This is a genomic window from Agromyces sp. NPDC060279, from assembly GCF_042726785.1.
Classification (GTDB): Bacteria; Actinomycetota; Actinomycetes; order Actinomycetales; family Microbacteriaceae; genus Agromyces.
The window spans coordinates 23,632-79,057 of the sequence record NZ_JBHXBK010000002.1; the positions used below are offsets into that span (position 1 = coordinate 23,632).

General features: G+C 73.0%; 51 protein-coding genes, 2 tRNA genes and 1 pseudogene (1 of these 54 cut by a window edge). 35 read left to right on the forward strand and 19 right to left on the reverse strand.

Annotated features, from left to right (window positions below):
- Window positions 1–243 precede the first annotated feature (243 nt).
- On the reverse strand, window positions 244–942 hold the full coding sequence (locus ACFWE1_RS08830; protein ID WP_376933113.1) for a helix-turn-helix transcriptional regulator: 699 nt from the start codon (window positions 940–942) through the stop codon (window positions 244–246).
- A 90-nt stretch (window positions 943–1,032) separates the two neighbouring features.
- Here ACFWE1_RS08830 and ACFWE1_RS08835 point away from each other — a divergent pair, with 90 nt between their 5' ends.
- Complete coding sequence (locus ACFWE1_RS08835; RefSeq protein WP_376933114.1) at window positions 1,033–1,773, forward strand: alpha/beta fold hydrolase; 741 nt, start codon at window positions 1,033–1,035, stop codon at window positions 1,771–1,773.
- On the opposite strand, the gene ACFWE1_RS08840 is transcribed toward ACFWE1_RS08835, so the two are convergent.
- A complete protein-coding gene (locus ACFWE1_RS08840) occupies window positions 1,770–2,270 on the reverse strand; it encodes a MarR family winged helix-turn-helix transcriptional regulator (RefSeq protein ID WP_189086583.1) in 501 nt (166 codons plus the stop codon). The genes ACFWE1_RS08835 and ACFWE1_RS08840 overlap by 4 nt on opposite strands.
- Before the next feature lie 137 nt (window positions 2,271–2,407).
- Between ACFWE1_RS08840 and ACFWE1_RS08845 the strand changes: the two genes are divergently transcribed.
- The 5 genes from ACFWE1_RS08845 to ACFWE1_RS08865 all read left to right on the forward strand — a co-directional run bounded on the left by ACFWE1_RS08845 (window position 2,408) and on the right by ACFWE1_RS08865 (window position 7,193).
- A tRNA-Gln gene (locus ACFWE1_RS08845) sits at window positions 2,408–2,479 on the forward strand.
- Between the two features lies 1 nt (window position 2,480).
- Entirely contained in the window at window positions 2,481–3,926 is a 1,446-nt protein-coding gene (gene glmU / locus ACFWE1_RS08850; RefSeq protein ID WP_376933115.1) for a bifunctional UDP-N-acetylglucosamine diphosphorylase/glucosamine-1-phosphate N-acetyltransferase GlmU, read from the forward strand.
- A 32-nt stretch (window positions 3,927–3,958) separates the two neighbouring features.
- A complete protein-coding gene (locus tag ACFWE1_RS08855; protein ID WP_376933116.1) occupies window positions 3,959–4,936 on the forward strand; it encodes a ribose-phosphate diphosphokinase in 978 nt (325 codons plus the stop codon).
- The gene (locus ACFWE1_RS08860) at window positions 4,936–6,684 is read left to right on the forward strand and encodes a long-chain-fatty-acid--CoA ligase (protein ID WP_376933117.1); all 1,749 of its coding nucleotides are present in this window, start codon (window positions 4,936–4,938) and stop codon (window positions 6,682–6,684) included. The genes ACFWE1_RS08855 and ACFWE1_RS08860 overlap by 1 nt, the downstream gene beginning before the upstream one ends.
- A gap of 14 nt (window positions 6,685–6,698) precedes the next feature.
- Entirely contained in the window at window positions 6,699–7,193 is a 495-nt protein-coding gene (locus tag ACFWE1_RS08865; RefSeq protein WP_376933118.1) for a hypothetical protein, read from the forward strand.
- Between the two features lie 56 nt (window positions 7,194–7,249).
- Here ACFWE1_RS08865 and ACFWE1_RS08870 read toward each other — a convergent pair whose 3' ends face one another.
- The 4 genes from ACFWE1_RS08870 to gndA all read right to left on the reverse strand — a co-directional run bounded on the left by ACFWE1_RS08870 (window position 7,250) and on the right by gndA (window position 9,943).
- Window positions 7,250–7,693, reverse strand: a complete 444-nt coding sequence (locus ACFWE1_RS08870) for a hypothetical protein (RefSeq protein WP_376933119.1) — start codon at window positions 7,691–7,693, stop codon at window positions 7,250–7,252.
- 61 nt (window positions 7,694–7,754) lie between these two features.
- Complete coding sequence (locus tag ACFWE1_RS08875; protein ID WP_376933120.1) at window positions 7,755–8,069, reverse strand: DUF202 domain-containing protein; 315 nt, start codon at window positions 8,067–8,069, stop codon at window positions 7,755–7,757.
- Window positions 8,066–8,419: a YidH family protein gene (locus tag ACFWE1_RS08880; protein WP_376933121.1), complete on the reverse strand. Its 354-nt coding sequence runs from the start codon at window positions 8,417–8,419 to the stop codon at window positions 8,066–8,068. The genes ACFWE1_RS08875 and ACFWE1_RS08880 overlap by 4 nt, the downstream gene beginning before the upstream one ends.
- Before the next feature lie 111 nt (window positions 8,420–8,530).
- Window positions 8,531–9,943, reverse strand: a complete 1,413-nt coding sequence (gene gndA, locus ACFWE1_RS08885) for an NADP-dependent phosphogluconate dehydrogenase (RefSeq protein ID WP_376933494.1) — start codon at window positions 9,941–9,943, stop codon at window positions 8,531–8,533.
- Window positions 9,944–10,320: 377 nt separating this feature from the next.
- Here gndA and ACFWE1_RS08890 point away from each other — a divergent pair, with 377 nt between their 5' ends.
- Together ACFWE1_RS08890 and pth are read left to right on the forward strand one after the other, a co-directional pair.
- Window positions 10,321–10,935, forward strand: coding sequence for a 50S ribosomal protein L25/general stress protein Ctc (locus ACFWE1_RS08890; RefSeq protein ID WP_376933122.1), 615 nt, complete (start codon window positions 10,321–10,323; stop codon window positions 10,933–10,935).
- Window positions 10,936–11,068: 133 nt separating this feature from the next.
- On the forward strand, window positions 11,069–11,689 hold the full coding sequence (pth, locus tag ACFWE1_RS08895) for an aminoacyl-tRNA hydrolase (protein ID WP_376933123.1): 621 nt from the start codon (window positions 11,069–11,071) through the stop codon (window positions 11,687–11,689).
- Window positions 11,690–11,717: 28 nt separating this feature from the next.
- Here the strand turns inward: pth and ACFWE1_RS08900 are convergent, their stop codons facing one another.
- Window positions 11,718–12,467, reverse strand: coding sequence for a ribonuclease H (locus ACFWE1_RS08900; protein ID WP_376933124.1), 750 nt, complete (start codon window positions 12,465–12,467; stop codon window positions 11,718–11,720).
- 112 nt (window positions 12,468–12,579) lie between these two features.
- On the opposite strand from ACFWE1_RS08900, the gene mfd reads away from it, so the two are divergent.
- Entirely contained in the window at window positions 12,580–16,248 is a 3,669-nt protein-coding gene (gene mfd / locus ACFWE1_RS08905; protein ID WP_376933125.1) for a transcription-repair coupling factor, read from the forward strand.
- Between the two features lie 158 nt (window positions 16,249–16,406).
- On the opposite strand, the gene ACFWE1_RS08910 is transcribed toward mfd, so the two are convergent.
- Entirely contained in the window at window positions 16,407–16,736 is a 330-nt protein-coding gene (locus ACFWE1_RS08910) for a hypothetical protein (protein WP_376933126.1), read from the reverse strand.
- Window positions 16,733–17,932, reverse strand: a complete 1,200-nt coding sequence (gene nhaA / locus ACFWE1_RS08915) for a Na+/H+ antiporter NhaA (RefSeq protein ID WP_376933127.1) — start codon at window positions 17,930–17,932, stop codon at window positions 16,733–16,735. The genes ACFWE1_RS08910 and nhaA overlap by 4 nt, the downstream gene beginning before the upstream one ends.
- Before the next feature lie 104 nt (window positions 17,933–18,036).
- On the opposite strand from nhaA, the gene ACFWE1_RS08920 reads away from it, so the two are divergent.
- The 9 genes from ACFWE1_RS08920 (at window position 18,037) to ACFWE1_RS08960 (ending at window position 26,617) form a co-directional block, all read left to right on the forward strand.
- The gene (locus tag ACFWE1_RS08920; RefSeq protein ID WP_376933128.1) at window positions 18,037–18,744 is read left to right on the forward strand and encodes a LysE family transporter; all 708 of its coding nucleotides are present in this window, start codon (window positions 18,037–18,039) and stop codon (window positions 18,742–18,744) included.
- Window positions 18,745–18,778: 34 nt separating this feature from the next.
- The gene (locus ACFWE1_RS08925) at window positions 18,779–19,504 is read left to right on the forward strand and encodes a MazG family protein (protein WP_376933129.1); all 726 of its coding nucleotides are present in this window, start codon (window positions 18,779–18,781) and stop codon (window positions 19,502–19,504) included.
- A 47-nt stretch (window positions 19,505–19,551) separates the two neighbouring features.
- Entirely contained in the window at window positions 19,552–20,820 is a 1,269-nt protein-coding gene (gene hisS / locus ACFWE1_RS08930) for a histidine--tRNA ligase (protein WP_376933130.1), read from the forward strand.
- 130 nt (window positions 20,821–20,950) lie between these two features.
- A complete protein-coding gene (eno, locus tag ACFWE1_RS08935; protein WP_189086566.1) occupies window positions 20,951–22,231 on the forward strand; it encodes a phosphopyruvate hydratase in 1,281 nt (426 codons plus the stop codon).
- A 91-nt stretch (window positions 22,232–22,322) separates the two neighbouring features.
- Complete coding sequence (locus tag ACFWE1_RS08940; RefSeq protein WP_376933131.1) at window positions 22,323–22,991, forward strand: septum formation initiator family protein; 669 nt, start codon at window positions 22,323–22,325, stop codon at window positions 22,989–22,991.
- Window positions 22,988–23,542, forward strand: a complete 555-nt coding sequence (locus ACFWE1_RS08945; RefSeq protein ID WP_376933132.1) for a DUF501 domain-containing protein — start codon at window positions 22,988–22,990, stop codon at window positions 23,540–23,542. The genes ACFWE1_RS08940 and ACFWE1_RS08945 overlap by 4 nt, the downstream gene beginning before the upstream one ends.
- On the forward strand, window positions 23,539–24,822 hold the full coding sequence (locus ACFWE1_RS08950; protein ID WP_376933133.1) for a S8 family serine peptidase: 1,284 nt from the start codon (window positions 23,539–23,541) through the stop codon (window positions 24,820–24,822). The genes ACFWE1_RS08945 and ACFWE1_RS08950 overlap by 4 nt, the downstream gene beginning before the upstream one ends.
- Before the next feature lie 35 nt (window positions 24,823–24,857).
- Window positions 24,858–26,453: an NAD(P)/FAD-dependent oxidoreductase gene (locus tag ACFWE1_RS08955; protein WP_376933134.1), complete on the forward strand. Its 1,596-nt coding sequence runs from the start codon at window positions 24,858–24,860 to the stop codon at window positions 26,451–26,453.
- Between the two features lie 90 nt (window positions 26,454–26,543).
- A tRNA-Leu gene (locus ACFWE1_RS08960) sits at window positions 26,544–26,617 on the forward strand.
- A gap of 121 nt (window positions 26,618–26,738) precedes the next feature.
- Here the strand turns inward: ACFWE1_RS08960 and ACFWE1_RS08965 are convergent.
- A complete protein-coding gene (locus ACFWE1_RS08965; RefSeq protein ID WP_376933135.1) occupies window positions 26,739–27,665 on the reverse strand; it encodes a Ppx/GppA phosphatase family protein in 927 nt (308 codons plus the stop codon).
- Between the two features lie 112 nt (window positions 27,666–27,777).
- Here ACFWE1_RS08965 and ACFWE1_RS08970 point away from each other — a divergent pair, with 112 nt between their 5' ends.
- From ACFWE1_RS08970 to ACFWE1_RS08985, 4 genes are all read left to right on the forward strand, one after another.
- Window positions 27,778–28,389 (forward strand): TetR/AcrR family transcriptional regulator, encoded by a 612-nt coding sequence (locus tag ACFWE1_RS08970; protein ID WP_376933136.1) that lies wholly within the window; start codon window positions 27,778–27,780, stop codon window positions 28,387–28,389.
- Window positions 28,386–29,735, forward strand: a complete 1,350-nt coding sequence (locus ACFWE1_RS08975) for an MFS transporter (RefSeq protein WP_376933137.1) — start codon at window positions 28,386–28,388, stop codon at window positions 29,733–29,735. Before ACFWE1_RS08970 ends, ACFWE1_RS08975 begins: the two co-directional genes overlap by 4 nt.
- Window positions 29,732–31,060 carry an alanine racemase gene (locus tag ACFWE1_RS08980; RefSeq protein WP_376933138.1) on the forward strand — a complete coding sequence of 443 codons (1,329 nt, stop codon included), beginning with the start codon at window positions 29,732–29,734 and terminating at the stop codon, window positions 31,058–31,060. The genes ACFWE1_RS08975 and ACFWE1_RS08980 overlap by 4 nt, the downstream gene beginning before the upstream one ends.
- Window positions 31,061–31,136: 76 nt before the next feature.
- Window positions 31,137–32,486: a D-arabinono-1,4-lactone oxidase gene (locus ACFWE1_RS08985; RefSeq protein WP_376933495.1), complete on the forward strand. Its 1,350-nt coding sequence runs from the start codon at window positions 31,137–31,139 to the stop codon at window positions 32,484–32,486.
- Here the strand turns inward: ACFWE1_RS08985 and ACFWE1_RS08990 are convergent.
- The 3 genes and pseudogenes from ACFWE1_RS08990 to ACFWE1_RS09000 all read right to left on the reverse strand — a co-directional run bounded on the left by ACFWE1_RS08990 (window position 32,483) and on the right by ACFWE1_RS09000 (window position 34,729).
- Entirely contained in the window at window positions 32,483–33,217 is a 735-nt protein-coding gene (locus ACFWE1_RS08990; protein WP_376933139.1) for an ABC transporter permease, read from the reverse strand. The two genes, ACFWE1_RS08985 and ACFWE1_RS08990, sit on opposite strands and share 4 nt — an antisense overlap.
- Before the next feature lie 335 nt (window positions 33,218–33,552).
- A pseudogene (locus ACFWE1_RS08995) lies at window positions 33,553–34,059 on the reverse strand (ABC transporter ATP-binding protein); the annotation flags it as partial.
- The gene (locus ACFWE1_RS09000; RefSeq protein WP_376933140.1) at window positions 34,049–34,729 is read right to left on the reverse strand and encodes a TetR family transcriptional regulator; all 681 of its coding nucleotides are present in this window, start codon (window positions 34,727–34,729) and stop codon (window positions 34,049–34,051) included. The gene ACFWE1_RS09000 and the pseudogene ACFWE1_RS08995, both read right to left, overlap by 11 nt.
- A gap of 157 nt (window positions 34,730–34,886) precedes the next feature.
- Here ACFWE1_RS09000 and ACFWE1_RS09005 point away from each other — a divergent pair, with 157 nt between their 5' ends.
- Window positions 34,887–35,453 carry a LemA family protein gene (locus ACFWE1_RS09005; protein WP_189086555.1) on the forward strand — a complete coding sequence of 189 codons (567 nt, stop codon included), beginning with the start codon at window positions 34,887–34,889 and terminating at the stop codon, window positions 35,451–35,453.
- Between the two features lie 26 nt (window positions 35,454–35,479).
- Window positions 35,480–36,358 (forward strand): M48 family metalloprotease, encoded by an 879-nt coding sequence (locus ACFWE1_RS09010; RefSeq protein ID WP_376933141.1) that lies wholly within the window; start codon window positions 35,480–35,482, stop codon window positions 36,356–36,358.
- A gap of 62 nt (window positions 36,359–36,420) precedes the next feature.
- Here ACFWE1_RS09010 and ACFWE1_RS09015 read toward each other — a convergent pair whose 3' ends face one another.
- Window positions 36,421–37,863 (reverse strand): helix-turn-helix domain-containing protein, encoded by a 1,443-nt coding sequence (locus ACFWE1_RS09015; RefSeq protein WP_376933142.1) that lies wholly within the window; start codon window positions 37,861–37,863, stop codon window positions 36,421–36,423.
- Between the two features lie 145 nt (window positions 37,864–38,008).
- On the opposite strand from ACFWE1_RS09015, the gene ACFWE1_RS09020 reads away from it, so the two are divergent.
- The gene (locus tag ACFWE1_RS09020) at window positions 38,009–39,880 is read left to right on the forward strand and encodes a phosphoenolpyruvate carboxykinase (GTP) (RefSeq protein ID WP_376933143.1); all 1,872 of its coding nucleotides are present in this window, start codon (window positions 38,009–38,011) and stop codon (window positions 39,878–39,880) included.
- Between the two features lie 422 nt (window positions 39,881–40,302).
- Here ACFWE1_RS09020 and ACFWE1_RS09025 read toward each other — a convergent pair whose 3' ends face one another.
- The 3 genes from ACFWE1_RS09025 to ACFWE1_RS09035 form a co-directional block, all read right to left on the reverse strand.
- Window positions 40,303–40,878, reverse strand: coding sequence for a hypothetical protein (locus tag ACFWE1_RS09025; RefSeq protein ID WP_376933144.1), 576 nt, complete (start codon window positions 40,876–40,878; stop codon window positions 40,303–40,305).
- On the reverse strand, window positions 40,875–41,108 hold the full coding sequence (locus ACFWE1_RS09030; protein ID WP_376933145.1) for a hypothetical protein: 234 nt from the start codon (window positions 41,106–41,108) through the stop codon (window positions 40,875–40,877). Before ACFWE1_RS09030 ends, ACFWE1_RS09025 begins: the two co-directional genes overlap by 4 nt.
- 278 nt (window positions 41,109–41,386) lie before the next feature.
- Complete coding sequence (locus ACFWE1_RS09035) at window positions 41,387–43,270, reverse strand: ABC transporter ATP-binding protein (RefSeq protein WP_376933146.1); 1,884 nt, start codon at window positions 43,268–43,270, stop codon at window positions 41,387–41,389.
- An 82-nt stretch (window positions 43,271–43,352) separates the two neighbouring features.
- Between ACFWE1_RS09035 and ACFWE1_RS09040 the strand changes: the two genes are divergently transcribed.
- The 10 genes from ACFWE1_RS09040 to ACFWE1_RS09085 all read left to right on the forward strand — a co-directional run bounded on the left by ACFWE1_RS09040 (window position 43,353) and on the right by ACFWE1_RS09085 (window position 54,300).
- On the forward strand, window positions 43,353–44,165 hold the full coding sequence (locus tag ACFWE1_RS09040) for a sirohydrochlorin chelatase (RefSeq protein ID WP_376933147.1): 813 nt from the start codon (window positions 43,353–43,355) through the stop codon (window positions 44,163–44,165).
- Between the two features lie 145 nt (window positions 44,166–44,310).
- Window positions 44,311–46,059 (forward strand): nitrite/sulfite reductase, encoded by a 1,749-nt coding sequence (locus ACFWE1_RS09045; protein ID WP_376933148.1) that lies wholly within the window; start codon window positions 44,311–44,313, stop codon window positions 46,057–46,059.
- A 79-nt stretch (window positions 46,060–46,138) separates the two neighbouring features.
- Window positions 46,139–46,894, forward strand: coding sequence for a phosphoadenylyl-sulfate reductase (locus tag ACFWE1_RS09050; RefSeq protein WP_376933149.1), 756 nt, complete (start codon window positions 46,139–46,141; stop codon window positions 46,892–46,894).
- A complete protein-coding gene (cysD, locus tag ACFWE1_RS09055; RefSeq protein ID WP_376933150.1) occupies window positions 46,891–47,859 on the forward strand; it encodes a sulfate adenylyltransferase subunit CysD in 969 nt (322 codons plus the stop codon). Before ACFWE1_RS09050 ends, cysD begins: the two co-directional genes overlap by 4 nt.
- Window positions 47,859–49,175: a sulfate adenylyltransferase subunit 1 gene (locus ACFWE1_RS09060; protein WP_376933151.1), complete on the forward strand. Its 1,317-nt coding sequence runs from the start codon at window positions 47,859–47,861 to the stop codon at window positions 49,173–49,175. The genes cysD and ACFWE1_RS09060 overlap by 1 nt, the downstream gene beginning before the upstream one ends.
- A gap of 75 nt (window positions 49,176–49,250) precedes the next feature.
- Complete coding sequence (locus ACFWE1_RS09065; RefSeq protein ID WP_376933152.1) at window positions 49,251–50,339, forward strand: ABC transporter substrate-binding protein; 1,089 nt, start codon at window positions 49,251–49,253, stop codon at window positions 50,337–50,339.
- Window positions 50,340–50,341: 2 nt separating this feature from the next.
- On the forward strand, window positions 50,342–51,064 hold the full coding sequence (locus ACFWE1_RS09070; RefSeq protein WP_376933153.1) for an ABC transporter ATP-binding protein: 723 nt from the start codon (window positions 50,342–50,344) through the stop codon (window positions 51,062–51,064).
- Complete coding sequence (locus tag ACFWE1_RS09075) at window positions 51,054–52,034, forward strand: ABC transporter permease (RefSeq protein WP_376933154.1); 981 nt, start codon at window positions 51,054–51,056, stop codon at window positions 52,032–52,034. Before ACFWE1_RS09070 ends, ACFWE1_RS09075 begins: the two co-directional genes overlap by 11 nt.
- Before the next feature lie 32 nt (window positions 52,035–52,066).
- Window positions 52,067–52,903 carry a uroporphyrinogen-III C-methyltransferase gene (gene cobA / locus ACFWE1_RS09080; protein ID WP_376933155.1) on the forward strand — a complete coding sequence of 279 codons (837 nt, stop codon included), beginning with the start codon at window positions 52,067–52,069 and terminating at the stop codon, window positions 52,901–52,903.
- Complete coding sequence (locus ACFWE1_RS09085) at window positions 52,900–54,300, forward strand: FAD-dependent oxidoreductase (protein ID WP_376933156.1); 1,401 nt, start codon at window positions 52,900–52,902, stop codon at window positions 54,298–54,300. The genes cobA and ACFWE1_RS09085 overlap by 4 nt, the downstream gene beginning before the upstream one ends.
- Before the next feature lie 35 nt (window positions 54,301–54,335).
- Here the strand turns inward: ACFWE1_RS09085 and ACFWE1_RS09090 are convergent, their stop codons facing one another.
- Together ACFWE1_RS09090 and ACFWE1_RS09095 are read right to left on the reverse strand one after the other, a co-directional pair.
- Complete coding sequence (locus ACFWE1_RS09090) at window positions 54,336–54,563, reverse strand: hypothetical protein (protein ID WP_376933157.1); 228 nt, start codon at window positions 54,561–54,563, stop codon at window positions 54,336–54,338.
- A 62-nt stretch (window positions 54,564–54,625) separates the two neighbouring features.
- Window positions 54,626–55,426, reverse strand: the 3' portion of a protein-coding gene (locus ACFWE1_RS09095; protein WP_376933158.1) for an MFS transporter. 579 nt of this gene lie beyond the right edge of the window; 801 of the gene's 1,380 nt are visible here — the last part of the coding sequence; its start codon lies off the right edge, out of view — the gene reads right to left on this strand; its stop codon occupies window positions 54,626–54,628.

Genomic DNA, 55,426 nt, shown 5'->3' on the forward strand with positions numbered 1-55,426 from the left:
TTGCGACCCTGCACCCGTGAACGATAAGCATCCCCAAAACGGAACTGCAGCCCATCGACGTGCCCGACGTTCAGGAACGTCGGGCACGTCATGGGGTGGATCCGAGTTGCCCGACTTTCATGAACGTCGGGCACGTCATGGGGTGGATCCGAGTTGCCCGACTTTCATGAACGTCGGGCAAGTCGGTGGGATGGCGTGGGCGGGGTGGGTGGCGGAGGTGGCGGAGGTGGGCTGGGGGCGTGGTCAGGCGAGGCGGCCGTGCACCGGCCTGGCGTGCTCCGGCGGCTCGCCGACCTCCTCGACGGTGTGGCCGGTGCAGGCGATCGCGGTGACGCTGGCCCGTTCGACGCGCGACACGGCGAACCAGCGCATCGCGTCGCGCAGCCGGCACCAGCCCACCAGATACCAGCGACCGTTCGTGGCCGCGAACAGCACGGGCTCGACGTCGCGGGTGGTCGTGGTGCCGTCCGCCGAGGTGTAGTGGATGCGGACCACCCGCTGCTCGGCCAGCCCCTCCTCGAGCGCCGAGCTGACGGCGCGCGAAGCGGGCGGGAGCGCATCGACCCAGATGCGGTTGGCGAGCTCCTCGGCCCGCGCACGGGTCCGCGGGTCGAGGACGTCGAGGATCTTGCGGATGCCGGCGGCCGCCAGGTCGGCGTACGGGGCGTCGGTTGCGGCGGAGGCCGCCGCGAGGAGCGCCACGGCCTGCGCGGGGGAGAGGGTGACCGGCGGCAGCGTGGCGTACTCGGCGAGCCCGTAGCCGCCGCCCGGGCCCGGCCGGGACCAGACCGGCGCGCCGCTGCGCTCCAGTGCGTCGAGGTCGCGCTTGACCGTGCGCACCGACACCTCGAACTCGCGGGCCAGGCGGTCGGCGGAGACGCCGCGGGCACCGCTGCGGCGCAGCATCTCGGACAGGGCGTGCAGGCGTTCGGCGCGCTTCACGGTCCCGGTCTCAGCACGGTCCGGAAGGAATCGAATTCATGTCAGAAATAGTGACACGCCGGTGTCCGTCGGGATTGGGAGGGTGGACGCATGACCACCACTGCGAATCACCCGACCATCGTCCTCGTCGCCGGCCACTGGCTGGGCGCCTGGGCGTGGGACGACGTCCTGGCCCACCTCGGAGCCGACCGCGCCCGCGCCGTCGCGCTGACGCTGCCCGGTCTCGACCGAGCCGACCCCGAGCGCGCGTCGAGGACGCTCGACGAGCAGGCGGCGGCGATCCTGGACACGATCGCGCAGCAGGGCGACCGCCCGGTCGTCCTCGTCGCCCACAGCGGGGCCAACGCGCCCGTGAGCCTCGTGCTCGACCGTCACCCCGAGCTCGTCGCCCGGGTGGTCTGGGTCGACTCCGGGCCCGTGGCCGACGGCAGCGCGTTCGCCCCCGGATTCCCGGACGAGCTCGACGAGCTGCCGCTGCCGGCGTTCGCGGAACTCGGCGAGCAGGCGAGCCTCGACGGGCTGAGCGCCGCGGACCTCGAGCGGTTCCGAGCGAGGGCCGTGCCGCAGCCCGCCCCCGTGCTCCGTCAGCCCGTCGCGCTCCGCAACGAGGCGCGGCACGGCGTCCCCACGACCCTGGTGTGCTGCTCGATCCCCGGCGAGCAGCTGCGGGAGCTGGTGCGGGCGGGGCATCCCATGTTCGCCGAGCTCGCGAAGCTCGACGGCTTCGACCTCGTCGAGCTCCCCACGGGGCACTGGCCCATGTGGAGCCGGGCGGCCGATCTCGCGGAGGTCGTCCTCGCGGAGGCGTCCAGGACGGCGGACGACGCCTAGGCGGGCTCCTCGAAGCTCACGATGAGCTTGCGCAGGAGCCCGGCGAGGCGCTTCTGCTCCGCGGGCGGCAGGCTGCCGAGCAGCTCGGCCTCCGCGTCGACGAGGCGGGTGATCGCGGCATCCACCCGGGTGAGCCCGGCCTGGCTCATCTCGACGAGGATGCCTCGGCCGTCGTGCGGGTCGGTCTGCCGGCTGACGAGCCCGCGGGCGACGAGCCGGTCGATGCGGTTCGTCATGGCGCCGCTCGAGACGAGCGTCTGCTGCAGCAGCGCCTTCGGCGAGAGGCGGTAGGGCGCACCCGCGCGGCGGAGCGCGGAGAGCACGTCGAACTCCCACGACTCGAGCTCCGAGCGGGCGAAGGCCTGCTTGCGCTCCCGGTCGAGGTGCTTCGACAGCCGGGCGACCCGGGACAGCACCTGCAGCGGTGAGAAGTCGAGGTCCGGGCGTTCCCGCTCCCAGTCGGCGACGATCCGATCCACCTCGTCCGCGTGCGTCATCCGGCCATTATCGCCCGCGGCGCGACCCCGCTCGCGCCGCGGCGCCACTGGCCGTCATGCCGCCACCCCGCTGACCGTCATGCCGCGGCGCGCGCCGTGGCAGACTTGATGGCGCGCATCGGCACGCCGCGGCGCGGTCCGCCATGGTGTAACGGCAGCACGACAGCCTTTGGAGCTGTGAGGCCCAGGTTCGAATCCTGGTGGCGGAGCATGAGCGATCAGAACCTCGCGATCATCGTCCTCGCGGCAGGACAGGGCACCCGCATGAAGTCGGCGACCCCGAAGCTGCTGCACCCGCTCGCCGGCTCGCCGGTCGTCGGGCACGTGCTGCGCACCGCGCGGGCGCTCGACGCCGCGCACGTGCTCGCCGTCGTGCGGCACGAGCGCGACCGCGTCGCCGAGACCATCGAGGCGGAGCTGCCGGGCACCACGATCGTCGACCAGGACGAGATCCCCGGCACCGGCCGCGCGGTCGAGCAGGCCGTCGCCGCGCTGCCCGCCGACTTCACCGGCGAGGTGCTCGTGCTGAACGGCGACGTGCCCCTGCTCGACGCCGACACGCTCACCGCGTTCCTCGCGCAGCACCGCGACACGGGCTCCGCGGCCTCCGTCCTCTCCGCGATCTACGACGACCCGCACGGCTACGGCCGCATCGTCCGCAGCGCCGCCGGCGCCTTCGACCGCATCGTCGAGCAGAAGGATGCGAGCGAGGTCGAGCGGGCCATCCCCGAGATCAACGCCGGCATCTACGCCTTCGGCGCCGCCGCGCTCCGCGACCAGCTCGCGAACCTCACGACCGAGAACGCCCAGGGCGAGAAGTACCTCACCGACGTCATCCAGCTGCTCCGCGAGGCAGGCAGCGAGGTCGAGGCCGTGCCCGTGTCCGAGCCGTGGCTCGTGGCGGGCATCAACGACCGCGCGCAGCTCTCCGAGACGGCGGCCCGGCTGAACGCGCTCATCGTGCGCGGCTGGCAGCTGAACGGCGTCACGATCGAGGACCCGGCCACCACCTGGATCGACCTCGCGGTGACGATCGAGGCCGACACCACCATCCGCCCCGGCACGCAGTTGAAGGGCGCGACCGCGATCGCGACCGGCGCCGTCGTGGGCCCCGACACCACCCTGGTCGACTGCGAGGTCGGCGCCGGCGCGCACGTCAAGCGCACCGACGGCACGCTCGCCGTGATCGGCGCGGGGGCCGAGGTCGGGCCGTTCGCGTACCTCCGCCCCGGCACCGTGCTGGGCGACGGCGGCAAGATCGGCACCTTCGTCGAGACGAAGAACGCCGAGATCGGCCGCGGCAGCAAGGTGCCGCACCTGAGCTACATCGGCGACACCCGCATCGGCGAGCAGTCGAACGTCGGCGCCGGTTCGATCACCGCCAACTACGACGGCGTGAACAAGCACCGCACCGAGATCGGCTCGCACGTGCGCACCGGCTCGCACGGGGTGTTCGTCGCGCCCGTTACCATTGGAGACGGCGTCTACACGGGCGCCGGAACGGTCGTCCGAAAGGACGTCCCCGCCGGAGCGCTCGCCGTGAACGTCGCACCGCAACGCAACATCGAGGGGTGGGTCACGACGCATCGTGCCGGGACCGCGGCCGCTCAGGCGGCCGAGGCCGCGGGCACGGCCGCCGCGGCCGACGCCGAGTGACACGAGGCCGGACCGGCTGAGAGGACGAACACATGTCGGGTATCGAGACCACCGGATCCAAGCGCCTCGTGCTGGTGTCGGGGCGCGCGCATCCGGAGCTCGCGGAGCAGATCGCCCACGAGCTGGGTGCCGAGCTGGTGCCGACCGATGCCCGCACCTTCGCGAACGGCGAGATCTACGCCCGCTACGACGAGAGCGTTCGGGGCTCCGACGCCTTCGTCATCCAGTCGCACACCTCGCCGATCAACGAGTGGCTCATGGAGCAGCTCATCATGGTCGATGCGCTGAAGCGGGCCTCGGCCAAGCGCATCACGGTGGTCGCCCCGTTCTACCCCTACGCGCGTCAGGACAAGAAGGGCCGCGGTCGCGAGCCGATCTCCGCCCGGCTCGTCGCCGACCTGTTCAAGACCGCCGGCGCCGACCGCATCATGTCGGTCGACCTGCACGCGGCGCAGATCCAGGGCTTCTTCGACGGCCCCGTCGACCACCTCTTCGCCATGCCGGTGCTGCTCGAGGAGTTCAAGAACTCGCTCGACCCCGCGACCCTCACGGTCGTCTCGCCCGACATGGGCCGCGTGCGCGTCGCCGACATCTGGAGCGACAAGCTCGGCGCCCCGCTCGCCATCATCCACAAGCGTCGCGACCCGCTCGTGCCCAACCAGGTCTCGGTGCACGAGATCGTCGGTGACGTGAAGGGCCGCGTCTGCCTGCTCGTCGACGACCTCATCGACACCGGCCGCACGATCGTGAAGGCGGCCGAGGCGCTCAAGGCGGCCGGCGCGATCGGCGTCGTCGTCGCCGCGACGCACGCCGTGTTCTCGAACCCGGCCGTCGAGATCCTGCAGTCCGACTTCATCGACCGCGTGGTCGTCACCGACACCCTGCCGATCTCGGCGGAGAAGCACTGGGACCGGCTCACGATCCTGCCGATCGCGCCGCTGCTCGCCCGCGCCATCCACGAGGTCTTCGAGGACGGCTCGGTCACGAGCATGTTCGACGGCGCGGCCTGATGGCCGAGCCCGGCGAGCAGGCGGCGGCCGGGCGCCCGGCGCTGCCGGGTCGGCCCTGGGTCGCGAGTTACGCCGAGGGCGTGCCCGACGACCTCCCCGCCGCCGAGGGCTCCCTCTACGACCTCATCCGGCACTCGGTCGAGACGTACCCCGAGCACGTCGCGCTCGAGTTCTTCGGGCGCGAGACGACGTACGCCGAGCTCGGTGCCGAGATCGAGCGGGCCGCCGAGGGCCTGCGCCTCCTCGGCGTGCAGAAGGGCGACCCCGTCGCGATCGTGCTGCCGAACTGCCCGCAGCACATCGTCGCGTTCTACGCCGTCCTCCGCCTCGGCGGCATCGTCGTCGAGCACAACCCGCTGTACACGCCGCGCGAGCTGCGCCACCAGTTCGAGGACCACGGGGCGCGCGTCGTCATCGCCTGGGACAAGGTCGTCGAGACCCTGCAGGCGTTCCCCGCCGACCTGAAGCTCGCGCACATCGTCTCGGTCGACCCGACCCGGGCGATGCCGTTCGGCACGCGCCTCGCGCTCCGCCTGCCGATCGCGAAGGCCCGCGAGTCCCGGGCCGCGCTCACGACGAAGGTGCGCGGCACGGTGCCGTGGCCCGAGCTGGTCGAGGCGCAGCCCATCGACGCGCACATCATCGCGCCCGAGGTCGACGACGTCGCCCTGATCCAATACACGAGCGGCACGACCGGCAGCCCGAAGGGCGCGACCCTGAGTCACGCGAACCTCATCGCGAACGCGGCGCAGTCGCGCAGCTGGGTTCCCGAGATCCCCCGGGGCAGTGCCGTCGTCTACGCCGTGCTGCCGATGTTCCACGCCTACGGGCTGACCCTCTGCCTCACCTTCGCGATGAGCATGGGCGCCCGGCTCGTGCTCTTCCCGAAGTTCGACCCCGACCTCGTGCTGAAGGTCGTGAAGCGCCGACCGCCGACGTTCCTGCCGGCCGTGCCGCCGATCTACGAGCGGCTCACCGCCGCCGCGGCCGCCGAAGGCGTGCCGCTCACCGGCATCCGCATCGCCATCTCCGGCGCCATGCCGCTCTCGCCCGCCGTCGTCGAGCCGTGGGAGGCCGCCACCGGCGGCTACCTCGTCGAGGGCTACGGGCTCTCGGAGTGCTCGCCGGTCCTGATGGCGAACCCCGTCGCGCCGAACCGCAAGGCCGGCACCGTCGGCCTGCCGCTGCCGGGCACCGAGTGCCGCGTCGTCGACCCCGAGGAGCCGACGCGCGACGTCGAGGCCGGCGCCGAGGGCGAGCTCGTCGTGCGCGGCCCGCAGGTCTTCTCCGGCTACTGGAAGAAGCCCGACGAGACCGCCGCGGTCTTCGTCGAGGACCCCGGCGGCGGCGCGCCGTGGTTCCGCACGGGCGACATCGTCTCGATCGACGACGAAGGCTTCGTGCGCATCGTCGACCGCATCAAGGAGCTCATCATCACAGGCGGCTTCAACGTCGCGCCGAGCGAGGTCGAGGAGGCGCTGCGCACGCACCCCTCGGTCGCCGACGTCGCGGTGATCGGGATGCCGGACGCGCACTCGGGCGAGCAGGTCGTCGCCGTCGTCGTGCTGAAGCCGGGTCAGCAGCTCGACGAGGCCGGCATCCGCCAGACGGCGCGCGACCAGCTGACGCCGTACAAAGTGCCCAAGCGCGTCGTCGCGGTCGACGAGCTGCCGCGCTCGCTCATCGGCAAGGTCGTCCGGCGAGAGGTGCGCACGCGCCTCATCAACGCCGAGGCGGGCCAGGGCTGACGCGGGATCGCTCGATGGGGTTCCTCGACGGCGAGACCAGAGCGGCGCTCGACGCGCTCGCGGCCCTCGACGCGGGCGAGACGCAGACGGATGCCCCGGCGGCGCTCGACCGCGTCCGCGCCGTGCGACGGCTGCTGCGCGCGCTCGAGGCCGAGCCGGCCGTGCTCGCCGCGGTGCGCGAGGCTCGCGACGGCGGGGCGGACTGGGCCGAGGTCGCGGCGGCCGCCGGGCTGAGCGAGGGCGCCGCGAAGCAGCGCTGGGCGGGCGACGACGCGGCGATCGCCGAGCGGCGCGAGGCGAGTCGCAAGCGCAAGCGCGAGCGGCCCTCGAGCCGGCCGAGCGAACTGCCCGGCCTCTCCGTCGCCGAGGCCGCGGCGAAGCTCGGCGTCACGGCGCAGGCGATCTATCTGCGGGTGAGCCGCGGTCAGCTCGCGTCGCGCACGGTGGAGCTGCCCGACGGGCGCAAGTACAAGCGGGTCTTCCCGGACGGCGACGCGCCGGAGGACTGAGCGCGAGGCGCGAGGTGCGCGGCGCGAGCTTCGCGGCGCTGCCTACGCGGCGCGAGCTACGCGGGCACCTCGTCGGGGCCGAGCACGCGGGACGGCGCGCCCGGCAGCAGGCCGAGGTTCGCGACCGGGCGGGGTTCGCCCGCGGCATCCGCGTAGCAGATCCAGCCCGCTCCGCCCGGACCGAAGAGCTCGAGCGCGACGTGCGAGCCGGCCGCGTCGCGGTCGTACGCCGAGACGATGACGGCGCAGCTGCGCGCCGCGCTCGACTGCGCGACCGAGACGGTCGAGAGCACGATGGGGGCGAGCATCGCGACGAGCGCGACGACGACGGTGAAGCGGATGACCCGGCGGCGGCGCTCCCAGCGGGACGGTCCCTCGGGCGCGGGATCGTCGTCGGCGAAGGCGAGCTCGGCGGGCACCTCGTCCCAGTCGCGCGGGCCGCGGGGGCCCGGCTCGCCGGGCTCGGCGGGGTGGCGGGGTTCGAGGTCGCGCGGGACCATGGGATCCAGTCTCGCATCCGCGGCTGGGAGCGAGGCAGCGCGCCCGCGCGGCGCCCCTCGCTCAGGGACCCGCCAACACCGAGGCGATGCCGGCTGCAGCCGCGGCGAGCGTCGCCGCCGAGACGGCGAGCATGAGCCAGGGGGCGGGCGCGTAGCGGCCCGCGCTGAGCTCGCGGCGGCGGATGCCGCCGACCGCGCCGACCGCGCCGGCCGTCACGAACAGCACCGTGCCCGTCACCACGAGCCAGGGTTCGCCCGCGACGAGCCCGGTGCGCAGCGCGAGCAGCGCGTTCACGGCGACCACGAGCGCCGTGCGCGTCCACGACAGCGCCGTGCGCTCGGGCTGCAGCCCCGGGTCGCGGATGACGGCGCTCACGGCAGGATCAGGAACACCGTGAGCACGACGGAGGTCACGAGGCACACGCCCGCGAGCACCGGCAGCGACCAGCTGAAGCGCAGCGGCCGGTCGTGCCGCATCGCGATCTCGTTGCTGCGCCAGCGGACGTACGAGAGGAGGCCGAGGCCCGCGGCGGCGACCCCGAGGCCGACCGAGAGCACCGTGACGAGCGCGCGCGGCCCGATGCCAGCGGCGAACTCGTGCAGCAGCACACCGCCGGCGATCAGGGCGAGCGCCGTGCGGATCCAGGCGAGGAAGGTGCGCTCGTTCGCGAGGGAGAAGCGGTAGTCGGGGTCCTGCCCCTCCTGCTTCCAGCGGGGTTCCGGCATGCGCGGCCTCCTCGGCGGTGTCTGCGGTGTGCGTCGCGGGTCGTCGCGAGCCTAACGGCCGCGAGCCCGGCCCGCGTGCAGCAGGGCCGGGCTCGCCGGGGCGTCATGCGATCAGTGCGACGAGGGCGTCGTCTCGATCTCGCTGCGGTCGCCCGACCAGAGGGTGTGGAACACGCCCGGCTTGTCGACGCGCTGGTAGGTGTGCGCGCCGAAGAAGTCGCGCTGACCCTGCACGAGGGCGGCGGGCAGGCGCTCGGCACGGAGCCCGTCGTAGTAGGCGAGCGAGGACGAGAACGCGGGGGCGGGGATGCCGGCCTGCGCCGCCGCCACGACCACGCGGCGCCACGCCTGCTGCGCACCGGCCACGGCGTCGCGGAAGTACGGCGCGACGACGAGGGCCACGAGCTCGGGGTCCTCGGCGTAGGCCTCGGCGATGCGGTTCAGGAAGCGGGCGCGGATGATGCAGCCGGCGCGCCAGATGCGGGCGATGTCGCCCTTCTTGACGTCCCAGCCGAACTGGGCGGCCCCCGCGATGATCTCGTCGAAGCCCTGCGAGTAGGCGATGATCTTCGAGGCGTAGAGCGCCTGGCGGACGTCCTCGATGAAGGCGTCGGCGTCGGCGACGGCCCAGCCGCCGTCGGGGCCGGGCAGCGAGGCGGCGGCCTCGCGCTGGGCGCGCTGCGAGGAGAGGCTGCGGGCGAAGACGGCCTCGGCGATGCCCGAGACGGGGACGCCGAGGTCGAGCGCGTTCTGCACGGTCCACGCGCCGGTGCCCTTCGCGCCGGCCGAGTCCAGGATGACGTCGACGAGCGGCGCGCCGGTGTCGGCGTCGACCTGGCGCAGCACCTCTGCGGTGATCTCGATGAGGTAGCTCTCGAGCTCGCCCGTGTTCCACTCGGCGAAGATGTCGGCGATCTCCGCCGGCGACTTGCCGGTGCCCTGGCGGATCAGGTCGTACGCCTCGGCGATGAGCTGCATGTCGGCGTACTCGATGCCGTTGTGCACCATCTTCACGAAGTGGCCCGCGCCGTCGGTGCCGACGTGGGTGACGCAGGGGGCGCCGTCCTCGGGGGCGCGGGCGGCGATCGTCTCGAGGATCGGCCCGAGCGTCTCGTACGACTCGGCGGTGCCGCCGGGCATGATCGAGGGGCCGTTCAGCGCGCCCTCCTCGCCGCCGGAGATGCCGGTGCCGACGAAGTGGATGCCGGTCGGGCTGATCTCGCCCTCGCGGCGGATGGTGTCGTGGAAGTTCGCGTTGCCGCCGTCGACGATGATGTCGCCGGGCTCGAAGCGGCTCACGAGCTCGGAGATGACGGCGTCGGTGCCGCGGCCGGCCTGCACCATGATGATCGCGGTGCGCGGCGTCGCGAGCGAGGCGACGAACTCGTCGTAGCTCTCGGCGGCCACGAAGCCCGCCTCGGGGTGCTCGCTCACGAGGGTGCGGGTGCGCTCGGGGGAGCGGTTGAACACCGCGACGGTGTTGCCCTCCCGGCTGGCCAGGTTTCGGGCCAGGTTCGAACCCATGACGGCGAGTCCGACGACTCCGATGTTCGCGACGGCTTCAGGCAAGGCATTCTCCTCGGAACGGGAAAGTGGGGTCTTCTCAGCGTAGTGCGCGGAGCGGGCGCGGTGTTCCGCGCGACGTCCGGCGACGCAGCGGTTCGGCGGGGAGCGGCCATCGGGTAGACTGGGCGATCGAACTTCGGCGAGGGAGGCCGCGAGCGGGCGAGAGTCGGCTCGAGGCATCCGTGATCGACGCGGTCGAATGCGACTCACGGCGATTCCTCACGCGCACCCCACGGGTGCCGCGCGTTCGAGTTGAAGAGAACAGACCCCAGATCTGGGCCGGCAGAGTGCACCACCCCGGAGCGCAGCAGCGTGAGCCCGCAAGGAGAACCATCATGGACGAAGACAACAAGGTCGAAGCGCTCGAGCGCGACTCGTTCGGCAAGGGTGCGGCGCGCAAGCTCCGCGCCGCCGGCCGCATCCCCGCCGTCGTGTACGGCCACGGCACCCAGCCGGTGCACGTGAGCCTGCCCGCCCACCAGATCGGCCTCATCGTGCGCAAGGCGAACGCCGTGCTCGACCTGCAGATCTCGGGCAAGAGCCAGCTCGCGCTCGTCAAGGACGTGCAGAAGGACCCGGTGCTGCAGATCATCGAGCACCTCGACCTCATCGTCGTGAAGAAGGGCGAGAAGGTCCAGGTCGAGGTGCCGGTGCACCTCGAGGGCGAGTCGGCTGCGGGCACCGTCGCCGACCTCGACTCGCACACCCTGACCCTCGAGGTCGAGGCGACCCACATCCCCGAGAACGTGGTCGTCTCGGTCGAGGGCCTCGAGGAGGGCACCCAGATCCACGCGAAGGACGTCACGCTGCCGAAGGGCGCCTCGCTCATCAGCGACGCCGACGCGCTCGTCGTGAACGTGCACGTGCCGCAGAAGGCCGCCGACGTCGAAGAGACCGCCGAGGGCGAGGAGGCCGCCGAGGCCCCCGCCGAGGAGGCGGCCGCGGAGTAAGCTCCGAGCCACGCACGAGGGCCCGCCCGATCCCCGGATCGCGGCGGGCCCTCGTCGTTCCGGCCGGGAGGTGGTCGTCCGGTACGCTCGGACATCGGGCCGATCGGCCCGATGGACCTGATCGGAGCGCGGCATGGCGTGGTTCCGGCGGCGCGGACGAGAGGATCCCGAGGTGGCGCAGCACACCTGGCTGGTGGTCGGCCTCGGCAACCCCGGCGCGCAGTACGCGGGCAATCGGCACAACGTGGGCCAGATGGTGCTCGACGAGCTCGCCGGACGGCTGGGTACGGCGTTCAAGAGCCACAAGACGCCCTCGCGCGTCGCCGAGGGCTTCCTGCGCCCCGGCGGGCCCAAGCTCGTGCTCGCGAAGCCGAACAGCTACATGAACACCTCGGGCGGCCCGGTCTCGGCGCTCACGAAGTTCTACGACGTCCCCGCCGAGCGGCTCATCGTCGTGCACGACGAGCTCGATCTGCCGTTCGACACGGTGCGGCTCAAGCAGGGCGGCGGCCACGGCGGACACAACGGGCTGCGCGACATCTCGAAGGCGCTCGGCGCCGACTACCTGCGCGTGCGCGTCGGCATCGGCCGGCCGCCCGGCCGGCAGGACCCGGCCGACTTCGTGCTCAAGGACTTCTCCGGCACCGAGCGGCAGAGCCTGCCGAACCTGCTCGCCGACGCGGCCGACGCGGTCGAGGCCATCGCCGACGACGGCCTCCTCGCCGCCCAGCAGCGCTTCCACTCGCCGAGCTGAGCTGCGCTGCGCTGAGCCGCGTCGCGCGCTAGATCAGCCCGCGCAGGAACTCCTCGGGGCTGATCCCCGCCGCCCGCGCGCGCTCGAGGAGCCTCGCGTGCTCGTCGGCGGTGAGCTCGAGCGTCATCGCCAGCCAGTCGGACGCCGGGTCGTCGAAGTCGAAGAGGGTGGCGTCGGCGGGGGAGCGGTCGTCGTGCGGCGAGGGCATCTCCTCCTCGACGGACTCGACGGACTCGACGGTCTCGGCCGCCTCGACGGCACCGCTCGGCTCGGCCGGCGCGAGCACCGGGACGGCCGCCGCGGCATCCGCCTCGCACGCCCCCGACCAGCCGGGACCGGCCGGTACGGTGGAGCCGCGCCGGTACGCCTCGGCGACCGCGCGGGCGCGCGCGTCGGCGGCCTCGTTGAGCGCATGGCCGGCGTGGCCCTTCACCCACTCGAAGCGGTAGCGGCGGCCGGCGATCGCCTCGTCGATCTGCTGCAGGAGCTCGACGTTCAGCACGGGCTTGCCGTCGGACTTGCGCCAGCCCTTGCGCTTCCAGTTCGGCATCCACTTCGTCACCGAGTTGATGACGTACTGGCTGTCGCACTTGACGAGGAGCTCCTCGTCGAGGTGCGCCGTCGCGCGGAACAGCTCGAGCACGGCGGTCAGCTCGCCCTGATTGTTGGTGGCGTGCGCCCAGCCGCCCGCCGCCCAGCAGTCGTCGGCGACGTACCAGGCCCAGCCCGCCGGGCCGGGGTTGCCGAGGGCGGAGCCGTCTGCGGCGGCGATGATCATGCGTGGGGTCCTTCCGTCGGGCCGCGCCAATCGTATCCGGCACCACCGCGGACGGCGGACGACGGATGCCGCGACCGGCCGTCGTGTCGGCGGCGGGACGTAGACTTCTCCGGTGAGTCTGCAGGGTCTGAACACGGCGCTCTCGCGCGCCTCCACGATCGAACGCGCCCTCCAGGAGGCCCAGCGCAGCGCGGACTTCTCGGCTCCGGCGGGGCTCGATGAGCCGCTGCTCGCCGGGCTCCTTGAACGCCGCAGCGCGGCGGGGCTCGCCCCGGTGCTGCTCGTGGTGACGGCGACGAGCCGCGAGGGGGAGTCGCTGCGCGGCTCGCTGGCCCCCTATCTGCCCGCCGACGCCGAGCTCCTCGAGTTCCCGGCGTGGGAGACCCTGCCGCACGAGCGGCTCTCGCCGAGCGCCGAGACGGTCGGGCGACGGCTGCACGCCATCCGCCGCCTGCACGAGTGGGGCGCGAGCGCGGGCGAGCGGCATCCGCTCGTCGTCGTCGCCTCGGTGCGCGCCGCCCTCCAGCCCATCGCCGACAACCTCGCCGAGCTCGAGCCCATCGAGCTCGTCGCGGGCGGGCGCGGCTACGACCTCTCCGAGCTCTCGCTGCGGCTCGTCGACCTCGCCTACGCGCGCGTCGACATGGTGGCCCGCCGCGGCGAGTTCGCCGTGCGCGGCGGCATCCTCGACGTCTTCCCGCCGACGGCCGACCACCCGGTGCGCGTCGAGTTCTTCGGCGACGAGATCGAGGAACTCCGCGCCTTCTCCGTCGCCGACCAGCGCTCGCTGCCCGAGCCCGTCGAGCGCGTGCACCTCGCACCGAGCCGCGAGCTGCTGCTCACCCCCGCCGTGCGCCAGCGGGCGCGCGAGATGGTGCACGAGTTCCCGAGCCTCTCGCAGATGCTCGAGAAGATCGCCGAGGGCATCCCGGTCGAGGGCATGGAGTCGCTCGCCCCGGCCCTCACCGAACGACTCGTGCCGCTCACGCACTACCTGCCCGCCCAGTCGGCGATCGCCGTCATCGCGCCCGAGCGCGTCGCCGGCCGGGCCGCGAGCCTCGCCGAGACCAATCGCGAGTTCCTCGCCGCCGCATGGAGTGCCGCCACCGTCGGCGCCGGCGCGCCCATCGACCTCGACGCGGGAGACTTCCTGACCCTGCGCGAGCTCCGCGACGCCGCCACTGGTTCCCTCAGCCCGTCGAAGGGCACTGCGCCGGGCGAGCCCGACCTCGCGCGCGTCTGGTGGACGCTGTCGCCCTTCGACGCCGGCGAGGCCGCCGACGACGTCGAGCACGACGCGAGCTACGTGCGCATCGCGGCGAACGCCGTGCCGAGCTTTCAGGGCAACGTGACGGGCGCCGTCGAGCACGTCGCCGAGCGCATGCGCGAGGGCTGGTCGCTCGTCGTGGCCGCCGCAGGGCAGGGCCTCGTCGAGCGCGCCCGCGACGTGCTCGCCGAGGCGGGGCTCGCCGCCCGGATCGTCGACGAGGTGCCGGCCGAGCCCGAGCCCGGGGTCGTCCTCCTCGTACAGGCCGAGGCCGCGCGCGGCTTCGAGGTACCCGAGGCGAAGCTCGGCCTGCTCGCCGAGGCCGAGTTCTACGGGCGGTCGGCGGCCTACGACCAGCGCGCGGGCAAGAAGCTCGCCACCCGCCGCCGCAACGTCGTCGACCCGATCCAGCTGAAGCCCGGCGATCACGTCGTGCACGCGACCCACGGCATCGGCCGCTTCGTCGAGCTCGTCCAGCGCGAGGTCGCCACAGGCACCCGGCCGAAGGGGCCGAGCCGCTCGGCCGGCATCGCCCAGCAGCCGACCACGGTGCGCGAGTACCTCGTGCTCGAGTACGCGCCGTCCAAGCGCGGGCAGGCCGGCGACCGGCTGTTCGTGCCGATGGACCAGCTCGACCTGCTCAGCCGCTACGTCGGCGGCGAGGCGCCGTCGCTCTCGAAGATGGGCGGCAGCGACTGGGCACAGGCCAAGGGCCGTGCGCGCAAGGCGGTGCGCGACATCGCGGTCGAGCTCGTGAAGCTCTACTCGGCGCGGATGGCCGCCAAGGGCCACGCCTTCGGCCCGGACACGCCGTGGCAGCACGAGCTGGAGGAGGCGTTCCCCTACACCGAGACCAACGACCAGTTGCAGACCATCGACGAGGTGAAGGCCGACATGGAGCGGCCGATCCCGATGGACCGACTGCTCGCGGGCGACGTCGGCTTCGGCAAGACCGAGGTGGCCGTGCGCGCGGCGTTCAAGGCGATCCAGGACGGCAAGCAGGTCGCCATGCTCGTGCCGACGACGCTGCTCGTGAAGCAGCACCTCGAGACCTTCACCGAGCGCTTCGCCGGCTTCCCGGTGCACGTGCGCGCGCTCAGCCGTTTCCAGACCGACAAGGAGGCGCGCGAGACCATCGCGGGACTCGCCGACGGCACCGTCGACCTCGTCATCGGCACCCACCGCATCCTGACCGAGAAGGTGCGGTTCAAAGACCTCGGGCTCATGATCATCGACGAGGAGCAGCGCTTCGGCGTCGAGCACAAGGACGCCCTGAAGAAGCTCAAGACCAACGTCGACATCCTCGCGATGAGCGCCACGCCCATCCCGCGCTCGCTCGAGATGGCCGTCACCGGCATCCGCGAGATGTCGACCCTCGCGACGCCGCCCGAGGACCGCCATCCGATCCTCACCTTCGTCGGCCCGTATTCCGAGCAGCAGGTGGGAGCCGCCATCCGCCGCGAGCTGCTGCGCGAGGGCCAGGTGTTCTTCGTGCACAACCGGGTCTCGTCGATCAACCGCGTCGCAGCCCAGCTCGCCGAGCTCGTGCCCGAGGCGCGCATCGCCGTCGCGCACGGCCAGCTGCCCGAGCACACGCTCGACCAGATCGTGAGCGACTTCTGGGAGCGCAAGTTCGACGTGCTCGTCTCGACGACGATCATCGAGACCGGCCTCGACATCTCGAACGCGAACACGATCATCATCGACCGCGCCGACAAGTACGGCCTCTCGCAGCTGCACCAGCTGCGCGGCCGGGTGGGGCGCGGCCGCGAGCGCGCGTACGCCTACTTCCTGTACGACCCGTCCAAGCCGCTCAGCGAGACCGCGCACGACCGGCTCTCCACGATTGCCGCGAACAACGAACTCGGCGGCGGCATGCAGATCGCGCTGAAGGACCTCGAGATCCGCGGCGCCGGCAACCTGCTCGGCGCCGAGCAGGCGGGCCACATCGCGGGCGTCGGCTTCGACCTCTACCTGCGCATGATCGGCGAGGCCGTGTCGGCGTTCCGCGGCGAGGTCGCCGAGGGCCAGACCGAGCTGCGGCTCGAGCTCCCCGTCGACGCGCACATCCCCGAGGACTACGTCGACAGCGAGCGGCTGCGGCTCGAGGCCTACCAGAAGCTCTCGGCCGCGAGCGGGCCGGCCTCGAAGGAGGGGCAGATCGACCAGGTCCTCGAGGAGCTCGTCGACCGCTACGGCACGCCGCCCGAATCGGTCGAGCACCTCGTCGCCGTGTCGCGGCTGCGCCGCCAGGCGCAGCTCGCCGGGCTCGCCGAGGTCATCGCGACCGGCTCGAAGCTGCGCATCGCGCCCGCGAAGATCCCCGACTCCCGGCGCGTGCGGCTCGAGCGGCTGTACCCGGGAGCGAAGCACTTCGCCCAGAACGACGTGATCCTCGTGCCGTTCCCAACGCCGGGCGGCGAGGCGCCGGGCGACGGCGACCTCATCGAGTGGGTGTCCCGGCTCGTGGCGAACATCTTCGAGCAGACGCCGGCGCCCACCGAGCAGGGCTGAGCAGGGCTGAGCAGCAGGGCCAGGGGGCCCACGCGGCTCGGGCCGGGAGGAGATCGTCGCCGAGGGAGGATGCCTCGAGGGATCGGGTCCTCCCGAGGTGCGAATCTCCTCCCGCGGCGGTGGCCACGCATGCAGCCGAGGAGCAGGGCTGAGCAGGCCTAGGGCTTCAGATGGCCCCACTCGGCCAGGAACTCCGCGACCGTCATGGTCTCCAGGTCGAGTCGGATCTGCTGCAGCAGCCCGTCGGCCTCGACGAGCGAACCGGCCTTCGTGCGGATGACGGGCGCCGCCGAATCGGTGCGCACCACGACGAGCTCCGCGACCGAGGGGCCGCCGAGGCTCGTCGCCTCGCCCGCGACGAGCAGCACGGTGTGCACGAGCTTGCCGAGACCCCGGAGCCGACGGGGGCGGAGCTCCGCGCGCAGGTGCGCGCTCGCCGGCTCGGCGCCGTCGGGCAGGCCGTCGTCGGGCAGCTCGGCCGCGCTCATCGGGAGAATGCTCCGCCCACGCCCGCCCGTGCGCCGCGGCGCCGGTACTGCGCCGAGCGCAGCGACACCGCGACAGCGGACACCACGATCGCGATGCCCGAGCCGAGCAGCACCGCGAGCGTGCCCTCGTCGGCGACCTCGGGCAGCCCGGCGAAGGCGAGCTCGTTCATGAGCAGCGACACCGTGAAGCCGATGCCGCCCAGCGCGCCGACCACGAGCAGATCGCCCCAGGTGAGCGGCGTGCTGTCGCGCCGGCGCGCCACGAGCGCTCCGATGCCGCCGCCGATCAGGATGCCGACAATCTTGCCGACCGGGAGGCCGACGAGGATGCCCCAGAACGCCGGGTCGAGCTGCGAGGGGCTCAGCTGCGGCACCGCGACCATCGCCGCGGACAGCGCGAAGAGCGGCAGCACCACGCCGTTCGACCAGGGCTCGAGTGTGTGCACGGCGCGGCCCCCGGGGCGACGGGCCATGACGAGGCCGAGGGCGACGCCCGCGATCGTCGCGTGCACCCCCGACTGGTACACGAAGTACCAGGCGAGCACACCGAGCAGGATCAGCACGCCCACGACGGGCCACTGCGGGCGGCGCGCGAGGATCCACGCCGACCGCGGCTTCATCATGCGGCTGACCGCGCCGAACAGGGCGATCGCGATGCCGGCGAAGCCGAGCGAGGCGAGGTCGGCGTCGCTCGTGAAGAAGAAGGCGATGATGAGGATCGCGATGAGGTCGTCGAGCACGGCGAGGGCGAGCAGGAACACCCGCACCCGGGTCGGCAGCCAGGTGCCGAACACGGCGAGCACGCCGAGCGCGAAGGCGATGTCGGTGGCGGTCGGGATGGGCCAGCCGTCGGCCGTGGGGCTGCCCGCGGTGAACGCCAGATAGATGAGGGCCGGCACGACGACGCCGCCGACCGCGGCGATCGCCGGGAGCAGGGCCTTCGACAGGCTGTTCAGCTCGCCGATCACGAGCTCGCGCTTCAGCTCGACCGCGACGATGAAGAAGAAGATCGCGAGCAGTCCGTCGCTGATCCAGTGGCCGATCGAGAGGTCCAGTCCGAGCCACGGCAGTTCGAGGTGCTCGCTCTTCAGCGCGAGGAGGCCGGGGCCCGCCGAGGTGTTCGCGAGCAGGAGGCCGAGGGCGGCGGCCACGAGCAGGAGCACGGCGGCCCAGCGCTCGGATCGGAGGAGGTTCATGCGAGCCTTTCGTACGGTCTTCGATCTCATTCGCCGACCAGACTTCCCGGCACTCCGCGAACGATCCTACCGTGCAGGGGCTGCGCGGCCCCTACGCTGGGGCGGTGACCCTCTCGCTCTGGGCGACGCTGCTCGCCGCCTGCTTCGTGATCAGCTTCACGCCGGGGGCCGGGGCGATCAACACGATGGGCAACTCGCTCACGGTCGGCTTCCGCCGCTCGATCTGGGGCATCCTCGGTCAGCAGGCCGCCCTCGTGGTGCACATCGCGATCGTCGCCGCGGGCGTCGGGGTGCTCGTCACCGGCTCGCCCGTGCTCTTCGAGATCATCCGCTACGCGGGCGCCGCCTACCTCGTGTACCTCGGCATCCGCCAGATCCTCGCGAAGCCGAGCGCGCCCGAGCCGGGCAGCGCGCCCGAGCCGGGCAGCGCGCCCGAGCCCGGTTCCGCACCGGGGGAGGCGGACGCGGAGGCGGAGGCGGATGCCTCGCCGACCGCCCCGGCACGCGGCGAGTCGCGCTGGTCGATGTTCCGGCGGGGGCTGTGGGTGAACCTGCTGAACCCGAAGGCGATCGTGTTCTTCCTGGCCTTCCTGCCGCAGTTCATCCGCCCCGGCCTGCCGCTGCTGCCGCAGTACCTCGTCGTCGGGGCGACCGTGGTGATCGTCGACGTCATCGTGATGTGGGGCTTCTTCGCGGTCGCGGCGCAGGGCCTGCGCCGGCTCACCGCCTCCGCGCGGGGCCAGCGGATCGTGAACCGGCTGTTCGGCAGCCTCTTCATCGGCGTCGGCGTGCTGCTCGCGGTCGTGCACTAGGCCCGCCCGCCGCCGGCCCGCCTAGGCTGGGCGCATGACCGCCGCCGCCCACCCCGCCCTCGACGAGCTCATCGCCACGGTCGCGTTGCTGCGCGCTCCCGGCGGCTGCCCCTGGGACGCCGAGCAGACGCACGTGTCGCTCGTGCAGTACCTCGTCGAGGAGTGCTGGGAGCTCATCGACGCGATCGAGTCGGGCGACCGCGCCGAGATGATCGAGGAGCTCGGCGACGTGCTCTACCAGGTGCTCTTCCACGCCGATCTCGCCGCGCACACCCCGGGCGAGGACTTCGACCTCGAGGACGTCGCGCGGCATATGACGGCCAAGATGGTGGCGCGGCATCCGCACGTCTTCGGCGACCGCGAGGCGGAGACCGCCGAGGACGTCGTCGGCTTCTGGGACGAGCTGAAGGCCGACGAGAAGCCGCACCGCACGAGCGTGCTCGACGGCGTGCCGATGGGCATGCCGGCGCTCGCGCTCGCCGCGAAGGTGCTGACGAAGGCCGAGAAGGCGGGCGTCGTGCCGAGCCCGCGGGCGGATGCCCCGAGCGCGCCGGTGCCGGGCGAGTCGTCCCCGGGCGAGTCGTTCCCCGGCGGCTCCTTCCCGGCCGACGAGGCCGAACTCGGCGAGGCGCTGCTTCGGCTCGTCGCCGAGGCGCGCGACCGCGGCCTGGACGCCGAGCGGGCGCTGCGCGGCGCCGTCCGGGACTTCACCGCCGAGGTGCGGGCGGCCGAGGCATCCGCGCAGACCGAACCGCGCTAGCCGCCCGGGCGACGCGGGCACCCGCCCGCGCCTGGAAGAATGGGCGCATGGCCCAGACCGTCACGCCTCCGCGCGGCATGCGCGACTTCCTGCCCGCCGAGAAGGCCCGTCGCGAGCACGCGCTCGGCGTCATCCGCGGGGTGTACGCCGCGCACGGCTTCGACGAGATCGAGACGCCGGTCATGGAGGACAGCTCGAGGCTGCACGCGGGCCTCGGCGGCGACAACGAGAAGCTCGCCTTCGCGGTGATGAAGCGCGGCCTCGGCGAGGCGGAGCTCAGTGCCGCGGCCGCCGCGGGCGACCCGCTCTCGCTCGCCGACCTCGGCCTGCGCTACGACCTCACGGTGCCGCTCGCCCGCTTCTACGCGACGCACCGGGCGGCCCTGCCGCCCGTGTTCCGCTCCATCCAGATCGCGCCGGTCTGGCGGGCCGAGCGCCCGCAGAAGGGGCGCTACCGCCAGTTCGTGCAGTGCGACATCGACATCATCGGCGACGCCACCCCGCTCGCCGAGCTCGAGCTGCTGACGGCGACGGTCGCGACGCTCGACGCACTGGGCCTGGCCGGCTGCACCATCCGCCTGAACGACCGGCGCATCCTCGCCGGCATCCTCGCCGCCTGGGGCGTGCCCGCCGAGCTGCGCGAGCGCGCGCTCATCACCGTCGACAAGCTCGACAAGATCGGGGTCGACGGCGTCGCCGCCGAACTCGTCGAGACCGGTGCGGTCGCCTCGCCCGACGCCGTCGCCGAGGCCCTGCACGGGCTCACCACCGCCGACTGGCACCTGCACGACGGCGTCGCGCCGCCGCCCGCCTGGCTCGACCTCGACGCCTACGCCGAGCTCCGCGCGCTCCGCGAGGCGCTGCCGGGCGCGGCCATCGAGTTCGACCCGACGCTCGTGCGCGGCATGGGCTACTACACGGGCACGATCTTCGAGATCGCGCACCCCGAGTTCGGCTACTCGCTCGGCGGCGGCGGACGCTACGACGGCATGATCGGCCGCTTCCTCGGCCAGGAGGTGCCGGCGTGCGGCTTCTCCATCGGCTTCGAGCGCATCGTCGACCTGCTGGAGCTCCGCGACGCCGGCCGCCCTCGCGCCGTCGTCCTCGTGCACGACGGCGCGGTGCCGGCCGAGCGGCTGCTCGCGATCAAGCGCGAGCTCGTCGCCTCCGGCGTCCGCGTCCGGCTCGAGCGCCGGGTGAAGAACTTCCGCGCGCTGCTCGACCGGGTCACCGCCGACGGCTTCGACGCCTTCGCGAGCGTGACGGCCGAGACGGCGGATGCCTCGGCGCTCGAGTTCCGGGAGCTCGGCGAGTAGCCCGTGCCCCGCGGAGTCGGCGCCCCGCGGAGTTGTGGCTCTCGCCGACGCCCCTAGACTGGGCGGCGGATCACGATGGCGTCGTCCATACCTTCCCAACCCCACGAAGCCCCCATCAGAGGAGTCCACTGTGGCATTCATCGAAGCAGTCGGCGCGCGCGAGATTCTCGACTCGCGCGGCAACCCCACCGTCGAGGTCGAGGTCCTCCTCGACGACGGATCGCTCGCCCGGGCGGCCGTGCCCTCGGGGGCGTCGACCGGGGCGTTCGAGGCGTACGAGCTGCGCGACGGCGACGCCGACCGCTACCTCGGCAAGGGCGTGCAGAAGGCCGTCGACGCCGTGCTCGACGTGCTCGGCCCGGCCATCGAGGACCTCGACGCGAGCGACCAGCGCCTCGTCGACGCCGCCCTCATCGAGGCCGACGGCACCGACAACAAGAGCCGCCTCGGCGCGAACGCCATCCTCGGCGTCTCGCTCGCCGTCGCGAAGGCCGCGGCCGACGCCGCCGACCTGCCGCTGTTCCGCTACCTCGGCGGCCCGAACGCGCACGTGCTGCCCGTGCCGATGATGAACATCATCAACGGCGGCGCGCACGCCGACACCGGCGTCGACATCCAGGAGTTCATGATCCTCCCGGTCGGCGCGCCGACCTTCTCCGAGGGCCTCCGCTGGGGCGTCGAGACCTACCACGCGCTGAAGAGCCTGCTGAAGGCGAACGGCCTGTCGACCGGCCTCGGCGACGAGGGCGGCTTCGCCCCCGACTTCGCGCACAACCGCGCCGCGCTCGACTTCATCTCCGAGGCCGTGCAGAAGGCGGGCTTCACCCTCGGCACCGACATCGCCCTCGGCCTCGACGTCGCGTCGACCGAGTTCTTCGAGAACGGCGTCTACCGCTTCGAGGGCAAGGACCGCAGCGCCGCCGAGATGAACGCGTACTACGCCGAGCTCGCCGAGGCGTACCCGCTCGTCTCGATCGAGGACCCGCTGGCCGAGGACGACTGGGCCGGCTGGGCCGAGCTCACCGCCTCGCTCGGGCAGAAGCTCCAGCTCGTCGGCGACGACCTGTTCGTGACGAACCCGAAGCGCCTCGCCGACGGCATCGCGAAGCACGCCGGCAACTCGATCCTCGTGAAGGTGAACCAGATCGGCACCCTCACCGAGACCCTCGACGCCGTGAAGCTCGCGCAGCGCGCCGGCTACACCGCGGTGCTCTCGCACCGTTCGGGTGAGACCGAGGACACGACGATCGCCGACCTCGCGGTCGCGACCGACTGCGGCCAGATCAAGACGGGCGCGCCCGCCCGTTCCGAGCGGGTCGCCAAGTACAATCAGCTTCTGAGGATCGAAGAAGAGCTCGGTGAGGCCGCGGTGTACGCCGGCCGCACGGCGTTCCCGCGCTTCACGGCGTAAGACGATCGCGGCGCGAGCCGCGACAGCAGGGGGTGGCCAGGCGGCCGCCCCCTGCTGCGTTCCCCGGGCGATCGGCCGGGAAGGAGGCGCGATGAGCGGACCGAAGCGTCCCCAGCGCCCCGGGCGGCCGCAGCCCCCGAAGCGCACGACCCCCGCGACGCCGGAGCCCGAGCCCGCGACCGCCCCGCGCGCTCCCGGCGACTCGACGGGCCCCCGCAGCGCACGGCGACGCACCGCCTCGGCGGCCACCACCGCTCCCGAGGCCGGAGCGGTGCGGCAGGGATGGCTCGGCGGCATCCGCTTCTCGGGGTTCTCGCTCATCATGATGGGCCTGCTCGTGCTCGCCGTCGTCGTGCTCGCGCCCACGGTCTCCTCCTTCGCCGCGCAGCGGCAGCAGATCGCCGAGCTGCGCGCCGAGGTCTCCCAGCAGGAGGCCGAGCTCACGAAGCTCCGCACCGAGCGCGAACGATGGAGCGACGAGACGTTCATCGTGACCCAGGCGCGCGAGCGGCTCTACTACGTGCTGCCCGGCGAGGTGAGCTACCTCGTCATCGACGACCGCAGCGACGCCGACAAGTCCGAGGCCGAGCACGCGGTCTCTGCCGATGTGACCGAGGCGGAGCACGACTGGCTCTCGAGCCTGCTCGACTCCGTCATGACCGCCGGCCTCGCGCCGGGCGCGAGCGACCCGAGCGCCCCGCCCGCCGACCCAGCAGCGACCACGCCGCCCGCCGCGGCTACCTCCGGAGGTACCCGATGACCCGCCCGCCGTTCGAGCCCGTCGCCGAGCGCGACCTCCGCATCGTCTCGGCGCAGCTCGGCCGAGAAGCGCGCAACGTCGTCGGCATCGCCGCGCGCTGCGTGTGCGGTGCCCCGACGGTCGTCGCGACCGCGCCCCGGCTCGCCGACGGCACGCCGTTCCCCACGTTCTACTACCTGAGCCACCCCGCCGCGACGGCCGCGATGAGCTTCCTCGAGGCCGCGCAGCTCATGGTCGAGTGCAACGAGCTGCTGCACGCCGACGCCGAGGTGGCCGCCGGCTACGCCCGCGCCCACGAGGACTACCTGGCCGATCGCGGGCAGTTCGGCGAGGTGGCCGAGATCGCGGGCGTCTCGGCCGGCGGCATGCCCACCCGGGTGAAGTGCCTGCACGCCGTCGCCGCGCACGCGCTCGCGGCCGGTCCGGGGGCGAACCCCATCGGCGATCTCGCGCTCGCCCGCTCGAGCTGGTCGCCCGAGGTGTGCCAGTGCGCCGACTACGGCGTGGACGAGGCCGGCGGCGCGCCGCCGGCGGCGGAGCCCGCCCGATGACCGGCCGCCGACGCGGCGGGCGCGCTTCGCGGATCGTGCGCGGGCTCGCCCTCGCCGCCGCGACCGCGGCGCTCGTCGGCGTCGGCGCGGCCCCCGCGCACGCGGACACGGTGCGCGACCTCGAGTACTGGCTGAGCGAGTACGGCTTCTCGACCGCCTGGAACACGACCAAGGGCAAGGGCGTCACGGTCGCGGTGATCGACACCGGCGTCGCCGGCACCGTCGTCGAGCTGAAGGGCGCGATCACGGGCGGCACGGATGTCTCGGGCCTCGGCTCGCCCGACGGGCAGACCCCGGTCGGCGAGAAGCCCGAGCACGGCACCATGGTCGCCTCGCTCCTCGCCGGTCGCGGCTCGACGCCCGGCAACGGCGTCATCGGCGTCGCGCCCGAGGCATCCATCCTGACCGCCTCCGTCGCCTTCGGCGAGGAGACCGGCGCCAGCGCCTCGAACGACGACCAGATCGCCGAGGCCGTCGTCTGGGCGGTCGACCACGGCGCCGACGTCATCAACATGTCGCTCACGCGCAACACCCGCGACTGGCCCGAGAGCTGGGACGCGGCGTTCCTGCACGCCTTCGAGCACGACGTCGTGATCGTCGCGGCGGCGGGCAACCGCGGCAGCGGCACCACCGAGGTCGGCGCGCCCGCGACGATCCCGGGCGTGCTCACCGTCGCCGGCGTCGACCGGGAGGGCAACGCGAGCTTCGACGCGAGCTCCCAGGGCATCACGATCGCGGTCGCGGCCCCGAGCGAGGACCTCGTCGGGGTGCGCCCCGACGGCTCCTACGTGCAGTGGAGCGGCACGAGCGCCGCTGCGCCGATCGTCTCCGGGCTCGTGGCGCTCGTGCGCGCCGAGTACCCCGATCTCGACGCGGCCAACGTCATCAACCGGGTCATCTCGACGGCCGACCCCAAGGGGCACCCGGTCGGCGGGCCGCTCTACGGCTACGGCCTCATCGACCCCGTCGCCGCCCTCACCGAGGACGTGCCCAAGGTCGACGCGAACCCGCTCGGCAGCCTCTCCGACTGGATCCGGCTGCACCGCCGGGCGAGTGGCGAGGCGCCCCCGACGGAGGCGCCCGAGGAGCAGATCGTGCCGATCGCCGACCCGCCGCTGCCCGAGTCGGCGAGCACCCAGACCCTGCTGCCCACGTCGTGGACGCTCGCATATATCACGATCCCGCTCTCACTGGTCGCGGGATTTGGTACGCTAGCAGCGCTGTTGGGCATCGGCGCCACTCGGCATATCAGGCGGAGCACCCGCGGCGGCGGGGACTGACCGCCCATCCCCACAAATCAAGGAGTCCATTCACCGTGCCCAAGATTCTCATCGTCGGTGGCGGGTATGCAGGTTTCTACACCGCGTGGAAGCTCGAGAAGTGGCTGCGTCCCGGCGAAGCCGAGGTCACCGTGGTCGACCCGCTGCCCTACATGACGTACCAGCCGTTCCTGCCCGAGGTCGCGGCCGGTTCGATCGAGGCCCGTCACGCGGTCGTCGCGCAGCGCCGCCACCTCAAGAAGACGAACGTCGTCACCGCCAAGGTCACGAAGATCGACCACGCGGCCAAGACCGCGACGATCACGCCCGCCGAGGGCGAGCCGTGGCAGTTCGACTACGACGTCGTCGTGGTCACCGGCGGCGCCGTCTCGCGCACCTTCCCGATCCCCGGCATCGCCGAGAACGCGATCGGCCTGAAGACCATCGAAGAGGCTGTGGCGATCCGCGACCGCCTGCTCTCGAACTTCGACAAGGCGTCGAACCTCCCCGCCGGTCCCGAGCGCGACCGCCTGCTCACCGTCACGGTGGTCGGCGGCGGCTTCGCCGGCATCGAGGTGTTCGCCGAGCTGCGCTCCTTCGCGAGCGCCCTGCTCGAGTACTACCCGCAGCTCAGCTTCGAGGACACGCACTTCCACCTCATCGAGGCGATGGGCCGCATCATGCCCGAGGTGTCGCTCCCCACGAGCCACTGGGTGATCAAGCACCTCGCCCAGCGCGGTGCGCAGATCCACCTCGACACGCAGCTCACGAGCGCCGTCGACGGCAAGATCGAGCTGTCGACCGGCGAGAGCTTCGAGTCCGACCTCATCGTCTGGACCGCCGGCGTCATGGCGAACCCGGCGATCGTCCGCACGAGCGACCTGCCCGTCGAGGAGCGCGGCCGCATCAAGACCCGCGCCGACCTCCGCGTCGGTGACGACGACGACATCGTGGCCGACGCCTGGGCGGCCGGCGACATCTCGGCCGTGCCCGACCTCACCGGCGGCGGCGTCGGCGGCTACTGCGTGCCGAACGCCCAGCACGCCGTGCGTCAGGGCAAGCTGCTCGCCAAGAACGTCGTCGCGGTGCTCCGCGGCGAGGAGCCCAAGAACTACGTGCACAAGAACCTCGGTGCCGTCGCGGGCCTCGGCCTCGGCTCGGGCGTGTTCCAGTCCGGCAAGCTCGCGATCAAGGGCCTGCTCGCCTGGTTCGCGCACCGCGGCTACCACGGCCTCGCGATGCCCAGCTGGGAGCGCAAGTTCCGCGTGTTCTGGGGCTGGTGGAACAACTTCTGGCTCGGCCGCGACATCGTGTCGCTGTCGGCCGTGCAGCGCCCGCGCGCCGCGTTTGAGGAGTTCGCCGCCCGCCCGAAGCCGGCCGCCGACGCCGCGCCGGCGACGACCGCCGCCCCCGCGAAGGCGGAGCCCAAGGCTGCGCCCGCGAAGGCGGAGCCCAAGGCTGCGCCCGCGAAGGCCGCGCCCGCGAAGGCTGCGGCGAAGAAGGCTCCGGCTGCGAAGAGCGAGGCCGGCGAGGCCGCGCCGAAGAAGGCTCCGGCCAAGCGCACGACCGCGAAGAAGGCCGCTCCGGCCGAGCCCGCAACCGACGCGCCCGCCGCCGAGACGAAGGCCGAGGAGGTCGTCGCCGCCAAGTAGGCGGCACGGCAGCTGACTACACTGTGACGCGGCGTCGCCCCCTGGGCGGCGCCGCGTTCGGCGTCTCGGGCGAGTGCGCCCGGCCGCCGCGCCCCCATAGCCCAACCGGCAGAGGCAGGCGGCTTAAACCCGCTCAAGTCTGGGTTCGAATCCCAGTGGGGGCACCGGGGCGGCAGGCGGCGCGGTGCTCGAGCCCGCATCACGTCTGGGTTCGAATCCCAGTGGGGGCACCTGGGCGGCAGGCGGGCAGGCAGGCAGGCGGCGCGGTGGGCCGCGCGACCCCGCTCAGTCGAGGTGGTCGAGCCGGCGCAGGATGAGGCCCTCGCGCAATGCCCAGGGGGAGACGTCGAGCTCGTCGACGTCGAAGGCGCGCATCGCCTCCGAGAGCACGACCGCGCCGGCGACGATCTGGAAGGTGCGGTCGGCGGTGATGCCGGGCAGTGCGGGGCGCGCGTCGGCGGGGATGCGGGCGAGCCGGGGGATCCAGTCGTCGAGGCCCTTGAGCTTCAGCATGGCGCGGCCCGACGATCCCACCCCGTCCTCGGTCCAGCCCGCGAGCCGGGCGAGCGAGCGGATCGTCTTCGAGGAGCCGACGACGTGGTCCGGGCCGGCGTGGGCGCGGAAGTCGCCGAGCGCGCCCTCGATGACCCGCCGCGCGTGCTCGCGCAGGCGGCCGACCTGCTCGACCGAGGGCGGGTCGTCGGGCAGGAAGGCGATCGTCGAACGCCCCGCGCCGAGCGGGAGCGAGCGGGCCACATCGGGCACCTCGTCGCCGCCGAGCGCGATCTCGAGCGAGCCGCCGCCGATGTCGAAGAGCAGGATGCGCTCGGCCGACCAGCCGTACCACCGGCGCACCGCGAGGAAGGTGAGCCGGGCCTCGTCCTCGCCGGAGAGCACGTCGAGCCGGATGCCGGTCTCGCGCTCCACGAGGTCGAGCAGGTGCTCGCCGTTGGCGGCCTCCCGGATCGCCGAGGTGGCGAAGGCGAGCAGCTCCTCGATGCCGGCCTCGCGCGCCGCCCTGGCCGCCTCGCCGACGGCCGAGAGCACCGCCTGCACGCCCTCGGGGCTGATCGCGCCGTCGGGCTCGAGGTAGCGCATGAGGCGCAGCACGGACTTGTTCGAGGCGGTGGGGATGGGGCGTGCGCCGGGGTGGGCGTCGACCACGAGGAGGTGGACGGTGTTGGAACCGACATCGAGAACTCCGAGGCGCATGAAGCGAGCGTAGCGATCCCGGGCCGGATGCTGCATACTGAGGCGACTGGGTCAACTGTCCCAGTTCGTCGCGACGCGGTCGTCGCGACGACTCGACGGCGAGGAGGACGCGATGGCGCGGATGTCTGCCGCCGACCGCCGCTCGGCGCTCATCGAGGCCGCGCTGCGGGTCGTGTCCCGCGAGGGCCTCGCGCAGGCGACGACACGGGCGATCGTGGCCGAGGCCGGCATGAGCCTCGCAAGCTTCCACTACGCGTTCGAGTCGCGCGACGAGCTCGTCGACGAGCTCATCGGCACCGTCGTGGCGCGCGAGCGCAAGGCGGTCGCCCCCGAGGAGCTCATCGCCGCGGCCGACGAGGGCGCGAGCCTCGCCGAGCTCGTCGAGGCCGGGCTGCTGCGCTACTTCGAGCACCTCCGCGCCGATCCCGAGCACGAGCAGGCCATGCTCGAGCTCACCCAGTACGCGCTCCGTTCGCCGGAGCGGCATCCCCTCGCCGTCGCGCAGTACGAGCGCTACGCCGAGCTCGTCGTCGAGGCCCTCGACGCCGCGGCCGAGCTCACCGGCGCGCGCTGGCGACTGCCCGTCGAGCACGTCGCCCGGGTGCTCGTCGCCTTCACCGACGGCCTCACCCTCACCTGGCTGGTCGACCGCGACGACGCGGCCGCCGCCCGCGTCGCCGTCGCCGCGGCCGACGCCCTCTCGAGAATGGCGGACCCCCGATGACCCGAATCGACCCCGGCGCGCCCGACCCCGGCGCCCCCGACCCCGGCGCCGGGCCCGGCGCAGCGCCCGGCCCGCACGGCATCGGCGTGGGCACGGCGAGCGGCGCGGTCGGCGCCTTCGCCGAACCGGTCCGCCGCGTCTCGGCGGGCTGGATCGCGGCCTTCGCGACCGTCTGGTTCGGGGTGTGGATGGCGCAGCTGACCCCCGTGCAGCTGCTGCTCCCCGCGCAGATCGACGCCGAGCTGCATCCGGAGAACTGGGTCGACTCGGTCGTCGCCTTCGGCATCATCTCCGGCATCGCGGCGCTCGCGACGATCATCGCCTACCCGCTCACGGGCGCCATGAGCGACCGCACGACGAGCCGCTTCGGCCGCCGGCGGCCGTGGATCGCGATCGGCGCGCTCGTCTTCGCCCTCTCGCTCGTGCTGCTCGGCTTCCAGACCCAGATCTGGGCGATCGGTGCGGCGTGGGTCGCGGCATCCGTCGGCTTCTGCATCATGACCGCCGCGCTCACCGCGACGATCTCCGACCAGGTGCCGGTCGGCCAGCGCGGCTTCGTGTCCGGCTGGATGTCCGCCCCGCAGGCGGTCGGCATCATCGCGGGTCTGCTGCTCGTCACCGAGCTCGTCGCGGGCCAGGTGGCCGGCTACGCGGTGCTCGCCCTTCTGCTGGTGCTGCTCGCCGTGCCGTTCCTGCTGCGCCGGGACCAGCCCCTGCTCGCCGCCGACCGCGCGCGGGTGACCGCGCGAGGCGTCCTCTCCTCCCTGTGGATCAGCCCCCGCCGCTACCCCGACTTCGGCTGGACGCTGCTCAGCCGTGTGCTCGTCTCCGTCGGCAACGCGCTCGGCACGAGCCTGCTGCTGTACTTCCTGATGTTCGGTCTGAAGGACGAGCACGCCGAGGACGACCTCATCGTGCTCACGCTCATCTACATGGTGTTCGTGGTGCTCGCCTCGCTCGGCCTCGGCCGCTGGTCGGACCGCACCGGCAAGCGCCGGGTGTTCGTCTTCGTCGCCTCCGGGCTGCAGGCGCTCGCCGCGCTCCTGCTCGCCCTCGTGCCCGACCTCACCGTCGCGATGATCGCCGCGGGACTGCTCGGCGCCGGCTACGGCTGCTTCCTCTCGGTCGACCAGGCGCTCGCGACGCAGGTGCTGCCGGACGCGGCGAGCCGCGGCAAGGACCTCGGCATCATGAACATCGCCTCCGCCGTGCCGCAGGCCATCGCGCCCCTCATCGGCGCCGCCGCGGTCGTGCTCACCGGCTCCTTCGTGCTCGTGTTCGTGCTGTCCGCCGCCTTCGCCGCGGCGGGCGCGTTCGCGGTCGCCAGGGTGCGGAGCGTCGCATGAGCGCCGCGACGCGGCCGGCCGCGACGCGCGGCACGACGACGAAGAAGACCAGCACGACGAAGGAGGCCACCGGCGTGACGGCCATCGATCTCCGGCTCACGGGCCGGCCGACGGCGGATGCCGCGGTCTGGCGCGACCCGGCCGAGTACTGGGGCAGGATGACGGCCGCCACCGCCCACCTCGATGCGCCCGTCGGCGCGCTCCACCTCGGAGCGCTGCGGCACAACGCCGCCGACATGGTGCGCCGGGCGCAGGGCACGCCGATCCGGGTCGCCTCGAAGTCGATCCGCGTGCGCGGCGTCATCGAGGCGCTGCTGCGGATGCCCGGCTACCGGGGCGTGCTCGCCTACACGCTCGCCGAGGCCATCCGGCTCGCCGACACCGTCGACGACGTCGTCGTGGGCTACCCGACGGCCGAGCGCGGCAGTATCCGGCGCCTCGCCACCGACCCCGAGCTCGCCGCGAAGATCACCCTCATGGTCGACTCGCCCGCCCAGCTCGACCTCGTCGACGCCGTGCTGCCCCCGGGCGAGCGCGAGACGATCCGCGTGTGCCTCGAGCTCGACGCCTCCTGGCAGGCGCCCGTGCTCGGCCACCTCGGCGTCCGCCGCTCGCCGATCCACGAGCCCGACGACGCCGGCGCCTTCGCGGCCTACCTCGCCGCTCGGCCGGGCTTCGCGCTCGTCGGCGTCATGTCGTACGAGGCGCAGATCGCCGGCGTGCAGACCGCGCCGCCCGGCAAGCCCGTCGACGGGGTCATGAACCGGTGGATGCAGTCGCGCTCCATGCCCGAGCTGCTGGAACGCCGCGCCCGGGCGATCGCGCGCATCCGCGAGCACGCCGAGCTCGAGTTCGTGAACGGCGGCGGCACCGGCTCCCTTGAGGCGACGAGCGCCGACCCCTCGATCACCGAGATCGCCGCCGGCTCCGGCATCCTCGCCGGTCACCTCTTCGACGGCTACACGCAGTTCGCCCCGGCCCCCGCGGCCGCCTTCGCGCTCGACGTCGTGCGCCGGCCGAGCGCCGAGCACGCGACGATCCTCGGCGGCGGCTGGATCGCCTCCGGGCCGCCCGGGCCTGACCGCCTGCCGCGCATCGTCTGGCCGGAGGGGCTCGAGCTCCTGCCACGCGAGATGGCCGGCGAGGTGCAGTCGCCCGTGACCGGCCGCGCCGCGAGGCGGCTGCGGGTGGGCGAGCGGGTCTGGCTCCGGCACACGAAGTCCGGCGAGCTCGCGGAGCACCTGAACGCCTTCGCGGTCGTCGACGGCGACGCGGTCGTCGGCGAGCTGCCGACGTACCGCGGCGAGGGCTGGGCGTTCCTGTGAGGAGGGAACGGCCGTGACGGGGACGACGACGGACGGCGCGCGCGAGCGCGGAGCGGTGACGAGAGGACGGGATGCCGTGGCGGCGACGGGCGCGATCTGGCGCAACTGGGGGCGCACCGAGCAGGTGCGGCCGGTGCGGGTGGAGCGGCCCGCGAGCGCGGAGGCGGTGCAGCGCGCGGTGACCGCGGCGGCCGCCGCGGGACTCGCGATCAAGCCCGTCGGCGCCGGCCACAGCTTCACCGGCATCGCCGTCGCACCGGGCGTGCAGCTCGACCTCGACGCGATCGCGGGCGTGCTCGACGTCGACGTCGAGCACGGCCGGGTGACGCTCGGCGCGGGCACCCGCCTGCACCGGCTGCCCGCCCTGCTCGCGCCGTACGGGCTCGCGCTGCCGAACATGGGCGACATCGACCGGCAGTCGATCGCCGGCGCCACCTCGACGGGCACGCACGGCACGGGCCTCGGCTTCGGCGGGCTCGCCACCCAGATCGTCGGCGCGAAGCTCGTCACCGGAACGGGGGAGCTGCTCACCGTCGACGAGGCATCCCGCCCGGAGCTGCTGCCGGCCGTGCGCCTCGGCCTCGGCGCCCTCGGCGTGCTCGTCGAGCTCACGCTGCAGCTCGTGCCGCGGTACGTGCTGCACGCGGACGAGCACCCGGAGCCGCTCGCCGAGGTGCTGGACGGCTGGGAGGCGCGTGTGCGCGGGGCCGACCATTTCGAGTTCTACTGGTTCCCGCACACCGAGATCGCGATGACGAAGACGAACACCCGGCTGCCGGGTGACGCGCCCCGCAAGCCGCTCGGCCGGATGTCGCGCTACCTCGACGACGAGCTGCTCGCGAACGGCGTGTACCGCGGCGTCTGCGCGCTCGGCACCGCGGTGCCGCCCGTCGTGCCGTTCTTCGCCCGCCAGGTGGAGCGGCTGCAGGGCAGTCGCGACTTCGCCGACTTCTCGCCGAAGGTGTTCGTCACGAACCGCACCGTGCGCTTCCGCGAGATGGAGTACGCCGTGCCGCTCGCCGCCGTGCCCGAGGCGCTGCGCGAGGTGCAGCGGCTCATCGAGCGGCGCGGCTGGCGGATCAGCTTCCCTGTGGAGGTGCGCGCGGCCGCGGCCGACGACAACTGGCTGTCGACGGCGCACGGCCGGGAGACGGGGTACCTCGCGGTACACCGCTACTTCCGCGAGGATCCGACGGAGTACTTCCGCGCGGTCGAGGAGATCATGCTCGCCCACGAGGGGCGGCCGCACTGGGGCAAGATGCACACCCTCGACGCCGCCGCGCTGCGCGAGCGCTACCCGCGCTTCGACGACTTCCTCGCGGTGCGCGAGGAGCTCGACCCCGAGCGGCGCTTCCGCAACGACTACCTCGACCGGGTGCTCGGTGCGGAGTCCGGTGGCGCGGGTCGCCCCACGCTCGCCGGCTAGGGCGTGCGGCGGCGGAGGGTGATGGAGCCGACGACGATGGAGCCCACGATCCAGGCGCCGATGACGAGCAGCTTGCCGACCACCCACGCCGTGGACTCCGAGTCGGCGGCGACGGCCTGCAGGGCGTCGATCGCGTAGCTGAGCGGCAGCCAGTCGCTGATCGCCTCGAGCACGGCGGGCAGCTGGTCGCGGGGGATGAAGATGCCGCCGAGGAGGATCTGCGGGAACACCAGCACGGGCATGAACTGCACGACCTGGAACTCGGTGCGCGCGAAGGCGCTCGCGAGCAGCCCGAGCGCCGTGCCGAGCAGCGCGTCGGCCACCGCCACGGCGAACAGCAGCCAGATCGAGCCCGAGATCTCGAGCCCGCACACCCACACGGCGAACGAGACCGCGACGGCCGTCTGCACGACGGCGAGCAGCCCGAAGGCGAGCGCGTAGCCGAGGATGAAGTCGCCCTTGCCGAGCGGCATCGACAGCAGCCGCTCGAGCGTGCCGCTGCGCCGCTCGCGGAGGGTCGCGATGCTCGTGACGAGGAACATCACGATGAACGGGAACAGCGCGATCATCGCGGGCCCGATGCTGCTGAAGACGTCGGTGTCGGTGAAGATCCAGGCGACGAGGCCGATCAGCAGGCTCGGCACCACGACGAGCAGGCCGATGGTGCGCGGATCGTGCCGGATCTGCGCGAGCACCCGGCCCGCGGTCGCGAAGGTGCGGGTGAGGGTCATCGCGGCTCCTCCGGTGCGTGCTCCGTCGCGGGAGCGGGGGATGCCGCGTGGCGGCCGCGCCCGCCCGGCTCGGCGGCTTCGGCGGCCTCGGCGGGGGAGCGGAGGTCGGGCTCACCGCGTTCGATCAGTCGGAGGAAGGCCGCCTCGACGTCGTCGGTGCCGGTGAGCTCGAGCACCCCGTCGACGGTGTCGTCGGCGAGGAGTTCGCCGTCGCGCATGAGCAGCAGGCGGTCGCAGCGCTTCGCCTCGTCCATGACGTGGCTCGAGACGAGCAGCGTGACCCCGTCGTCAGCGAGGGCCCGGAACAGCGCCCAGAGCTCGACGCGCAGGACCGGGTCGAGGCCGACCGTCGGCTCGTCGAGCACGAGCAGCTCCGGGGAGCCGAGCAGCGCGGCGGCGAGCGAGACGCGGCCGCGCTGACCGCCGGAGAGCGTGCCGACGAGCCGCTCGGCGACCGGCCCGAGCTCGGTGCGGTCGATCACCCGTTCGACGTCGGACGCGGGGGCGCCGAGCACCCGCCGGAAGTAGCGCAGGTTCTGCCGCACGGTGAGGTCGTCGTACACGCTCGGCTGCTGCGTGACGTAGGCGACGCGGGTGCGCAGCGCGGCGCTGCCGGCGGGCAGCCCGAGCACCTCGATCTCGCCCGAACGGACGAGCTGCACGCCGACGATCGCGCGCATGAGCGTCGTCTTGCCGCTGCCGCTCGGGCCGAGGAGCCCGACGATGCGGCCGCGCGGCACGGCGAGCGAGAGCCCGTCGAGCACCTCGTTCCGGCCGCGGCGGACGTGCAACTCGCGGACCACGACGGCGGCGCCGCTCGAGGCATCCGCGTTATTCATCATGCGGGGAATTCTTCGCCGCGGGTGCGGCGCTGTCAAGACCCGCGCCGCCGTCGAGGTGGAACTGCACGACGGGCGCGAGCCGTCGCACGATCTCGCCGGGATCGAGGCTCGCGAGCGGTTCGGCGACGAGCACGTAGCGCACCATGATGAGCCCGACGATCTGGGAGACGGCGAGCTCGGCGCGCAGCTCCGCCTCGCCCTCGCCGACGCCGGCCTCGACGAGCCGGCCCGCGATGCGGTGCATGAGTTCACGGCGGAGGAACTCCCGGAGCATCCGCGAGACGGGGCCGTGCCCGACCGCGCCGCGGAGCGCCGCGAGGGCGGCCGGACGCACCGCCGGCGAGTCCCAGGCGCGCAGGACGCCGGTGACGAGCCCCGCGCCGACCGCGTCGAGCGGCCCATCGAGCGCGCCCTGGACGATGCGGTCCGGGCGGAGCGGCACCTCGACCACCGCGGCGACGAGCGCCTGCTTGTCGTCGAAGTAGTGCCGGATCAGCGCCGGGTCGACCTCCGCGCGCCGGGCGATCGAGCGGATCGACGCCGCCTCGTAGCCGCGCTCGGCGAACTCCTGCGTCGCGGCGGCGACGATGCGGCCGCGGGCCGCGCCGACCTCCGCGGCCCGCGGGCGGCCGCGGCGGCGACCGGTGGCCCGGGTGCCCTCCTGCTCCACGAGCGAGAGCCTACGCCCCGGCTGTACGCGCGCGACACGTCGGGCGCGAGCCGAGAGTGAGAAGCCTTCGAGTCTCATGGGAAACCCGGCCGACGGCAGGGCGCGCGGATAAGATGAGACGGCACCCCGATTCCCGCAGGCTAGGAGCTGATCAGCCATGGAATGGCTCATTCCCGTCATCATCGTCGTCGCGCTGGTCCTCATCATCGGCATCTACCTGTGGGCCACGTACAACTCCCTCGTCACGCTCAACGTGCGCGTCGACGAGGCGTGGAGCGACATCACGGTGCAGCTGAAGCGCCGAGCCGACCTGATCCCGAACCTCATCGAGGCGGTCAAGGGCTACGCCGCGCACGAGAAGTCCGTGTTCGAGTCGGTCACCCAGGCCCGCGCCGAGACCCTGCAGGCGCAGGGCCCCGTCGAGGCCGGCGCCGCCGAGAACCACATGCAGCAGGCGCTGAAGTCGATCTTCGCGGTCGCCGAGGCGTACCCGCAGCTGCAGGCGAGCCAGAACTTCCTCCAGCTGCAGTCCGAGCTCGTCGACACGGAAGACAAGATCCAGGCCTCGCGCCGCTTCTACAACGGCGGCGTGCGCGAGCTGAACACGAAGATCAAGGTGTTCCCGAACACCCTCTTCGTGCGGGGCCTCGGCTTCCACGAGCGCGAGTTCTTCGAGGTCGCGGAGCCGGCGGCGATCGCCGAGCCGCCGCGCGTGCAGTTCTGACGCGAGTGGAGCGCTGACGCCACCCGATGTATCGCGCAATCGCCAAGAACAAACGCAACACCGTCTTCACGATCCTGCTCTTCCTGCTGATCATCGGCGGGCTCGGCTGGCTCGCGGCCGCGATCTACGGCAACCTGACGATCGTCGTCATCACGCTCGTGGTGGCGATCGGCTACGCCCTCATCCAGTACTTCACGGCCGACCGGCAGGCGCTCGCGATGTCCGGCGCGATCGAGATCACCTCGAAGGCCGAGCATCCGAGGCTCTGGCGGGTCGTCGAGAACCTGTCCATCACGACCGGCACGCCGATGCCGCGCGTGTACGTCGTCTCCGACCCGGCGCCGAACGCGTTCGCGACCGGTCGTGACCCGCAGCACGCCTCCGTCGCCGCGACCACGGGCCTGCTCGAGCTCATGGACGACGCGGAGCTCGAGGGGGTCATGGCGCACGAGCTCGGGCACGTGCGCAACTACGACATCCGCCTCTCGATGATCGTGTTCGGCCTCGTCGTCGCCGTCGGGTTCATCTCCGACATGCTCGTGCGCATGGCGTTCTTCGGCGGCCGGGGCAACAACAACGGCAACCCCATCGTCATGATCTTCGGCATCGTCGCGATGCTGGTCGCCCCGCTCGTCGCGACCCTCGTGCAGCTCGCGGTCTCCCGCCAGCGGGAATACCTCGCCGACGCGACCGGCGCGATGACGACCCGCCACCCCGACGCGCTCGCGCGGGCGCTGCTCAAGCTCGAGGCGTACGGCCGCCCCATGCAGCGGCAGAACACCTCGATGGCGCACCTGTGGATCGCCGACCCGCTGAAGCCCGGCATCGTCGACCGCCTCTTCGCCACGCACCCGCCGATCCCCGAGCGCGTGAAGCGCCTCGAGGAGATGGGCGGCAGCTTCTAGGCTGCGCGGGACGCGAGCGGCGGCCTGCGCCGCTCACTGCTCGGCGTGCGCGCCGTGCCCGCTCACTGCTCGGCGTGCGCCTCGAGGAAGGCGTAGACCTCCGCGTCGTCGACGCCGGGGAACGTGCCGGAGGGCAGCGGCGAGAGCACGTGCGCGTGCAGCCGGGCGCTCGGCCAGGCCCGGCCCGACCAGCGCTCCGCGAGTCCGTCGGGCGCGCGGCGGCAGCAGTTCTCGTCGGGGCAGCTCGACGTCGCCCGCAGCGTCGTCTCGCGGCCGCGGAACCACTTCGCCTGGTTGAACGGCACGCCGACCGTGATCGAGAACTCCGCGGCATCCGTGCGACCCGTCTGCGTCGCGCACCAGAAGGTGCCGGCCGGGGTATCGGTGTACTGGTAGTTCTCCGTGGTGCGGTTGGTGTGCCCGAACGCGGTGCGGGCGCTCCACTTCTTGCAGACCCACTGCCCCTCGATCGACCCGGTCACATCGGTCGGCAGCGGCAGGCCGTCGTTCTCGTAGCCCTTCAGCAGCGCCCCGTCGCCCGCCACCCGGAGGAAGTGCAGCGTCATGTCGAGGTGCGAAGTGGCGAGGTTCGTGAAGCGCAGCGCGGCGGCCTCGTGGGTCACGCCGAAGGCGTCGCGGAAGTCCTCGATCGCGAGCCGCCGCTCCTTCTTCGCCTCCTGCAGGAAGGCGACGGATGCCTCCTGCGGCATCAGGCACGCGGCCGCGAAGTAGTTGATCTCGAGGCGCTGCCAGAGGAACTCGTCGTAGCTCGCCGGCGGCGTGTGGCCGAGCAGCCGGTGCGCCATCGCCTGCAGCGCCATCGAGCGCAGGCCGTGCCCGCCGGGGATCGAGGCCGGCGGCAGGTAGATGCGGCCGTTCTCGAGATCGGTGATGGAGCGCGTCGAGTCGGGCAGGTCGTCGACGTAGATGAGCTTGAAGCCGAGCCGCTCGGCCATGACGCTCACCTCGCGGTGGGTGAGGGCGCCCGAGCGGTGCCCGGAGGCGCGCACCTGCTCCTCGGCGAGCCGCTCGATGTCGGGGAGGTAGTTGGCGCGCTCGCGCATCCGCTCCCGCATCTCCGTGTTCGCGCGCCGGGCCTCCTCGGGCGTCGCGATCGCCTCGCTCGCCCGGCGCTGCAGCTCGCGATGCAGCCCGACGATCGACTCGAGCGTCTCGTCGCTGATACCGCGGCTCGCGCGGATCGGCGGCAGGCCGAGGCTCGCGTACAGCGGGCTCGCCTGCGCGCGCCCGAGTTCGAGCTCGAGGGCCGCACGCCGGCTCGGCGCCTCGCGGGAGAGCAGCTCGGCGAGTTCGACGCCGAGGGCGGCGGCGAGGGCGTCGAGGGTCGACAGCTTCGGCTCGCGCTTGCCGTTCTCGATGAGGGAGAGCTGGCTGCCCGCGAGGTCGACGAGTTCGCCGAGCTGGTCGAGCGTGAGCCCGCGTTCGCCCCGGAAGTGGCGGATGCGGTGCCCGAGCGTCGCGAGGTCTGCGGTACCGGCCTTCATGGCTTAAGGATATCGAAAGATCCGCGATTCTTTCCATCTATTTCGTCCGGATGACTGGACGGTCTTCCCGCATTCTTGAAGGACAGACCGATTCCGGTCCGGCCGAGCGGCACCGCCCGGCACCCAGCAGGAAGGCGCGACGACGATGACCCTCTCCGAGTTCTCCATCGGAACGGACTCCGACGCCCGCGAGACCCCCCGCGGCACCACCGACCCGGCCCTGCGCGCCTGGGTCGACGAGATCGCCGCCCTCACCAAGCCCGACGAGATCGTCTGGTGCGACGGCTCCAAGCAGGAGGCCGACCTCCTCACGAAGCAGCTCGTCGCCGAGGGCAAGCTGATCAAGCTCAACCCCGAGTGGCGCCCCAACAGCTACCTCGCCCGCACCGACCCCTCCGACGTCGCCCGGGTCGAGGACCGCACCTTCATCTGCTCGACCTACGAGGAAGACGCCGGCCCCACGAACAACTGGCGCGACCCGCGCGAGATGCGCGAAGAGCTCGTCGACGTCTTCGACGGCTCCATGAAGGGCCGCACGATGTACGTCGTGCCCTTCTCGATGGGCCCGCTCGGCGGCCCGATCTCGCAGCTCGGCGTCGAGATCACCGACTCGCCCTACGTCGTGCTCTCGATGGGCATCATGACTCGCATGGGCGAGCAGGTCTACCGCCTCATCGAGGCCGGCGAGCCGTGGGTGCGCACCGTGCACTCGGTCGGCTACCCGCTGGTCGACGGGGTCGGCCAGCGCCGCGACGAGATCGAGTGGCCCTCGAACCCCACCAAGTACATCGTGCAGTTCCCGGACTCGCGCGAGATCTGGTCGTTCGGCTCGGGCTACGGCGGCAACGCCCTGCTCGCGAAGAAGTGCTTCGCGCTGCGCATCGCCTCGGTGATGGCGCGCGACGAGGGCTGGCTCGCCGAGCACATGCTGCTCATCAAGGTCACCTCGCCGGCCGGCAAGGTCTACCACATCGCCGCGGCGTTCCCCTCGGCGTGCGGCAAGACGAACCTCGCCATGCTCCGCCCGACCATCCCGGGCTGGACCGTCGAGACGATCGGCGACGACATCGCCTGGATGCGTCCTGGCGACGACGGCCGCCTCTACGCGATCAACCCCGAGGCCGGCTTCTTCGGCGTCGCGCCGGGCACCGGTGAGACGACCAACCCGACCGCCGTGCAGACGCTCTGGGGCAACACGATCTTCACGAACGTGGCGCTCCGCCCCGACGGCGACGTCTGGTGGGAGGGGCTCACCGACGAGGTGCCCGAGGAGCTCACCGACTGGCAGGGCCAGCCGTGGACCCCGGCCTCCGGCCGGCCCGCGGCGCACCCGAACTCGCGCTTCACCGTCGCGGCCGCCCAGTGCCCGCAGATCTCGGACGACTGGGACGCCCACGACGGCGTGCCGATCGACGCCATCCTGTTCGGCGGTCGCCGCGCGACCAACGTGCCGCTCGTCGCGCAGGCCCGCTCGTGGAAGCACGGCGTGTTCATGGGCGCGACGATCTCGAGCGAGAAGACCGCCGCCGCCGAGGGCACCGTCGGCGAGCTGCGCCGCGACCCCTTCGCGATGCTGCCCTTCTGCGGCTACAACATGGCCGACTACTGGGGCCACTGGGTGAAGATGGGCCGCGTGCTGGGCGACCGCGCGCCGCAGATCTTCCAGGTCAACTGGTTCCGCAAGGGCGCCGACGGCTCCTTCCTGTGGCCCGGGTTCGGCGAGAACTCGCGCGTCATCGAGTGGATCGTCGGCCGCCTCGAGGGCGAGGCCGACGCCGCGGAGACGCCCATCGGCCTGCTGCCCGCCGAGGGCGCGCTGAACCTCGACGGCCTCGAGATCACGGGCGAGGAGCTCGAGCAGCTCTTCCACGTCGACCCCGCCTCGTGGCTCGCCGAGTGCGAGCTCACCGAGGAGTACTTCGCCCAGTTCGGCGACCGGGTGCCCGCCGCCCTCCGCGCCGAGCTGTCGAGCCTCCGCTACCACCTCGAGCACGGGCAGGTGCCCGTGACCGACTGAACGAGGTCCCGTCGATTGTGCGCCCCGGCCACCGGGGCGCACGATCGAGCGGAGGAGGATCGCGCCGGGGTCCCAGGTCTGGCGCGATCCTCGTCCGCTCGATCCACTCGATGACGGGAAACGGCGCGGGATGCGTCATCATGGGATGCGCAGACCGATGGATGCTGCGGGCGCTGTGGGCACGGGAAGGCGCACCGCCCGCGGCATCCATGGGTCTACGGACCCGCCGCGGGCGTTGTGGGCACGGGAAGGCGCACCGCCCGCGGCAAACACCCTCTCGAGTTGCCCAACGTTCATGAAAGTTGGGCAACTCGTGGTTTGGGCCCGGCCTGCCGACAGCGACGCCGCAGACCGCATCGCAGGCGGCCAGGGAGGTGCGGGAGGTCTGAGCGACGTATTTGCGCTGATCAGCTTCTGAGAGCCTACGCACCGATTCCGAAATCGCTCCGCTTCCGCCGGGCAGCGCGGGCACGAATCATCTTCGGCTCGGAGACGAAGACGAGGAAGTCAGCCCCGTGAGCGTCGTCCACTGGTCGCTGCCAGCCGACCAGTGTGGCCCCCCAGGCAGGAAACTCGCATCGATGGTCCGCAGCGTCAACGAGGTATGCTCCGAACACCTGCGAGACGGCTTCCTCCTCGGCTTTCGAACGACGCGGTCGTTCGGGCGGCCGATGGCCCACAACCTCGCGGAACTGCGCCCACTCCACGAGCACATCGCGGACGAGTCTTGACACCCCGACGCCTCGCTCGGCGGCTACTTCCTTGAGTACATCGTTCAAGGAGTCAGGCACACGCACGGAGAGCCGTGGGGAGTGCGATCCGTCATCGTTCAGTGACTTCCCTCCGGGCACGAGGTTCGCGTGGCGCACGTCCTCGACGATCTCCTCGACGCGCTCGTCAGTCAGCGGCTCGCCGTCGAGGATGACGTCCTCGGTCTCGACGAACTCGATCTTCGGGTTCGCCGGAAGCTCGAAACGGCTATGTGCCCTCGTGTTCATCGGTTCCTCCTGTAGCTCGTCGGCATTGCATGGATGATCGTCCAACCGTCGCGGCGGTCGTCGGGCACCACTACCACTTCCAACTCGATTCCCCGGTCATCGATTCCGATGATGCGGACCGCGTCGCCGGTCTCAGCTCGTGCCGTCTCGTTCGCGAGGGCCGCGAGCATGTGCTCGACACCGATCCGGTGCTTGCGCGCAGACCGCGCCACCCTCAGCGAATCATCCATCTTTCGAGTATGTCAGACACCACCGACACTACCTCGATCCGAGGAGATTGCAAGATGCCGCTCTATAGCTCCCCAGAGGGTCGAGCGGTCGCCAACCTGATCGAGGAGCTCGCGGCGATACGCGAATCGGGCGTACACCGACGCCGAGACGCGTATCGTGGCATGTCGAGCCTCACCGATCGGTTCGAGGCGGTGCGGGCGCTCCGCGCGAGCACGCTGAGTGCGTGCTCGCGGACCCCGCCCCGATGCTCCCCGAAGACATTGTACGTGGGGCGGGCTCAGACGAGCAGCTGGTGCTCGGCGAGTTCGCGGTAGAGCGGCACGGTGGCGACGAGCTCGGCGTGGGTGCCCTCGCCGATGATGCGGCCGCCGTCGAGCACGACGATGCGGTCCGAGTCGACGACGGTCGAGAGCCGGTGCGCGATGACGATGAGCGTGCGGCCGGCCGCGACCTCGTCGATCGCCTCGCGCATCATGCGCTCGTTCACCCCGTCGAGCGAGGACGTGGACTCGTCGAGCAGCAGGATCGGCGGCGCCGCGAGCAGCGCCCGGGCGATCGCGAGGCGCTGCCGTTCGCCGCCGGAGAGCATGATGCCGTCTTCGCCGACCTGCGCGCCGAGGCCCGCGGGGTCGCGCGAGAGCACGCCGCCGAGGTTCACGGACTGCAGCACGTGCTCGCACTCCTCGTCGCTCGCCGTCGGGTTGCCGAGCAGCAGGTTGTCGCGGAGGGTGCCGGCCAGCACCGGGGCATCCTGCTCGACGTAGCCGATCTGCGCGCGCAGCTCGGCGCGGTCGATCGAGCGCAGGTCGAGCCCGCCCATGCGCACCTCGCCGACCGAGGGGTCGTAGAAGCGCTCCACGAGCGACAGGATCGTCGACTTGCCGGCGCCCGACGGCCCGACGAGCGCGACGCGCTGGCCGCGCGGCACCGCGAAGGAGACGCCCCGGAGCACGGGCTGCCGCTCGGTGACGGAGGGCTCCGGCTCGTGCGCGTCGGCCGAGTCGTTGCCCGGGTCGGCGGGGTCCTGCGGCGAGGTCTGCGCGTAGGCGAAGTGCACGTCGTCGAACTCGATCGCCGGGGCATCCGGGCGGAGGCCCTCGTTCGCGGGTCCGACGACGACCGCGAGCGGGGCGAGCTCGCGGTCGTGCTCGTCCTCGTCGGGCAGGTCGAGGATCTCCTGGATGCGGCCGAGCGCGCCGAGGGCCTGGTTGACGGAGGTGATCGCGCCGAAGGCCTGGCCGAGCGGCAGGATCATCATGAACAGGAACAGGATGAACGCGACGAGGTTCGCGACCGTGATCGCGCCCGAGGCGACCCGGAAGCCGCCGACGCCGAGCACGACGAGGAACGACACCTGCATCGCGATGCCGGCGATCGGCACGATGAGCGCGGAGATCTTCGCGACCTTCACACCCATCCGCCAGGCGCCCTCGGCCTCGGCCTGCACGTCGGCGAGCTCGCGCTCGGTCGCGCCGGCCGCGCGGATGGTGCGCACCGAGCTGATCGCGCGCTCGACCGAGGCGGCGACGTCGCCGACCTTCGCCTGCGCCGCGTGCGAGGCCTCGCGGACGCGCGCCGAGAGCAGCGTGACGGTGGTGATGGCGACGGCGATGACGAGCACGGTGAGCCCGAGCAGCACGGGGTCGATGACGAGCATCGCGATGAGCGCGCCGACGAAGGTCACCGCACCGCCGACGGCCTCGACGAGGCCCTGGGTCAGCACCGCCCGCAGCATCGTCGTGTCGCTGCCGACGCGCGAGACGAGGTCGCCCGTGCGGCGGGTGTCGAACTCCGCGATCGGCAGGCGCAGCAGCTTCGCGACGAGCTGCTTGCGGCTGGACAGTACGACGCCCTCGCCCGTGCGCTGCAGCAGGTAGTGCTGGTAGCCGGTGATGATGCCGCTGACCACCACGAGCGCGACGAGCGCCCACACGATCCAGCCGAGCGGGTCGCCCGCCTCGACGACGGTGATGACCTGGCTGACGAGCAGCGGCTGTGCGAGGCTCGCGAGCGCGCCGACGATGGAGAGGACCGCGACCCAGACGAGCACGGGGCGGTGCTCGAACACGAAGGGCAGCAGTTGCCGGAAGGTGGCGCGCGGGCCGGGAGGCGTCTCGCGGCGGCCGAAGCGGGAACGGGCGGGAGAGGTCGGGGTGCTCATCGGTGTAGCAGCCTACGCGGTCGGCCTCGGAGAACGCTTCGGGCGCGGTCCTGGGACGGCCGAGGTACGGCACGATGGAGGGATGACCCGTCCTGCGCTCGTCGCGATCTCGCACGGCACCTCCTCGCCCGACGGCAGCGCCGCCGTCCGCGGCCTCGTCAAGGCCGTCGGCGCGCGGCTCATGCGGGGCGGCGGCATGCTCCCCGGCCCGGCCGGGCACGCGGCCTCGGGCGCGGCCGCCCTGCGCCTCGGCCACGTCGACGTCGAGCAGCCCGACGTGCCGGCGACGCTCGCGAGCCTGCCGGCCGGGATGCCCGCGGTCGTGGTGCCGCTGCTGCTCTCGGCCGGGTACCACGTGCACGTCGACCTCACCGAGGCCGTCGCCGCCGAACAGACGCGCACGGTCGAGCTCGCCGGGGCGCTCGGGCCCGACGACCGGCTCGCCCGGGTGCTCGTGCGGCGCCTGCTCGAGGCCGAGTGGCGGCCGGGCGACGCCGTCGTGCTCTCCGCTGCGGGGTCGAGCGATGCGCGCGCCGTGGCGGACTGCGCGGAGATGGGGGAGCGGCTCGCCCGCGAGCTCGGCGCCCCGGTCTCGCTCGGCTACCTCTCGGCCGCCGAGCCGACGCTCGAGGCGGCCGTGCGGCGCGCGGCCGAGGACGGCGCGGGCGCCGTCGGGGGCGGAGCGGCGGGTGCCGCCCCGCGCCGGGTCGTCGTCGCGAGTTACCTGCTCGCCCCGGGCTACTTCCAGGACCTCGCCGTCGACACCGCCCGCGCGGCGGGGGCGGCGGCCGTCACCGAGCCGCTGCTGCGCGCGGGCGTGCTGCCGCCGGACGAGCTGGCCGAACTCGTCGTCGACCGCTTCAGCGCGGCCGCCGCCCGGCTGTCAACCATGTGACGCAAAACGGCGCACCGAGACATCCCGTTTCCTCGCGTGACGACCGCGTCGTCACGAACGTGCCGCCCGATTCCCGCTCGCCTAGCGTCGCAGCCACGGCGACCACCGCCGTCCCTCCGACGGGGGTGAACAGCAAGGAGCGGGCATGACGCTGGGCGAGACGGAGACGAGGCCGACCGAGCAGGCCGCGCCGGCCCGGCGCGCCGCCGGGGTCCGCCCGGCGCGCGGCGCGAACAAGCCCAACGGGCAGTGGAAGGTCGACGGCCGCGCCCCGCTCAACGCCAACGAGGAGTGGAAGCAGCAGGACGGCGGGCTCGCCGTGCGCGAGCGCATCGAGCAGACGTACGCGGCGGGCGGCTTCGCGAGCATCGACCCGACCGACCTGCACGGCCGCTTCCGCTGGTGGGGGCTCTACACGCAGCGCAAGCCCGGCATCGACGGCGGCAAGACCGCGACCCTCGAGCCGCACGAGCTCGAGGACGAGTACTTCATGCTGCGGGTGCGCATCGACGGCGGGCAGCTCACCACCGAGCAGTTGCGCACGATCGGCGGCATCTCGACCGAGTTCGCCCGTGACACGGCCGACCTCACCGACCGCCAGAACGTGCAGCTGCACTGGGTGCGGGTCGAGGACGTGCCCGAGATCTGGCGCCGCCTCGAAGCCGTCGGCCTCTCCACGACCGAGGCGTGCGGCGACGTGCCCCGCGTGATCCTCGGCTCGCCCGTCGCGGGCATCGCCGCTGACGAGCTCATCGACCCGACGCCGCAGATCGAGGAGATCCAGCGGCGCTACCTCGGCGACCCCGAGTTCGCGAACCTGCCGCGCAAGTTCAAGAGCGCCATCACGGGGCATCCGAGCCAGGACGTCGTGCACGAGATCAACGATGTCGCCTTCGTCGCGGTCGAGCACCCCGAGCTCGGCGTCGGCTACGACCTCTGGGTCGGCGGCGGCCTCTCGACCGCCGCGCACCTCGCCGTGCGCACCGGCACCTTCGTCACCCCGGACCGGGTCGCGGAGGTGTGGGAGGGCGTCGTCTCGATCTTCCGCGACTACGGCTACCGGCGGCTGCGCAACCGTGCCCGTCTCAAGTACCTCGTCGCCGACTGGGGCGCCGAGCGCTTCCGCGAGGTGCTCGAGACGGAGTACCTCGCCACGCCGCTGCCCGACGGCCCCGCCGCACCGAAGCCGATCGCCCAGGGCGACCACGTCGGTGTGCACCGGCAGCGCGACGGCCGCTTCTACCTCGGCGCGACCCCGCTCGTCGGCCGGCTCTCCGGCTCCACCCTCACCGCGATGGCCGAGCTCCTCGAGAGCGTCGGCTCGGGGCGCCTGCGGACGACCCCGCACCAGAAGCTCGTGCTGCTCGACATCGAGGAGCGCGACGTCGAGCGGGTCGTCGCCGGGCTCGACGGGCTCGGGCTGCAGGTGCGGCCGAGCCTGATCCGGCGGGGCACGATCGCCTGCACCGGCATCGAGTACTGCAAGCTCGCGATCGTCGAGACGAAGGAGACCGCGTCGCGGGCGGTCGTGCGGCTCGAGGAGCGCCTCGCCGGGCTCGAGCTGCCACACCCGATCAGCCTGCACGTGAACGGCTGCCCGAACTCCTGCGCGCGCATCCAGACCGCCGACATCGGCCTCAAGGGCCAGCTGCTGCCCGACGGCGACGGCGGGCAGACGCCCGGTTTCCAGGTGCACCTCGGCGGCGGGCTCGCCTCCGCGCACCGCGAGGAGGCCGGCACCGGGCGCACCGTCCGCGGGCTCAAGGTCACCGCCGACGGACTCGCCGACTACGTCGAGCGCCTCGTGCGCCGCTTCCTCGCCGAGCGCGACGAGGCCGCGGCGGAGACCTTCGCCGAGTGGGCGCACCGGGCCGACGAGGAGGCGCTGCGATGAGCGTGGCGGGCGGGACGGCGCTGGCGCCCAGGCGGGCGCGGACGCGGGAGACAGATCCGGTCGGCGGGGAGGCGCGGCGGTGAGCGTGGCGGGCGGGACGGCGCTGGCGCCCAGGCGGGCGCGGACGCGGGATGCCGACGAGCTCCGTGCGCTCGCCGAGGCCGGCGCCGCCGAGCTGGCCGGCGCCGAGGGCAGCGAGGCGAGCGCGCACGCCGTCGTCGCCTGGGTCGCGCGCCACTTCGACGCCGAGCTCGCGGCCGTGGCCTGCTCGATGGCCGACGCCGTGCTGCCGCACCTCGTCGCCCAGTCGCTGCCGGGCGTCGACGTGCTCTTCCTCGACACCGGCTACCACTTCGCCGAGACGCACGAGACCCGCGAGGCCGTCGCAGCAGGGCTCGACGTCCGCCTGGTCGACGTGCGGCCCGCCCAGACCGTCGGCGAGCAGGACGCCGAGTTCGGCGTGGAGCTCTTCGCCCGCGATCCCGGGCTCTGCTGCCAGCGCCGCAAGGTGGAGCCGCTGCGGGCGGCGCTCGCCGGCTACGAGCTGTGGTTCACGGGCGTGCGCCGCGACGAGGCGCCCACCCGCACCGGCACCCCCCTCGTCGCCTGGGACGAGCGCAACGGGCTCGTGAAGGTGAACCCGCTCGCGGCCTGGACCTTCGAGGAGCTCAGCGACTACGCGGGTGCGTTCGGGGTGCCGGTGAACCCGCTCCTCGGCCGCGGCTACCCCTCGATCGGCTGCGAGCCCTGCACGAAGCCGGTCGCCGCCGGAGACGATCCGAGGTCCGGCCGCTGGGCCGGCCTCGCCAAGACGGAATGCGGGTTGCACGGATGACGACACTGTTCACGGCCGAGCCGGTGCTCGGGACCCGGACCGCGACGGACGCGCCGGGGCGGCTCGAACCGGGCCGGCTCGAGGTGCTCGACCAGCTCGAGGCCGAGGCGATCCACATCATCCGCGAGGTCGTCGCCGAGTTCGAGCGGCCCGTGCTGCTGTTCTCCGGCGGCAAGGATTCCGTCGTCGTGCTGCACCTGGCGCGGAAGGCTTTCTGGCCCGGCCGGGTGCCGTTCCCCGTGCTGCACGTCGACACGGGGCACAACTTCCCCGAGGTGCTGGCGTTCCGCGACGAGACCGTCGCGCGCCTCGGCATCCGCCTCGAGGTCGCCCGGGTGCAGGACTACCTCGACGACGGCCGGCTGCAGGAGCGCGCCGACGGCACCCGCAACCCGCTGCAGACCCAGCCGCTGCTCGACGCGATCGCCGCGGGCCGGCACGACGCCGTCTTCGGCGGCGCGCGCCGCGACGAGGACAAAGCGCGGGCGAAGGAGCGCATCCTGAGCCTCCGCGACGAGTTCGGCCAGTGGGACCCGCGCAACCAGCGCCCCGAGCTGTGGAGCCTCTACAACGGGCGGCACACCCCCGGGCAGCACGTGCGGGCGTTCCCGATCTCGAACTGGACCGAGCTCGACGTGTGGCGCTACCTCGAACGGGAGCGGATCGAGCTGCCGCCGCTCTACTTCGCGCACGAGCGGGAGGTGTTCCGCCGCGACGGCATGTGGCGGGCGGTCGGCGAGCACTCGCTGCCCCGGCCCGACGAGCCCGTCGAGCGGCGCACCGTGCGCTACCGCACCGTGGGCGACATGAGCTGCACCGGTGCCGTCGAGTCCGATGCGGCCGACCTCGCCGCCGTCACCGCGGAGGTCGCCGCCTCGACGCTCACCGAACGCGGGGCGACCCGCGCCGACGACCGGATCTCCGAGGCCGCCATGGAGGACCGCAAGAAGGACGGGTACTTCTGATGAGCACGCTGCTGCGCTTCGCCACCGCCGGCTCGGTCGACGACGGCAAGTCGACCCTCGTCGGGCGGCTGCTGCACGACGCGAAAGCCATCCTCGCCGACCAGTTCGCGCAGATCGAGTCCGCGAGCCGGGCCCGCGGCTTCGGCGGCGACGCCGGCGGTTTCGACTTCGCCCTGCTCACCGACGGGCTCCGCGCCGAGCGCGAGCAGGGCATCACGATCGACGTCGCCTACCGCTACTTCGCGACCGACCGCCGCTCGTTCATCCTCGCCGACTGCCCCGGCCACGTGCAGTACACGCGGAACATGGTGACCGGCGCGACGACCGCCGACGCGGTGGTCGTGCTCGTCGACGCGCGCAAGGGCGTGCTCGAGCAGACCCGCCGGCACCTGGCCGTGGTGCGCCTGCTGCGCGTGCCGCACGTCGTGGTCGCCGTGAACAAGATCGACCTGCTCGGCTACGACGCCGAGCCGTTCGAGCGGGTGGCCGCAGAGGTCGCGGCCGTCGCGGGCGAGCTCGGCCTCGACGGGGTGCACGTCATCCCGGTCTCCGCGCTCGCCGGCGACAACGTCGTGGAGCGCTCGGCGAACACCCCCTGGTACCGGGGGCCGGCGCTCCTCGAGCTGCTGGAGGCGCTGCCCTCGGCCGAGGAGCTCGCGGCGGCGACCGCCGACGACGGTGCGCTGTTCCGCCTCGACGTGCAGCTCGTGCTGCGCCCGCAGGGCGCACTCGCGCCCGAGCTCGCCGCGGTGCCGGGCGCCGAGGACGAGTACCGCGACTACCGGGCCTTCGCCGGCCGGATCACGGCCGGCGTCGTGCGCCCCGGCGACCGGGTGCACGTGCTCCCGGCCGGCGTCACGACCACGGTCGTTGCCGTCGACACCGCCGACGGCGAGCTCGCCGAAGCGCGGGCGCCGCGTTCGGTCGCGTTGCGACTCGCCGACGAGGTGGATGCCGCGCGCGGCGCCGTCGTCGTCGCCGCGTCGGCGGTGCCGGAGGCCGTACGCGAGCTCGAGGCGGAGCTGTTCCAGCTCGACGCCCGGCCGCTCCTGCCCGGCGCACGGGTCCTCGTGAAGGCGGGCACCGCGACGGTCCCCGCGCTCGTCGCGGAGATCACCGGCCGCCGCGACCTCGACACCCTGCGCACCGAGGCGGCCGACCGCCTCGAGACGAACGACATCGGCCGGGCCGTGCTCCGGCTCGGCGCGGCCCTGCCCGTCGAGGAGTACGCGGCGAGCCGCGCCGCCGGCGGCTTCCTCGTCATCCACCAGCAGGACGGCGCGACCCTCGCCGCCGGCACCCGCTCGAGCGCCTGACGACCGCATCGCCCCATCCCGCATCCCACCGACCATCCAGCACGACCCACCGCGATCCCCGAGGAGGCGACCACCATGCACCACCGCACCATCCGAGCCAGCCGCATCACCCGAGCGATCGCGATCATGGCGGCCGGGGCCGCGCTCATGAGCGGCTGCGCCGCGACCGCGAGCGCGGACGGGGGAGCGGATGCCTCGTCGGCCCCGGCCGCGGAGCTCCGGCTCGGCTACTTCGCGAACGTCACCCACGCGCCCGCCCTCGTCGGCCTCGAGGAGGGCTTCTTCGCCGACGCGCTCGGCGACACGAAGCTCAGCACCGAGGTGTTCAACGCCGGGCCCGCCGCCGTCGAGGCCCTTTCGGCCGGCGCGATCGACGCCGCCTACCTCGGCCCGAACCCCGCCATCAACACCTTCGTGAAATCCGGCGGCCAGTCCGCGGTGATCGTCGCCGGGGCGGCCTCCGGCGGGGCGGCCCTCGTCGTCCGCGACGGCATCGACGAGCCCGCCGACCTCGCCGGCACGACGCTCGCCACGCCGCAGCTCGGCAACACGCAGGACGTGGCGCTGCGCACCTGGCTCGCCGAGGAGGGCTTCGCCACCGACACCACGGGCGGCGGCGAGGTGCAGATCACCCCCACCGAGAACGCGCAGACGCTCACCCTGTTCCAGCAGGGGCAGCTCGACGGCGCCTGGCTGCCCGAGCCCTGGGTGTCCCGGCTCGTCCTCGAGGGCGGCGCCCACGTGCTCGTCGACGAGGCCGAGCTCTGGCCGGACGGTGACTTCCCGACGACGGTGCTGCTCGTCTCGAAGACCTTCCTCGACGAGCACCCCGAGACCGTGCGGGCGCTCGTCGAGGGGCATGCCGAGGCCGTGCGCTTCCTCGCCGACGAGCCCGAGCAGGCCGCCGCCGACCTGAACGAGAAGCTCGCCGCCGACACCGGCAAGCCGCTCGACGACGCGGTGCTCGCCCGGGCGCTCGAGCACGTCCGGTTCACCGTCGACCCCGTCGCGGGGGCGTTCGAGCAGGTGCTCGCGAACGGCGTCGCCGCCGGCACCGCGAAGGACGGGTCCATCGACGGGCTGTTCGCGCTCGGCATCCTGAACGGGGTGCTCGAGGCTCGCGGCGAGCCGCCGGTCTCGGCCGCCGGGCTCGGGACGGAGTGACCGTGACGGCGATCCGGCTCACCGGCGTCGGTAAGCGCTTCGGCGGCCCGCGCTCGCCGCAGGTGCTCGAGGGCATCGACCTCGAGGTCGCCGAGGGCGAGTTCGTGTGCCTGCTCGGCGCCTCCGGGTGCGGCAAGTCGACGCTGCTGAACCTCGTCGCCGGGCTCGAGGCGCCCACCACGGGCACCATCGAGGTGCCCGGGGACGGGGCGGCGGTGATGTTCCAGGAGTCGGCGCTGATGCCGTGGCTCACCGCCCGGCGGAACGTGGAGCTCGCCCTGCGGCTGCGCGGGGCGCCGAGGGCCGGCCGCCGGGCCGAGGGTGAACGGCTGCTCGAGCTCGTGAACCTCGCCGACGCCGCCGATCAGCGGCCGCACGAGCTGTCGGGCGGCATGCGCCAGCGCGTCGCGCTCGCCCGGGCGCTCGCGCAGGACCGCACCGTGCTGCTCATGGACGAGCCGTTCGCCGCGCTCGACGCGATCACCCGCGACCTGCTGCACGAGGAGCTCGAGCGGGTCTGGCGGGAGACCGGGCGCACCATCCTCTTCGTGACGCACAACGTGCACGAGGCGGTGCGGCTCGCGCAGCGCATCGTGCTGCTGTCGAGCCGGCCGGGCCGCATCGCCGGCGAGTGGCGCAGGGACGCCCCGGACCTCGACGCCCAGTCCGTCGCGCGGGAGATCACCGAGCGACTGCGGAAGGAGATCGCGAGCAATGCCGCCTGAACTCGTGCGCGACGCCCTCGCGGAGGAACGCCGGACCGCGGAGGAACGCCGGACGGCGGCGGAGGAGCCGGCGGCGCCGGTCCCGTCGTCCGTCCAGCCCCCGTCGAGCGAGCTGCGGGCCCTGGAGGCCGGGCTCGACCGGCTGCAGACCGCGCCCGCCGAACGGGACCCGTGGTGGCGGCGGGCCGCCCGCGGCGTCCTGCCCCCGATCGTGCTGCTCGTCGTGCTGCTCGTCGCCTGGCAGGCGTACACCGTCCTCGCGCAGCCCCGGCCCGACCTGTACCCCGGGCCGCTCGACGTGCTCGCCTCGATCGGCAGTGCCTGGGAGTCCGGGCGGCTGCAACTGGCGGTCGGCACGAGTCTCGAGCGCGGCGTCGTCGGCTTCCTGATCGCCGTCGCGATCGGCACCCCGATCGGCCTGTTGCTCGCCGAGTCCCGGCCGCTGCAGCGCGCCTTCGGCCCGTTCGTCTCCGGCCTGCAGGTACTGCCCTCGGTCGCCTGGGTGCCCGCCGCGATCATCTGGTTCGGGCTCTCCGACGCGACCGTGTACTTCGTCATCCTGATGGGAGCCGTGCCCTCGATCGTGAACGGCCTCGTCGCGGGCGTCCGCCAGGTGCCGCCGCAGCTGCGCCGCGTCGGGCGGGTGCTCGGCGCGAACCGGGCCGAGCTCGCCGCGCTCGTGGTGCTGCCCGCCGCGCTGCCCGGCTACCTCGCCGGCCTCAAGCAGGGCTGGGCGTTCTCCTGGCGGTCGCTCATGGCCGCGGAGATCATCGCGACGGGCGGCTCCATCGGCTTCGGCCTCGGCGCACTGCTCGACCAGGGGCGGCAGCTCGCCGACCTCCCGACGGTGTTCGTCGCGATCCTCGCCATCCTCTTCATCGGCATCCTCGTGGAGCTCGCCGTCTTCGCCCCGCTCGAGCGGGCGCTCCTGCGCCGGCGCGGGCTGCTGCCGGCCGGAGGCGCACGGTGAGCGGCGGGCGGCTGAGGGGCGGGCGCGGGTTCGTGCAGCTCGTCGGGGCGGGCCCCGGCGACCTCGGCCTCCTGACCGTGCGCGGCCTGCGCGCCATCGAGGCCGCCGAGGTGATCGTGGCCGACCGCCTCGGCGCCCGCGCGGTGCTCGACCAGCTCGAGGCGGAGCGCGGGCGCCCGCTCGACGCCGAGATCGTCGACGTCGGCAAGCTCCCCGGGCATCACGCCGTGCCGCAGGAGGGCATCATCGCCCTCCTCGTCGAGCTCGGCCTCGCCGGCCGCCGCGTCGTGCGGCTGAAGGGCGGCGACCCCTACGTCTTCGGCCGCGGCGGCGAGGAGCTCGCCGCGTGCCGCGCCGCGGGCGTCGACGTCGAGGTGGTGCCCGGCATCACGAGCGCGATCTCGGTGCCGGCCGTCGCCGGCATCCCGCTCACCCACCGCGGGCTCGCGACCGCGTTCACCGTCGCGACGGGGCACGACCAGATCGCCGAGCTGGGCGGCGGGCGCGACCACACCGTCGTGCTGCTGATGGGCGTCGGCACGCTCGCGAACTCGGCGACGACGCTCGCCCGGGGCGAGCGGGGCGGCGGCTGCCCCGTCGCCATCGTCGAGGACGGCTACGGCGCCGGGCAGCGGGTCACGATCGGCACCCTCGACACGATCGCGGCGCAGGCGGCGCTGCGCGGCGTCCGCTCGCCGGCCGTCGTCGTCGTGGGCGACGTCGTGCGGCTGAGCCCCTACGCCCCCGCCGAGCTCGCCGTCGACGGCCACACCGTCGCCGTCGCGCACGACCCCTTCGCGCTGCGCAGCGCGCCGGACGATCCGGCCGCGCCGCTCGCGGGCGCACCCACCGAGAAAGGCACCAGATGACCCTCCCCGCCCTCCGCGTCGCGATCGTCGGCGCCGGCCCGGCCGGCGTCTACGCGGGCAATCTGCTGCGCGCGGCCGTCGCCGAGCACGGCGGAACGGTCGCGATCGACCTGTTCGAGTCGCTGCCCGCGCCGTACGGCCTCATCCGCTACGGCGTCGCCCCGGACCATCCGCGCATCAAGGGCATCGTCGCCTCGCTGCACGAGATGCTCGACGAACCGGGGATCCGCTTCCTCGGCAACGTCGAGATCGGCCGCGACCTCGGCCTCGACGAACTGCACGCGCGCTATCACGCCGTGATCCTCGCGACGGGTGCCATCCGGGACGCCGCGCTCGAGCTGCCGGGCATCGAGCTGCCCGGCTCCTACGGCGCGGCCGACTTCGTCGCCTGGTACGACGGGCACCCCGACGTGCCGCGCGAGTGGCCGCTCGAGGCGCGCGAGGTCGCGGTGATCGGCAACGGCAACGTCGCGCTCGACGTCGCCCGCATCCTCGCGAAGCAGCCCGTGGACCTGCGCGGCACCGAGGTGCCGGACAACGTGCTCGCCGGGCTCGAGGCCTCGCCCGTGACCGACGTGCACGTCTTCGGCCGGCGCGGCCCCGCCGACGTGAAGTTCACCCCGATCGAGCTGCGCGAGCTCGGCGAGGTGCCGGGCGTCGATATCGTGCTCGACGAGGCGGACTTCGCCGCCGAGGACGCGCTCGCCGCGGCGGGCGAGGTGCCGGCTGGACGCACGAACCAGGTCAAGATCATGCTGCGCACGCTGAACTCGTGGCGCGGGCGCAGCACCGGGGCGCCGCGCCGGCTGCACCTGCACTTCCACCACGCCCCGCTCGAGGTGCTCGGCGCCGAGCGGGTCGAGGGCGTGCGCTTCGAACGCGCCGAGGTGCGCGCCGACGGCGTGGTGGCGGGTACGGGGGAGCACCGCGACGTGGCCGTACAGGCCGTGTACCGGGCCGTCGGCTACTTCGGCTCACCGATCGCGGGCGTGCCGTTCGACCAGGCGCGCGGCGTCGTGCCGAACGAGGCGGGCCGGGTGCGCGACGATGGCGGGGACGCCGTGCCGGGGCTGTACGCCACCGGCTGGATCAAGCGCGGTCCGGTCGGGCTCATCGGGCACACGAAGAGCGACGCGATGGAGACCGTCGCGAACCTCGTGGCGGACGCGGCGGCGGGCCGGCTCGCGGCGCCCGTCGTGGCGGATGCCGGGGCGGAGGTGCTGGAGCTGCTCGACGCACGCGGGGTGGAGTTCACGACGTGGACCGGATGGCTCGCGCTCGACGCGCACGAGCGCGGCCTCGGCGAGGCCGACCGGTACCCGCGCGAGCGAGTCAAGCTCGTGCCGCGCGAGGCGCAGGTGCGGGTGTCCCGCGAGGGCGCGCTCGCCGCGCGCTGAGCGCACCCGCGCTGCGGCGGCCCGCGCTGCGGGGCTCAGCCGCGCCCGTACTTCTTGTGCACGGCCTGCTTGCTGACCTCGAGCGCGAGGGCGATGAGCTGCCAGCTCGCGCCCTGCGCCCGGGCGCGCCGCACCGCGAGCGCCTCGGCCCGGTCGAGCTCGCGGGTGAGCTCGATCCGGGCCCGGTGCAGCTCGCGCAGCGCGCGGTAGGGGTCGTCGCCGTCGGCTGCGGCGATCGCGGTGGAGAGTCCGGTCACGTCCATGCCGTCAATCATCGTTGACGGCATGGACGTTGTCAATCGGGGTTGATGAACGCCGGCCGTGCTCAGAGCACCGCGGAGGACTCGAGGCCCGCCTCGTCGAAGTCGACGTCGCGGGTCTCCTTCGAGACGAGCAGCGCGACGAGCGTCAGCACGCCCATGACCGACAGGTAGATGCCCACCCAGAACGGGCTGCCGCCGCCGGCCTGCCACAGCGCCACCGCGATGAACGGCGCGACGGCGGCGCCCAGGATCGACGACACGTTGTACGAGATGCCCGAGCCCGTGTACCGCACGTTCGTCGGGAACAGCTCGGGCAGCAGCGCGCCCATCGGGCCGAACGTCATGCCCATCAGCGCGAAGCCCACGACGAGCCAGGCCATCACGCCCGCGAAGCCGGCGGAGAGCATCGGCACCCAGACGAGGCCGAAGACGATGATGCCGATCGTCACCCAGATGAGCGTGCGGCGCCGGCCCCAGCGGTCGGCCCAGGGGCCCGAGAGCAGGGTGAAGACGCCGAAGAAGAGCACGCCGCCGATGAGCATCAGCACGAAGGTGTTGTACGAGTAGCCGAGGCCGGGCAGGGCGCCGTCGGCGGCCTCGACGGGCGCGCGGCCGTAGCTCAGCGAGAACGTCGTCATCAGGTAGAAGAGCACGTACGTCGCGAGCATGAAGAAGGTGCCGAGGATGAGCTGGCGCCAGTACTTGCGGAAGACCGTCGCGAGCGGCAGGCGCTGGATGCGGCCCTGCTTCGACGCCGTCGAGAACGCGGTCGACTCGACGAGGCGCAGGCGCACCCAGAGGCCGACGGCGACCATGACGATCGAGAACAGGAACGGGATGCGCCAGCCCCAGTCGAGGAAGGC

Bases quoted from the DNA above. Each gene is read 5' to 3' on its own strand.
- ACFWE1_RS08860 (WP_376933117.1), top strand. From the start codon at position 4,936: ATGGCCGAGCCCGGCGAGCAGGCGGCGGCCGGGCGCCCGGCGCTGCCG.
- ACFWE1_RS08880 (WP_376933121.1), bottom strand. From the start codon at position 8,419: ATGCCGGAACCCCGCTGGAAGCAGGAGGGGCAGGACCCCGACTACCGC.
- ACFWE1_RS08900 (WP_376933124.1), bottom strand. From the start codon at position 12,467: ATGATCATCGCCGCCGCAGACGGCTCCGCCCTCGGCAACCCCGGCCCG.
- ACFWE1_RS08970 (WP_376933136.1), top strand. From the start codon at position 27,778: ATGGCGCGGATGTCTGCCGCCGACCGCCGCTCGGCGCTCATCGAGGCC.
- ACFWE1_RS09040 (WP_376933147.1), top strand. From the start codon at position 43,353: ATGACCCGTCCTGCGCTCGTCGCGATCTCGCACGGCACCTCCTCGCCC.
- ACFWE1_RS09025 (WP_376933144.1), bottom strand. From the start codon at position 40,878: ATGAACACGAGGGCACATAGCCGTTTCGAGCTTCCGGCGAACCCGAAG.
- ACFWE1_RS09005 (WP_189086555.1), top strand. From the start codon at position 34,887: ATGGAATGGCTCATTCCCGTCATCATCGTCGTCGCGCTGGTCCTCATC.
- ACFWE1_RS08840 (WP_189086583.1), bottom strand. From the start codon at position 2,270: ATGACGCACGCGGACGAGGTGGATCGGATCGTCGCCGACTGGGAGCGG.
- ACFWE1_RS08865 (WP_376933118.1), top strand. From the start codon at position 6,699: ATGGGGTTCCTCGACGGCGAGACCAGAGCGGCGCTCGACGCGCTCGCG.
- ACFWE1_RS09030 (WP_376933145.1), bottom strand. From the start codon at position 41,108: ATGGATGATTCGCTGAGGGTGGCGCGGTCTGCGCGCAAGCACCGGATC.
- hisS (WP_376933130.1), top strand. From the start codon at position 19,552: ATGGCCCAGACCGTCACGCCTCCGCGCGGCATGCGCGACTTCCTGCCC.
- ACFWE1_RS08950 (WP_376933133.1), top strand. From the start codon at position 23,539: ATGACCGGCCGCCGACGCGGCGGGCGCGCTTCGCGGATCGTGCGCGGG.
- ACFWE1_RS09085 (WP_376933156.1), top strand. From the start codon at position 52,900: ATGACCCTCCCCGCCCTCCGCGTCGCGATCGTCGGCGCCGGCCCGGCC.
- glmU (WP_376933115.1), top strand. From the start codon at position 2,481: ATGAGCGATCAGAACCTCGCGATCATCGTCCTCGCGGCAGGACAGGGC.
- cysD (WP_376933150.1), top strand. From the start codon at position 46,891: ATGACGACACTGTTCACGGCCGAGCCGGTGCTCGGGACCCGGACCGCG.
- ACFWE1_RS08940 (WP_376933131.1), top strand. From the start codon at position 22,323: ATGAGCGGACCGAAGCGTCCCCAGCGCCCCGGGCGGCCGCAGCCCCCG.
- ACFWE1_RS09065 (WP_376933152.1), top strand. From the start codon at position 49,251: ATGCACCACCGCACCATCCGAGCCAGCCGCATCACCCGAGCGATCGCG.
- ACFWE1_RS09090 (WP_376933157.1), bottom strand. From the start codon at position 54,563: ATGGACGTGACCGGACTCTCCACCGCGATCGCCGCAGCCGACGGCGAC.
- ACFWE1_RS09045 (WP_376933148.1), top strand. From the start codon at position 44,311: ATGACGCTGGGCGAGACGGAGACGAGGCCGACCGAGCAGGCCGCGCCG.
- ACFWE1_RS08965 (WP_376933135.1), bottom strand. From the start codon at position 27,665: ATGCGCCTCGGAGTTCTCGATGTCGGTTCCAACACCGTCCACCTCCTC.
- ACFWE1_RS09075 (WP_376933154.1), top strand. From the start codon at position 51,054: ATGCCGCCTGAACTCGTGCGCGACGCCCTCGCGGAGGAACGCCGGACC.
- ACFWE1_RS08990 (WP_376933139.1), bottom strand. From the start codon at position 33,217: ATGACCCTCACCCGCACCTTCGCGACCGCGGGCCGGGTGCTCGCGCAG.
- pth (WP_376933123.1), top strand. From the start codon at position 11,069: ATGGCGTGGTTCCGGCGGCGCGGACGAGAGGATCCCGAGGTGGCGCAG.
- nhaA (WP_376933127.1), bottom strand. From the start codon at position 17,932: ATGAACCTCCTCCGATCCGAGCGCTGGGCCGCCGTGCTCCTGCTCGTG.
- ACFWE1_RS08910 (WP_376933126.1), bottom strand. From the start codon at position 16,736: ATGAGCGCGGCCGAGCTGCCCGACGACGGCCTGCCCGACGGCGCCGAG.
- ACFWE1_RS08975 (WP_376933137.1), top strand. From the start codon at position 28,386: ATGACCCGAATCGACCCCGGCGCGCCCGACCCCGGCGCCCCCGACCCC.
- ACFWE1_RS08835 (WP_376933114.1), top strand. From the start codon at position 1,033: ATGACCACCACTGCGAATCACCCGACCATCGTCCTCGTCGCCGGCCAC.
- ACFWE1_RS09035 (WP_376933146.1), bottom strand. From the start codon at position 43,270: ATGAGCACCCCGACCTCTCCCGCCCGTTCCCGCTTCGGCCGCCGCGAG.
- ACFWE1_RS09010 (WP_376933141.1), top strand. From the start codon at position 35,480: ATGTATCGCGCAATCGCCAAGAACAAACGCAACACCGTCTTCACGATC.
- gndA (WP_376933494.1), bottom strand. From the start codon at position 9,943: ATGGGTTCGAACCTGGCCCGAAACCTGGCCAGCCGGGAGGGCAACACC.
- ACFWE1_RS08945 (WP_376933132.1), top strand. From the start codon at position 22,988: ATGACCCGCCCGCCGTTCGAGCCCGTCGCCGAGCGCGACCTCCGCATC.
- ACFWE1_RS09015 (WP_376933142.1), bottom strand. From the start codon at position 37,863: ATGAAGGCCGGTACCGCAGACCTCGCGACGCTCGGGCACCGCATCCGC.
- ACFWE1_RS08870 (WP_376933119.1), bottom strand. From the start codon at position 7,693: ATGGTCCCGCGCGACCTCGAACCCCGCCACCCCGCCGAGCCCGGCGAG.
- ACFWE1_RS08980 (WP_376933138.1), top strand. From the start codon at position 29,732: ATGAGCGCCGCGACGCGGCCGGCCGCGACGCGCGGCACGACGACGAAG.
- ACFWE1_RS08855 (WP_376933116.1), top strand. From the start codon at position 3,959: ATGTCGGGTATCGAGACCACCGGATCCAAGCGCCTCGTGCTGGTGTCG.
- ACFWE1_RS09020 (WP_376933143.1), top strand. From the start codon at position 38,009: ATGACCCTCTCCGAGTTCTCCATCGGAACGGACTCCGACGCCCGCGAG.
- ACFWE1_RS09060 (WP_376933151.1), top strand. From the start codon at position 47,859: ATGAGCACGCTGCTGCGCTTCGCCACCGCCGGCTCGGTCGACGACGGC.
- ACFWE1_RS08925 (WP_376933129.1), top strand. From the start codon at position 18,779: ATGACCGCCGCCGCCCACCCCGCCCTCGACGAGCTCATCGCCACGGTC.
- ACFWE1_RS08890 (WP_376933122.1), top strand. From the start codon at position 10,321: ATGGACGAAGACAACAAGGTCGAAGCGCTCGAGCGCGACTCGTTCGGC.